We start from the raw sequence: 56,042 nt of genomic DNA, 5'->3' as shown, positions 1-56,042 counted from the left end.
GGAATATGCAATCGAGGTCCAAGGCATCGGGACACTGCTCGCCAAGGCCGATCATCTGGTTGGCGGTGGAAATCTCTTCAAGCCGGGTGAACCCGTCGCCGTCGGCTTTACAGCCGGAACGCCGCTGGCGTTTCCGGAGAATAACGGGACCAACCAGAGGGAAAACAAAAATGTCGAAATCGTATCGTGACGGACTGCCGATAAGCCCTGAAAAATTCGTCGACCAGTTGATGCGCCTCAAGCGCGGTTCCATCGGCCGCCGCGAGTTCCTTGGCCTCACCGGCCTAGGCATCGCAACGGCAGTAATGGCCCGCGAACTCGGCATCATGCCGTCGCCAGCCTTCGCCCAGGAGGGGCTTGGCGACCGCATGTCGATTGCCACCTGGCCCAATTATCACGACCCGGCGACGTTCGAGAATTTCAAGGCCGAAACCGGCGTTGCCGTCGAGGTGAACGTGTTCGGGTCAAACGAGGAGATGCTGGCCAAGCTGCAGGCCGGCGCCTCGGGCTGGAGCCTTTTCGTTCCGACCAACTACACGATCTCGACTTACAAGAAGCTTGGCATCATCGAGGCGCTGGATATGGCCAAGCTTGCCAATTATGACGGCTCGCAAGAAGACCCGCGCTTCACTGGGGAAGGCACGATCGATGGCGTGACCTACGCGGTGCCGAAGAATTGGGGCACCACCGGCTTTGCCGTCAACACCAAGAAACTGACCAAGCCGATGACAAGCTGGAAGGAATTCTGGGACACGGCCATGGCGGAGGGCGACGGCCGGACCATGGTTCATGATTACCAGCTGACCACGATCGGCAACGCGCTGAAATATTTCGGCTTCTCGTTCAACTCGCTGAAGCCGGACGAACTCGCCAAGGCGGAGGAATTGCTGCTGAAGGTCAAGCCGCATCTGTTCGCGGTCTCCAGCGACTACCAGCCGTCGATGCGTGCCGGCGACGCCTGGATGACGATGTGCTGGACCAATGACGGGGCGCAGCTCCACCGCGACATCCCCGAAATCGCCTACGTGCTTGGCAAGGAAGGCGGCGAGATCTGGACCGACTTCTACGCAATATCCAAGGATGCGCCGAACAAGCCTGCCGGCTATGCCTTGCTCAACTATTTGATGAACCCGAAAGTCGCGGTCAAGGAGCACCTGGCCAACGGCGCGCCTTCCACCGATGCGCGGGTCAATGCGCTGCTGCCCAAGGAGGTGCTGGACAATCCGATCCTCTATCCGGCGGCGGATCTGCTGAAGCCGCTCGAATTCGGTGCGGCTGCAACGCTAACCGATCCGGGCCGGGCCGAATTGATGGCACGCTTCAAGTCGGCTTGAACCTGGCAGGCCACAGGCTCGTTGCAGGCAACTCCCCGGCGGACAGATGTCCGCCGGCACCGGGGCGGTTTTTTCAATGCGCAGCAATGTCCTTCGTCACAATCTCCTGACCGCCCTGCTGCTCGGTCCAGCAACTGCGTGGCTGGTGGTGTTTTTAGTTTTGCCGTTCGTGGCGATTGCCGTTTTCAGCGTCGGCGAGCGGGCGCCGGAAGGCGGCTATCAGGCCGCTTTCACCTTGGCGCAGTTTGCCAATCTTCCGGCGCGGGCGACCGCCTTCTGGAACACCATGGTGCTGGCGCCGGCGGGCGCACTGGCCTGTCTTCTCGTTGCCTATCCGGTCGCTTATTACCTCGCTTTGCGCGCGCCGGAACGGTGGCGGCTGATCCTGCTGGCGCTTGTCGTCATCCCGTTCTGGACCAGCCTGCTGATGCGAACCTATGCCTGGATGTATGTGCTTGGCGGGCGCGGCATCCCAGCTCTCCTGGCCTATGTCGGGATGGAGGACGTGCGGCTGATCAACACGCCGGGAGCGGTTCTGCTCGGCATCGTCTATGGTTATCTGCCGCTGATGATCCTGCCGATCTATGTCAGCCTCGAGCGGCTCGACCGCCGGCTGCTGGAGGTCTCCGCCGATCTCGGCGCGACGCCGATCTCGACATTCCTCGGCGTGACGCTGCGGCTGTCGCTGCCAGGTGTGATGACCGGCTTCTCGCTGGTCATGATCCTGCTGCTCGGCGAATATCTGATCCCGACGCTACTCGGCGGCGGCAAGGTCTTCTTCATCGGCAACGCGCTGGTCGATCTGTTCCTGCAATCGCGCAATTGGCCATTCGGATCGGCAATCGCCATCACACTTGTGGCGGTTTCAGTGGTCGTGCTGCTTGCCGCGAACCGCATTTCGACCCGGCTTTCGGGTGCCCGCCGGGTGGACCTGATCTGATGCGTGCCTTCGTCGTTGCGGTCTTTGCCTTTCTCTACCTGCCGATCGCGCTGGTAGTGCTGTTTTCGTTCAACGCCGGCCACCACGCCAGCGAGTTCACTGGCTTCTCGGTGCAATGGTACGGCAAGGCACTAGCAAACCCGTTCCTGGTCGAAGCGCTGAAGAACAGCCTGTTCATCGCCACGACCAGCGCCTTGCTGGCGGCGCTGTGCGGCACGGCCGCCGCGGTTGGCCTGGCGCGTGTCGGGGCGCGGACGCGAGCCGTGTTCGATGCCCTTTTGGGTGCTGCGATCGTCGTTCCTGGTGTCGTCATCGGCATCTCGACGCTGGTCGCGCTGGTCCAGCTATTCGGGGTGGTCAACCCGTTTGTCGCTTCGCTGTGGCCGAACGACCAGCCACCGCGCCTGGCGCTCGGCTATGGCTCGATCATCGCCGCGCACGGGCTGTTTTCGATGGCGCTGGTGGCGATGATTGTCGGCACGCGCCTCGGCAGCCTCGACCGCAATCTGGTCGAGGCCTCGAGCGATCTTTACGCCACCCCGCTGACGACGTTCCGCAGCATCGTGTTGCCGCAGATCATGCCGGCGGTGATCGCCGGCTTCCTGCTCGCCTTCACATTCTCCTTCGACGATTTCATCGTCGCGTTCTTCGTCGCCGGCGCACAGACGACGTTGCCGATCTATGTCTTCGCCTCGATCCGGCGCGGGGTCACGCCGGAGATCAATGCCATCGCGACGATCGTGCTCGTCGCCTCCGTTCTGCTCGTGGTGCTTGCCCAATGGCAACTGCGGCAACGAAAACCATCACACTGAAAGATAAAAAACATGATTCTGAGAGATCGCATCGCCGTGGTGACGGGTGCCGGGTCGGGGATCGGGCGTGCCGGCGCCATGATGATGGCCAGGGAAGGTGCGCTCGTGGTGATCGCCGACAGGGACCAGGCGGCGGGGGAAGCAACCGCTTCCGACATTCGTGCGGCCGGCGGTCGGGCCGAGGCCGTTGCCACCGACGTCGGCGAGGATGCGGCGGTCGAGCGGCTCATCGCGAGAACGCTGGGCCGGCATCGGCGGATCGACATCCTGCACAATCATGCCGGGATCCAGGTCGGCGGCACGCTGACCGAAGTCGGCGCCGACGGCATGGATGCCTCCTGGCGGATCAATGTGCGGGCGCAGTTCCTGGCGGCCAGGCTGGTCATGCCGTCGATGATCGCGCAAGGCGGCGGGGTGATCCTGAATACCGCCTCGAATTCGGGTGTGTTCTACGACCGCGAAATGATCGCCTACGCAACGTCAAAACATGCAGTGGTGGCGATGACCCGGCAGATGTCGCTCGACTATGCCAAACACAATGTCCGCATCAACGCGCTGTGCCCCGGCTGGGTCGATACGCCCTTCAACGAGCCGTTCATCGCGCAGATGGGCGGGCGGGCAGCGATCGAGAACTATGTCCGCACCAAAATTCCCATGCAGCGCTGGGCCAGCGCGGAGGAAATCGCCGAAGCGATCCTGTTCCTCGTCTCCGACCGCTCGTCCTTCATGACCGGTCAGGCGCTGGTGATCGACGGTGGAGAAAGCATCGGCTGATCCGCCGCTCCCGGCGGGCGGCAGCTGAAATTCTCTTTGGCCTAACGGCCGGCGGCGAGATGTGCTTTCGTCTCAAGGAGAATGCGGCCAACATGGCTGGGTCGCGAGCAGAAACCATCAGCGCAAACGGGAAGGCTGCATAATGGCCGAGGCCTATATCTGCGACTACATCCGCACGCCGATCGGACGCTTCGGCGGTTCGTTGTCGGCGGTCCGTGCCGACGATCTCGGCGCTATCCCTCTGAAGGCGCTGGTCGAGCGCAATCCAAACATCGACTGGGCTGCCATCGACGACATCGTCTATGGCTGCGCCAACCAGGCCGGCGAGGACAATCGTAATGTGGCGCGCATGGCGCTGCTGCTGGCCGGCCTGCCGAAGGAGGTTTCGGGCTCGACCGTCAACCGTCTCTGCGGTTCGGGCATGGATGCGGTGATGATTGCTGCCCGCGCCATCAAGGCCGGCGAGGCGGAGCTGATGATATCAGGCGGCGTCGAATCGATGAGCCGCGCTCCGTTCGTGCTGCCGAAGGCAGAGACCGCCTTTTCGCGCAATGCCGAGATTTACGACACCACGATCGGCTGGCGCTTCATCAATCCGCTGATGAAGAAGCAATACGGCGTCGATTCGATGCCGGAGACCGGCGAGAACGTGGCGGAAGAGTTCGCTGTCTCCCGCGCCGACCAGGACGCATTTGCCGTGCGCAGCCAGGACAAGGCTGTAGCCGCACAAGCCAATGGCCGGCTGGCAAAGGAAATCACGCCGGTGACGATCGCGCAGCGCAAGGGCGATCCGGTCGTTGTCGACAGAGATGAGCATCCCCGCGGGGGCACGTCGATCGACGCGTTGGCCAAGTTGCCGACGCCGTTCCGGCAAGGCGGCACGGTTACGGCCGGCAATGCCTCGGGCGTCAATGACGGCGCGGCGGCGCTGATCGTCGCCTCGGAAGCAGCCGCGAAAAGATATGGGCTGACGCCGATTGCCCGTATTCTGGGCGGTGCCACCGCCGGCGTGGCGCCGCACATCATGGGTATCGGCCCGGTGCCGGCCACGCAAAAGCTGTGTGCCCGGCTCGGCCTGACGCCGCAACAGTTCGATGTCGTCGAGCTCAACGAGGCCTTCGCCTCGCAAGGCATCGCCGTGCTGCGCCAGCTCGGCATTGCCGAGGATGCGGAGCACGTCAACCCGAATGGCGGTGCCATCGCGCTCGGCCATCCGCTCGGCATGTCCGGCGCGCGCATATCAGGCACGGCGGCGCTGGAGCTGCGTGAACGCGGCGCCAGATACGCGCTCGCCACCATGTGCATCGGGGTCGGCCAGGGCATCGCGGTGGCGCTGGAGCGATTGTGAGCAAGCGTCGATTTGCCAGGCCATTTAATGGCGCGTTCCGCCCACTCAAATTTGACCATGTGGACAAAAGCCGGGCACCGTTCCATAGTTCCTTCGCTGATATTCCAGAGAAGAGAGCCGGCTCGACACGGCGCCAATCAGAGGGGCATGCAATGGACAACGGGAAGAGCAGAATCCAATCGAAACGCGAAGAGCTTTCGCGCCGCAACGTGCTGGAGCTGGGCGCGCTCGGCCTGGCGGCGGCGATGCTGCCGGGCAGCGCCTTTGCCAAGACCAAGAAGCTGAAAGTGGCGGCTATCTTCGCCACGCCGATCGAGGAGCCGTGGGACAACCAGATCCATGTTGCCCTGCAGAAGGCCGAGAAGGAACTCGGCATCGAATACAAATGGTCGGAGAAGGTGCAGACGGCCGATTTCAGCCGCGTCATGCGCGAATATGCGCAGGGCGGCTATGAGCTGGTGCTGGGCGATGCCTTCGCCGCCGAGCGCGAATCGCGCAGGACCGCCAAGCAGTTCCCGAAGACCGCCTTCCTGTTCGGCTCCGGCGCCGGGCCGGCCGAGCCGAATTTCGGCGTCTTCGACAACTGGATCCACGAGCCGGCCTATCTGTCCGGCATGATCGCCGGGAAAATGTCGAAATCGGGCACGATCGGCGCCGTCGCGGCGATGGGCATTCCGGAAGTGAACCGGCTGGTCAACGCTTTCTTTGCCGGCGCCAGGGAGGTCAATCCCAACATCAAGAAGAAGGTCGCCTTCATCGGCTCGTTCTTCGATCCGCCAAAGGCAAAGGAAGCGGCGGTCGCCCAGATCGACGCCGGCGTCGACGTCATCTATGCCGAGCGCTTCGGCGTCATCGAAGCGGCGGCGGAGAAGAAGATCCTCGCTATCTCCAACATGTCGGACCAGTCGAGCCTCGGCCCCGACACCGTGATCACCGGGCCGGTCTGGGACATGTATCCGACCGTCGAGCAGGCGATCAAGCTGGTCAAGGCCGGCGTCTTCACCGCGCAGGATTACGGCGATTTCTCGCGCATGGCCAAGGGCGGCTCCTATCTCGCGCCCTATCACAAGTTCGACAAGACGCTGCCGGCCGAGGTCAAGGAACTGGTCGAGAAGAAGAAGGCCGAGATCCTCGACGGCAATTTCCGCGTCGACGTCGATGAGAATACGCCGGTCTCGGACTGAGCGATGTCTTTTGGGGGTCTGGCGCTTGTCGCACCCCCCTCTGGCCTGCCGGCCATCTCCCCCTCAAGGGGGGAGATTAGCAGCTTCGCCGACAGCACCTCTTCTTCAGCGCTGACGATTTGCGAAAGCCGAAGTGACATCCGATCTCCCCCCTTGAGGGGGAGATGGCCGGCAGGCCAGAGGGGGGTGCAGCGCATTCCCGTCGATCAAAGCTGAACCGTAAAGCCAATTCCGATCGGGAGCACCCTTGTCAACGCCTGCCCCTCTTATTGAAATGCGCGGCATCTCCAAGAGCTTTGGCGCCGTCAAGGCGAACGAGGCCGTCGATCTCAGCGTGGCGCCGGGCGAAATCCTCGGGCTGCTCGGCGAAAACGGCGCCGGCAAGACGACGCTGATGAACGTGCTGTTCGGCGCCTATGCGCCCGATGCCGGCGAGATCCTGGTGCAGGGCCGGTCGGTGGCGATCAACAGTTCGGCCGATGCGCTGGCCGTCGGCATCGGCATGGTGCACCAGCATTTTCATCTCGCACCACGGCTTTCGGTGCTGGAGAACCTCTTGATCGGCATTCCCGGCAGATCGGGCCGGATCGACCGCGCCGGCGGGCTGGCGCGGCTCGCCGAGATCGGCCGCCAGCACGGGCTGACGCTCGACCCGGACCTCCCCGTCTCGGCGCTGTCGGTCGGCGAGCAACAGCGGCTCGAAATCGTCAAGGCGCTGTTTCGCGGCGCAAGGCTGCTGATCCTCGACGAGCCGACGGCGGTGTTGGCACCAACCGAGGTCGACGGGCTGTTTTCGGCGCTGCGCTCGATGGCGGCACAAGGGCTCGGCATCATCTTCATCTCGCATAAGCTCAACGAGGTGCGGGCGCTGACGCATCGCTGCGTCGTGCTCAGGCATGGGCGCGTTGCCGGCCGCGTCGATGCGCCGGCCAGCACCACGTCCTCGGAGATGGCGCGGCTGATGTGCGGCCACGAGATCGTGCCTCCGGCCAGAGGACCGTCGATGCCGGGTGCGGCCGTGCTGACCCTCGACGGTATCTCGACATCGCATCATTCCGGCATGGCGCTGCGCGATGTTTCGCTGTCGGTTCGTGGCGGCGAGATCCTCGGCATCGCCGGCGTCTCCGGCAATGGCCAGCGCGCGCTTGCCGAGGTCATCTCCGGCGTGCGTGCGCCCGATGCCGGGAAGATGACCATAGCCGGCAAAACGGTTTCGCGGTTCTCGCCGAGCACAGTCCAGGCGCTCGGCCTCGGCCGCATCCCGGAAGACCGCATGACGACAGGGCTGGTCACCAATCTACCGCTTGCCGATTCGATGGTGCTGCCGCGCATCGGCACGGCGGCGTTCAGCCGCAACGGCCTGCTCAAGCCGGATGCGATCCGCGTCTTCGCCGAGGCGCAGATCAAGGCCTACGATATACGTTGCCCCGGGCCGATGACGCGCGCCGGGGCGCTGTCCGGCGGCAATCTGCAGAAGGCGCTTCTGGCGCGCGAACTCGCTTTCGATCCGAAGGTGCTGATCGTTTCGCAGCCGACGCGCGGCCTCGACATCGGCGCCGCGCGCTTCATCCACGAAAAATTCCTCGACATGCGCGCCAAGGGCTGCGGCATCGTCGTCATCGGCGAGGATCTGGAAGAGTTGCTGATGCTCTCGGATCGTATCGCGGTGATGTATGAGGGCCGCATCGTCGGCACGCTGAACAGCGCCGACGCCAGCATCGCCACACTCGGGTTGATGATGACCGGAGCGGAGGGCCATGCCTGATGTTCCGTCTCGAGGCCCGCACCTCAACGCCCGCCTGGTTCAATCTGGCGCTGCCGCTGCTCGCCATCGGCGCGACGCTGATCCTGTGCAGCGGCCTCATCGCACTGGCCGGCGCCGGCGTCGTCGAGGCTTATGGCGTTATGTTTTCGGCGTCTTTGGGCGACAGCTACGCCATCACCGAAACGCTGGTCCGTGCCGCGCCGATGATCTTCACCGGGCTGGCCGTGGCAGTCGCCTTCCGCGCCAAATTCTGGAACATCGGCGCCGAAGGGCAATTGCTGGCTGGTGCGGCGGCGAGCTGTGCCGTCGGTGCAATCCCGATGCCGGGGCCGCTCGCCATGCTGCTGATGGCGCTGGCGGGCGCGGCCGCCGGCGCGGCCGTCGCCCTGATCCCCGCCACGCTGAGGGTAAAATTCAGGGTCGATGACGTGGTCAGCTCACTGCTGCTCAACTCGGTCATTTTCTATGCACTGATGGCGCTGATCGAGGGGCCATGGAAGGACAGTTTCAGCGGCTACCCGATCTCGCCGCCGATCGAGGATACGGCCAATTTTCCGGTGCTGCTCGAAGGCACGCGGCTGCATCTCGGGGTCGTCGCGGCGCTGGTCGCCGCACCGGTCATCTGGTTCGTGGTCGCGCGCACCACGCTCGGCTTCCGCATCAGGGTCACCGGCGAAAACCCGGAAGCCGCACGCTATGGCGGCATCAATGTCGAGCGGGTGCTGATTTCGACGGCGCTGCTGTCTGGCGCATTGGCCGGCCTTGCGGGCGTCGGCGAGGTCGGCGGCGTGCATTTCCAGGTGATGAGCGACATCTCGCCGGGCTATGGCTATTCCGGCATCGTCGTCGCCATGCTGGCGAGGCTCAATCCGCTCGGCGTCGTGCCGGCGGCGATCTTCCTTGCCGCCGTCATGACCGGCGCCGAGGCGATGTCGCGGGCGACCGGCGTTCCGGCCTTCCTCAGCGATGTTATTCAGGGAACCGCATTGCTTGCCATGCTGGTGGCGCTGCTGTTCACCGCCTATCGCCTCCGTCGCGTGGGAATAGCCAAATGAGCGTGGTGCTGGAGCAGATATTCCAGGTCGGCTTCCTGGCCGCCATCATCCGCATCGCCACGCCGTTGGCCTTTGCGACGCTGGGCGAGATGTTCTCCGAGCGCGCCGGGGTGCTCAATCTCGGCATCGAAGGCATCATGCTTTTGTCGGCGATGACCGGCTTCACCGCGGCGAGCCTCAGCGGCAGCCTTTGGCTTGGCGTGCTCGCGGCGGTGCTGACCGGGGCGCTGATGGGCGCCGTGCACGCGCTGTTCACTGTAGCGCTCGGCCTCAGCCAGCATGTCTGCGGCATCGGCGTGACGCTGTTCTCGTCGGGCCTTGCCTATTTCCTCTACCGGCTGATCTTCGGACAGCAATCGGTGCCACCGAACATCAAGGGGTTCGAGACGCTGCCGATCCCGATCCTGTCCGACATACCGGTGCTTGGGCCGGCGGTGTTCAATCAGTTTTCGCTGGTCTACATGGCGATGCTGGCCATACCGCTGGCCGCCTTCGTGCTCTACCGCACGCCTTGGGGCCTAGCGGTGCGCATGGTCGGCGAAAACCCGCGTGCCGCCGATTCTGCCGGCGTCAGCGTCATTGCAACACGCTTCCAGGCGGTGATCCTCGGCGGTGCCTTGATGGGACTGGCCGGTGCCTTCCTGTCGATGGCGCAATTCAACGCCTTCACCTTCGGCGTGGTTTCGGGGCGTGGCTGGGTGGCAATCGCGCTCGTCGTTTTCGGCCGCTGGGATCCGTGGCGATCGGCAGGCGCGGCACTGCTGTTTGCCTTCGTTGACGCCTTGCAGTTGCGTATGCAGGCGAGCGGGCTTGGCCATATCCCCTACGAGGCCTTCCTGATGCTGCCGTTCATCTTCACCATCGTCGCTATGGCGGTGATGTCGCGCAATGCGGTGGCCCCGTCGGCGCTGCTCAAGCCGTTCCGGCGCGAAGAGCGGTAGCGGCGCTTCGCCTTTCACATCGCGGTGAAGCCGTTATCGACGAACAGATGGGCGCCGTTCACGAAGCTGGCCTCGTCGCTGGCCAGGAACAGGGCTGCCTTCGCGACCTCTTCCGGCTCGCCGATCCGCCCTTGCCGCGCCGCCATTGCCGCGTCGGAGACATCGACGCCGAGTTTGTCGAGATCGGCGACCTCGCGCAGGCCATGCGGTGTCCTGATGAAGCCTGGACAGACCGCATTGCAGCGGATGTTGCGGTCGCGGAACTCGACGGCGATGGCACGCGCGAACATATGGCAGGCGCCCTTGGTGGTGTCGTAAAGCACCTCCATCGGCGTCGCCGCCACCGCCGAGATCGACGAGGTGCAGACGATGGACCCGCCGCCGGCGGCGATCATGCCGGGCAACACAGCACGCGTCATCAGGAACATCGAACGCACATTGACGGCATGCAGCCAGTCCCATTCCTGCCGCGTGGTCTCCAGGAAGGGTTTGATGACGAGGGTGCCGGCGTGGTTGAACAGAACCGTGACCGGGCCGAATTTTTCCGTCGCGCCCTTCACCGCCGTTTCGACCTGCGCCTCATCCGATACGTCAGCGACCCAGTGCTCGGCGACATGGCCGCGTTGCCTGATTGCCGCTGCGGTGGCCGCCGCCGCTTCGCCGTTGCGGTCGACGATCGCCACCTTGGCGCCCTCGGCCGCGAAAAGCTCCGAGGCCGCACCGCCCATTCCTGTCGCGCCACCCGAAATGATGGCGACCTTGCCGGCCAGTCTTGTCCCCCATGGTTTGCTCCCTGCTGCCTTGCCGTGACGTCGCGGCTTTCCGCTGAAGCGATGCTATCCCTCATCCATTGGATGGCCAAGGAGCCACAGACACATGGACCTGACGTTTCCTGCCGTCACCCCGGCATGCCGCAAAAGGCAGCGCTAAGCAGTAAAAGCACTAACTTGTCCGCCGTTTGGAGAAAATTGTTCTAAGGATCGCGCGAAAATAGCACTCGACAAAGTCTACTGATTTTATAGATTAAGCGCCGAGACGGAGGTCGATATGTCCTATAGCCAGAACGCTCAGACTGCCCGCAAAGGCCAAAGGCTGGGTTCCGACCAGGTGTGGCGGCCGGCCTATGCCGGTGCTTTCGCCTATCTCGTCTTTGCCCTTGCGTTTGTATTCACCGGGGCAGTGGTACTGGGGCTGATCCCCTGATTGTCAAGGCTCTGATCATCGAGGCTTCCTCGGGATAGCGGCCTGCCGTTTGCAGAAATTCCGGAGTTGATGAACCGAATGCCGGCGCGCTTTTGCGCGCCCTGATTCCAACGTGATGGAGGAGATGGCAATGCCGATCGAGTTCACGCATGTTCCCGGTAAGATCCACGCTGCCGACGCCAGCTTTTTCTACGACTTTGTCGAGACCGCGACGAAGCTGTCACTGATCGAGGATGCCGGATTCCGGAAGATCGTCATCGACGACCAGGCCGGGCTGCTGACCAATATGGACCTTGCCGCCCAGACGCTGGACCGGACCTCGTCCCTGGAGGTCGTGCTCACGCATTGGGCAGGCGTGATCGAACCAACCGTGGCGGCGCGGCAGCTCGCTGCCCTCGACGCGAGAAGCGGTGGCCGGCTGTCGCTCAGGATGCTCAGCGAGCCGCTGAGCGACGACGATGCCGAGGCACGTCCGGCCGGCCACACAGTGGTCTGGCAACGCATCGATGAATATCTGGTGCTGCTGAAGCGGTTGTGGTCGAACGACACGCCGTTCGACCATGAAGGCACCTTTTACAGCATCAAAGGCGGCTATGTGCCGCGCAAGGGGCCGCATGGTGCCGATGTGACCATCCGCATGGGCGGGCAGTCGGGCACTGCGCTCAGGGTCGCGGGCAGGCATGCGGACCTGTTCGAACTGGCGCCTGGCTCGCCTGCAGAAATCCGCCAGTCAATGGAGCGCGTACGCGGCGCTGCTGCCGAACACGGCCGGGCCGGCAAGCTGCGTTTCGCGCTTCCCGTCCGAATCCGTTCGGAAGACAAACCGGCCGCTTCCTGCCAGAAGGCGCTCGAACTTGCCGGGCCGCCGGCGCAGGTCGCGCTTTCGCTGCTTTCTTACGCCGCTTTGGGGATCAAGGAGTTCATGATCGTCGGCGTCGACAGGCCACGCGAGATTGCGACCGCCGGCCGCGAGGCGATCGCGCTCTTGCGCAATTCGCTGGCACGGCGCGAGGCCGATGTCCCTCAGCCGGGGGCGTTTGCGTCATGCTCGACACAGGGAGCACGCGCCGGCTGCTGAAGAGCCTCCGTCGTCCCGCGCCTTGGTGACGGGTCTACCACCATTCCGGGAAAGCCGCGTGAGCCGCCCTGGCCAGCGTCGGTATTTCCTGATCGGGAACGGAGCTGTAGGGCCAGAGCAGTCGTGGGCCGAGCGGCGCCCAGCCGCCGGCCGCCGCCATCGCCTTATCGAGTGCTGCATCACCGACATTGTAACGGGTGCGAAACGGTAGGACATGTGCGGCGAGGAAGGCCTGTATGCGGGCCTCGACCTCGGCAGCGGCGGCCATGTCGGTGCGGATTATCTGCCACCACATCATCGCGCCCTTCGGGTTGAGGCAGGCAACGTTGGAATAGCTGCCATGGGCCCCTCCAGCATAGCCTGCTGCCAGCGTGTGGCCGGGGACGAAGACGGAAAATCCGTCCAGTCTGCGGCGCATGTCGGCATACCAGCCGGCGTCGCCGCCCGGCAGCTTGGCGCCGACCAGCGATGGCACGGCCGCACGCAGACTGGCGATGCCGTCGAGCGTCAGGCGGCGCTTGGCGTGCGGCGGATTGTAGAGCACCAGCGGCGTTTCAGGCGCGGCGTCGCAGAGGCCGCCGGCAAAGCGCATGACCTCGTCGTCGCTGGGCGGCCACCAGTCGGGCAGCGTGAACTGCACCGCCGCCGGGTGAAGTCCGGCGACCCGCGTCAGTCGCTCCAGCGCGACGCGCGGATTGGACTGGCTGATGCCGATCTGGAAAGGAAGGCGCGCGCGGCCGGCTATGGTTGCGACCAACTCACAAAGCCGGTCGAATTCGGGCTCGGTCTGGCAATGGAATTCGCAGGCCGTGCCATTGGAATAGACGCCGTCGACGCCTGAGGCGCAGAGCCGGGCGATCGTCTCTTCCGTCGCCTGCCAGTCGATCGCTCCGCGATCGTCGATGGCCAGCATCACCGCGCCCCAGATGCCGCGCGGTGCGTGTGCGGGCAAGCGGGCCAGATGGTCGTCGAGGTCAGCGTCCACCGGCGATCTCGTGTTCGCGGCGGGTTTCGTTCGACGCGAAGGCAGCCTCGATAATGGCGATGATCTTGCGCGCATAGATGCCGTCGACCGGCACCGGCGTGTCATCGGCAATGGCATCGCGCATTGCGCTCCATTCGCGCACCAGCGCGTTATGCATCCAGTTCGGCTCAAAGGACCCGGGCAGCTCGGTCCAGACCGTCTCGCGGCCAAGCATGGTGCCGCGGTCCATGTCGATGCGCAGCGTTCCCCGCTCGCAGACCAGATCCATGGCGTAGGTGGTGGCGCCGGTGCGATAGCCGACGCTCTGCACCTGGCCGATGCCGCCGCCGGCGAAGCGCAATCCGAGCAGAGCGCTGTCGTCTGCTTCCTGGTCATGGAACTTGGCGCCGAGCATGCCGCTCACCGACACGACATCGTCATCCATCAGCCAGACCAGGCGATCGACCGCGTGGATGCCGGCCGTCAACAGCATGCCGCCGCCGGTCGCCTCGCGCAGATGCCAGTCACGGCGATTGTGCTCCATCCACAGCTTGATGATCCAGCTCGATCCGGCGAGCGGCCGGCCGAGCTCGCCTTCCTCCAGAATTTGCCTGGCCGCCATGCAGGGCAGGGCGAAATGCATGAGGTGGGCGACCATCAGCTTGACGCCGCCCTTGGCCACGGCGGCGTTGATCGCATCGCAGGCAGCCACCGTCGGCGCCATCGGTTTTTCGAGCAGGATATGCTTGCCGGCCTTTGCCGCGCCGATGGCCATTTCGGCATGGAGATGGTGCGGGCTGGCAATGAGAACCGCATCGACCTCCTTGTCGTCCAGCAGCCTTCGCCAGTCCGCGTAGCCGCGGCCGCCATGTTCAGCGGTGAATTGCTGCAGTGCGTCGGCATTTCCTCGAGAGGCGGCGACGAGGCGAATACCGCCAACCTCACGGATTGCCCGCGCATGGGCTGCGCCGAAATCGCCGGCGCCGATAACTCCTATTCCAATCATGGTCCTGCCTTTTGATAGGCGGCGTCGATCAGCGACATCGCCGCAACATAATCTTCGATGGACACCGGCGGAGGCGCCTTTCTGGCCAGCCGGTCAAGCGTATCGCGCATGAACAGACGATAGCGCGTCGCCGGCAGTTCGACCGGCAAGTCGACGATTGCCGCGTCGTCGAGCGTTGCGCAGATAACATGGTCGCCATGATCGATAAGGGTGGCATTGGCACTGACGATGCGCCACTCGAAGTCACCGCCGGGGCGCATCGAAGCAAAGGTGTAACCGGCCTCGACGATGAACAGCGCGCCGGCCTCGTCTTCCAGCACCAGAAGTGCGTGATCCTCGACCGGGCCGGGATGGATGCGGTTCGCGATCGAAACGCTTTTCAGGCCGAGCTTGCCGGTTGCGAGGCTGAATGCCGCGTCGACGCCGTGTATGCCGAGATTCCTCAACGCACCCCCGCCACCAACCGCCGGGTCGAGCACCCAGGCGACACCGTCGGCGATGTAGCGTTGCGGCGGGCCGTTGACCAGCCGGAACTGGCAATGCGCCACGGGGCCGGCGCGACCTTGCCGGCGCAGCCGTTCAAGGCCGGCAACGGCCGGCCCGAAACGGTTGGGCAGGGGAACAGCGACAAAAGCCTGGTACTGCCTGGCGAGGTCGCGCAGCGCCATCAGTTCCCTCGTATGGCTGGCCGCCGGCTTCTCCAGGATCAGCGGTACCCTTGCCGCGATGATCGCACGTGCCCGCGCCGGCACCATCGAAGGGTGCCCCATCAACAGGATCACATCCGGCGGGCTGGAGAGTATCTCCTTGAAATCTTCGATAAACGGCAGGTCGTGGTGCGCGGCGAACGCATGCGCTTGGCCAGGATTCTCGTCCCAGATACCGGCGATCTCCGCACCGTAAAAGCGTGCGGCGTCGAGGTGCATTTCGGCGTGCCAGTGGCTCGAGCCGGCGAGGATAATCTTCATTCGGAGGCAGCACGTTTGCTATGGGCTTGCAGGATATCCTACAAGTGGCTATACGACAAGCGGCGGGCAAGCTTCAGCGGATGATGAAAGCAGTGGGATGGCGGAACTGAAGTCGATCGAACCGTTGAGCAGACCACCGCTGCTGCACGTCACCGTGCAGGAAAGCCTCCGGGCCTATATCGAAAGCAACCAGCTCAAGGCCGGCGATCCCTTGCCGCCGGAGACGTTCCTGGCGCAGCGGCTCGGCGTCGGCCGCAACTCCGTGCGGGAGGCCATCAAGGCGCTGGAATCGATCGGCATCCTGGAGACGCGGCGCGGCATCGGCGTGTTCGTCAAGGAGTTCTCGTTCAAGCCGCTGCTGGATAATCTTGCCTACGGCTTGCAAGATTCGCTGCGCGATGTCGAAGAGCTGCGCGAAATCCGCCGCGTGCTGGAAACCGGCCTCATCGCCAAGACGATCGAGATGATCAGCGCCGAAGATATCGAAGCGCTGCGCCAGTTGACCGAGCGCATGCGGCAACGTGCCGAGCGCCATGAGAGCTTCGCCGAAGAGGACCAGCAATTCCATCAGCTGCTGTTCCGCTGCCAGAACAATCGCATGCTGAGCGCGCTGATCGACATCTTCTGGATGGCGTTCAACAAGGCCTCGAATTTCACCAATCTCGACAATCCGACGCCGCTGGCGACATGGCGCGACCATCACGAGATCGTCGAGGCTGTCGCCGCCAAGGATGTCGACCAGGCGCGTCGGCGGCTCGATGACCATTACCGGGGGATCCAGCGGGTTATCGCCAAAAACCGAGCAAGCTGAAGAACAACCTGACTATGCCAAGGGAGGAAACCATGCGCATCAGGACCATCGCATTCTCAGTCGCCGGGCTGCTGCTCGCCAGCATTGCCCCATTGACCAGTGTCCAGGCACAAAGCGCCAAGACCATTGCGGGCGGCTTCGACGTCGGCCCCGGCGGTTTTCCCAAGAACTTCAACCCGCTGGTCGCGACCGGCGGCTACACCTGGCTCAGCACCTATTTTGAACCGCTGGTCATCTACAATGCCGGGCTGACCGAGATCGAAGGCGACCTCGCCAAGGACTACAAGATCAGCGACGACCAGCTGAGCTATACGTTCAACCTGGTCAACGAGACCTGGCACGACGGCAAGCCGTTCACCTCGAAGGACGTCAAGTTCACCCTCGAGCTTGCCAGGAACAAGGCCTCCGGCAGCCTGTTTGCCGCCCGCCTCGCCGACATCGCCTCGATCGATGCGCCGGATGACCACACCGCAGTGGTGAAGCTATCGAAACCGAACGGATCGTTTCTATCGATCCTGTCGCAGCTGATGATCCTGCCGGAGCATGCCCTGGCCGCCCTGTCGCCGGAATCGCTGGCGACCAGCACCTGGTGGTCGACCACTCCGGTCGGCACCGGCCCGTTCAAGTTCAAGCGCTACGTGAGCGACCAATATGTCGAGCTGGCAGCCGATGACGATTATCGCGGCGGCAAGCCGAAGGTAGACGTGCTCATCAACCGCTATTTCGAGTCGCCGGCGGCGGCCGTTGCCGCGCTCCGTGCCGGCGAAATCCAGTTCACATACGTCGAGCCCGACGATGCGGCATCGTTCAAGAGCGACAACAATTTCAGGGTGATCGAAGGTGCCTCGTACGTGGTCAACTATATCGGCCTGAACCAGAAGGTCGACCTGTTTAGGGATATCCGTGTCCGCCAGGCGATCATGTACGCGATCGATCGCAACGCCATCATCGACAGCCTCTACGGCGGTGCCGCCGAGCCAGCCAATTGCGGCTATGTCGCGCCGCACCTTGTTCCCGCAGGCCTCGAATCCTATGCCTACGATCCGGCAAAGGCCAAGGCGCTGCTGAGCGAGGCGGGCTGGGACAAGATCAACGGCGACAAACCGATCACCCTGCTGACCTATTACGGCTCGCCGCAAGCGGCCAACGTGATGGCCGCTGTCCAGTCGATGCTGGCCGAGGTCGGCATCAATGTCGTGCCGCGGGTCGTCGATACGCCGACCTACAACGGCATCGTCTACAAGCAAGGCACGCCGGACTGGAACGCCTTTCCGATGGTCTATGCCGGCCTGCAGAACGGCCCCAACCCGGCCGGCCTCAATCCCGGCCTCAATAAGTCGCAGATCCCGCCGGCAGGCTTCAACACCATGCGCATCGGGTTCGACGATCTGAGCACCGCATTGGACGCCGCGCTAGGCCAAACCGATCCGGCCAAGCTCGATCAATCCTGGCAGGGGGTCTGCAAGGTGATGAACAAGGACCTGCCCTGGGCGACGTTGTGGGTGGCCAACCGCTATGGCGTAGCCTCCAACAAGCTGCATGACTTCGTCTGGACGCCGGCGCCGGGCGGCGGCCCCTACGCAGCTCACCCCGAGCGCTGGGACATCCAGTAAGAAACCCGCAACCAAGCGAGCAGGCGGGACCACTTTGGCGCCGCCTGCCACCGCCACAGAAAGCCCATGTTGAGCTTCATCGCCCGCCGCAGCGCCACAGGATTGCTGATGCTGGTCGCGCTCAGCGTCCTCATCTTCATCCTGTTGCGGCTGGCGCCGGGCGATCCGATCGACGCCTATATCAACCCATCGGTCCCCATGTCGGCTTCCGACCTCGAGGGCCTGCGCGAACGGCTCGGGCTCGATCGGCCGCTTCCCGTGCAATATCTCGCCTGGCTGCGCGCGGCGCTGAGCGGTGACTTCGGCTATTCGATCCAGCGCAGCGGCGTTGCCGTGCTGCCGCTGGTCATTGACCGCATCGGCCCGACCGCACTGTTGATGGGCACAGGCCTGGCGATCGCCATCGTGCTCGGCATTTCCGCCGGCATTTTCAGCGCGGTGCGCCGTAACGAACCATCCGACATCGCGCTGTCGGTGCTGTCGTTTATCGGTATCTCCAGCCCGGCTTTTCTGACAGCGCTGCTCGGTCTCTATTTCTTCTCGGTGCTGCTGCGCTGGGCGCCGTCCGGCGGCATGCAGACCGCGGGTGCGCCGTTCTCGGCGACGGATGTGCTTGCGCACCTCGTCCTGCCCGCCTGCCTGCTGTCCGTCGGCCATGCCGCGCTGATCATGCGTTACATGCGCGCCTCGCTGCTGGAAGTGCTCAACCAGGATTACGTGCGGACGGCGCGTGCCAAGGGCGTGCGCGAGTTCTGGGTGATCATCAAGCACGCGACCCGCAATGCGCTCTTGCCGGTCATTACCTTGATCGGCTCGACTGTCGGCATCGCCATCGGCGGCGCTATCTTCCTGGAAAGTGTGTTCAACTGGCCGGGCATGGGACTGCTTCTGGTCAATGCCGTCGGCACCCGCGATTACCCGGTGATCATGGGCGCTACCCTGGTGATCGGCGTTTGCGTCATCCTGGTCAACCTCTTGACCGACGTCGTTTATGCCGTCGTCGACCCGCGCATTCAGGTGGCATGATGGCAATCACGGCGCCAGATCCTACAGTTGACCCGACAGCCGTGCCGCAAACCAAAGGCCCGCTCCGCCGCGCGCTCGACCGCTTTTTTGAAAACCGCGCGGCGCGTGCCGGGCTTTTGATCGTCATCCCGATCCTGCTGGCGGTTTCGACGTATCCTTTGTGGTGGCCGTTCGGTCCTAACACCATCGACCTCCGAGCAATGAACAAGGCGCCGTCGGCCATTCATTGGCTGGGCAGCGACGGTGTCGGGCGCGACGTCATGGCCCGGCTGCTGCAAGGCGGACGGATCTCACTGCTGGTCGCCGTCTGCTCGGTCGCCATATCGACCGTCATCGGCTTCCTGGTCGGCGCCGTCGCCAGCTTTGGCGGGCGTCTTGTCGACGGCACGGTGATGCGCCTGGTCGACCTGGCGATGACGCTGCCGCCGGTGATCTTCCTGCTGGTGCTGGCTTCGATCGCCGGCACCGGCATCGCCCCGACCATCCTGGTGATCTCGCTGCTCTCCTGGCCGGTGCTGTCGCGCATGGTGCGCGCCCGGCTGCTCGAACTGCGCGAGCGCGATTTCGTCGTTGCCGCCCGCGGCATGGGCGCGGGGCTGCCGCATCTGCTGTTCCGGCATGGCCTGCCCAATTGCATCGATATCCTGGTCGTCTACGCCACCTTGCAGATCGCCAACGCCATCCTGCTCGAGGCCGGCCTGTCCTTCCTCGGCCTCGGCATCGCACCGCCCGAAGCCAGCTGGGGCAACATGCTCAATCTCGCCCGCTCCACCGTGGTGCTTGAAAATTACCCCTGGCAATGGATGTTCCCGGGCGCCGCACTGGTGCTCACCGTGCTCGCCATCAATTTCATCGGCGACGGCCTGCGCGACGCATTCGACCCCCGCTCCGATCTCAACTGACCTCAAAGGTTCATCAAAATGCCCCTGTTTACCGGCGTCGTGCCACCTGTCGTCACCCCGCTCAATGCCGATTTCAGCATCGACTTTCCGTCGTTCACCCGCACCATCGAGAACCTGCTCGACGGTGGTGTTCACGGGCTGTTCGTGCTCGGTTCGACCAGCGAGGTGGTCTTCCACGACGAGGCGGGCCGCAGGGCCGTCCTCGAGCACGCGGTCAAGGTCAATAACGGCCGGGTTCCGATCTTCGCCGGGGTCATCGACCCGACGACCGACCGCGTCATCAACCACGCCCGGATCGCCAGATCGGCCGGCGCCGACGCCATCGTCGTCACCGCGCCTTTTTATACCCGCACCAGCCAGCCGGAGATCGGCGACCACTTCCGCTATATCAAGGATGCGATCGACATTCCGGTCATCGCCTACGACATCCCGGTCTGTGTCCACGTCAAGCTGGAGCGCAAGACCACGGTCGGCCTCGCCAGGGAAGGCGCCATCGCGGGCATCAAGGATTCCAGCGGCGACGACGGCAATCTGCGTTACGTGCTCAAGGACATGGCCGACGACCCCGGCTTCTTCGGCATGACCGGCTCCGAGATCCTGGTCGACAGCGTGCTGGCGATGGGTGCGCATGGCGTCGTGCCGGGGCTCGCCAATGTCGACCCGCATGGTTATGTCAGGCTGTGGAAGCTGACGCAGGCGGGCCAGCATGCCGAAGCCCGCCTGGAGCAGGAGCGGTTGCTGAAACTGTTCGAGATCGTCTGGATCTCGCTCGGCAGGACCAGCGCCGGCTCGGCCGGCGTCGGCGCCTTCAAGGCGGCGATGAAGAGCCTCGGCATCATCGGGTCGAACACCATGGCGCGGCCGCAGCGCAGCCTGAACGACGAGGAAACCGCAAAGATCGACGCGATCCTTCGCGATGTGGGGCTGCTCCGCTGAGCGCCATGCCGATCCTCTCGATTTCCGGCCTGCGCGCGGTGTTCCGCGTCGCGGGGCGCGACATCGCGGCGGTAAGGGATGTCGACCTGACGATCGGCTCCGGCGAGACGGTGGCGCTTGTCGGCGAATCCGGGTCCGGCAAATCTGTCACCAGCCTGTCGATTATCGGCCTGTTGCCAAAGAGGGTCGGACATATCGCCGAGGGGTCGATCGCGCTGCGGCGCAAGAACGGCACGGTTACCGAGCTGACCAGCCTCGATGCCGAATCGCTGCGCAAGATACGCGGCAATGAGATCGGCATGGTGTTCCAGGAGCCGATGACCAGCCTCAACCCGGTCTACACGATCGGCGAGCAGATCGCCGAACCGATCCGCATCCATCTCGGCAAATCGCACCGCGAGGCAGAAGCAGATGCGGTGCGGCTGCTGGAACAGGTCGGCATTCCCGATCCGAAGCGGCGGGCGCGGCAATATCCGCACGAACTTTCGGGCGGGATGCGCCAGCGCGCTACCATAGCCATGGCCCTGTCCTGCGATCCAGGCTTGCTGATCGCCGACGAGCCGACAACCGCATTGGACGTCACCATCCAGGCCCAGATCCTCGATCTTTTGGCCGACCTGCAGGCGCAGCGCGGCATGGGCATCCTGTTCGTCACCCACAATCTCGGCGTCGTCGCCGAAATCGCCGACCGGGTGGCGGTGATGTATGCCGGGCGTATCGTCGAAACAGGTCCGGTGAGCGAAGTGTTCGCCCGTCCGCGTCATCCCTATACGGCAGGGTTGATGCGCTCGGTGCCGCGGCTCGGCCAGGCCACGGCGCTGAAGGCGGCGGGAACGCCGCTGCCGACCATTGCCGGAAATGTTCCGTCGCTCGCCTTGCTGCCCAAGGGCTGTTCCTTCGCGCCGCGTTGCCCGATGGCTATCGCTGCCTGCCGCGCTGCGGTCCCTCCATTGTTTGGGGCGACGCCGACCCAGCAAAGCCGCTGCCTGCGCTGGGAGGAACTCTGATGGCCGACGCCCCTTTCCTCGCTGTCAAAAACCTGACGAAGCATTTTGCGCCGACAGCGTTCTCGCGCGGACCCGTCGTAAGGGCGTTGGAGGATATTTCTTTCGATATCGGGCGTGGCCAGGTGGTCGGCCTGGTCGGCGAATCCGGCTCCGGCAAGACGACGATCGGCCGCTCGGTGCTGCGTCTGATCGAGCCGACATCCGGCCAAATCAAATATGACGGCACCGACATCACCAGGCTGGGTGCCGCCCAGTTGCGCCGCCAGCGCCGCAAGATGCAGTATATTTTCCAGGATCCCTTCGCCAGCCTGTCGCCGCGCATGACGATCGGGCAGATCCTCACCGAAGGCCTGGACATTCAAGGCATCGGCAAGAAGTCCGAGCGGCGGGCGAAGGCCGAGAAGGCACTTGCCGCGGTCGAGTTGCCGGTCGACGCCTATGACCGCTACGCCCATGAATTTTCGGGCGGCCAGCGCCAGCGCATCGGCATCGCCCGGGCGCTGACGCTCGAGCCGGAATTCATCGTTGCCGACGAGCCGGTCTCGGCACTCGACGTCTCGATCCAGGCGCAAATCATCAATCTGTTGCGCGACCTGCAGCTCCGGCTCGGCCTGACCATGCTGTTCATTTCGCACGATCTGGCTGTCGTCGAGTACATCTGCGATACGGTCATCGTGCTCTATCTCGGGCGCATCATGGAGGTTGCGCCGGCGGCCGAGCTTTATGCCCGGCCGCAGCATCCCTACACGCGCGCGCTGCTGTCGGCCATTCCGTCGCTCGACCCGCTGGCCAGGCAAGGCCGGCAGGTGCTCAAGGGCGATATTCCAAGCCCGGCAAACCCGCCGTCGGGCTGCGTTTTCCGAACCCGTTGCCCGTTTGCGCTGGAGGCTTGCGTCGGGGCTGTGCCGCCGCTGAGGGCGACAGCCGAGGGCCATCTGAAGGCCTGCATTCGCGACGACATCGCTTAGGTTTCTTGCCCTCTGCCTACGGGAGAACTTGGGCGAGATGGACAAGGTCGTCGGCCACAAAGTCCCAGCTCTCAAGAGGCGAGAGATCGGTCGTCTGCGCCGGGCCATGCTCTTTTGGCCGAGCAACAAAGGCGGTTCCGATACCGCACCTTCGTGCCGCGGCCAGGTCGTCATTGTGCGCGGCGATTAACACGGCCTCCGCAGGTCGCACCCCCAGGATCTCCACTGCGCGGAGATAAGCCTGCGGCGCAGGCTTGTAGGTGCCGAACACATCCGAGCCAAGGACGGTGTCCCAAGGCAGGCCGGCGCGCTTGGCCATATCCAGCAACAGCCGGGTATTGGCCCCTGACAAGGGCACGATGATGAAGCGTTCCTTCAGCCTCGCAAGGCCTTTCAGCGAATCGGGCCACGGCTCCAGCCGGTGCCAGGCGAGGTTGAGTTCCTCAAGTTCGGCGGTCGGCAGCTCGGATGGGGCCAGCCCGAACTGGACGAGGGTGGCGTCCAGATTCTCCCTGTTGATCACGTCAAGTGAAACGAAAGGCCGGCGCCCCGTCCGCACCGCCTCGGTCGAGGCGTCATAGCGCGACGCCCACGTATCAGCGAATTCACCGGGATCGACCTGCTCTGCACCAACTCGCGCGAGGAAGGCGCCGGCCTCTCTTGCGATACCGCTGCGCCAGTCAACGACGGTTCCCAGAACATCGAAGAATAGAACTCGAGTAGTGGTCATTGAGCTTTCCTCCGACCTCATTGAAACGTCGTCGATGCCAACCCATATGCAATGCGCGTCGGATGTTTCCTCCCATTCGTCCGGCGCGTTCCCCTCTGAAGGTTTTCGACCTTCACATCTGGCCGGGCTTTGCAGCCCGGCCTTTTTTTGCGGGGTAAGCGAGCGAGCCGAGATCATGGCGCAGGGGTGCCCAGCGTATCGATGCGTTTCGCCAGCGCCGCGGGATCGCCAAGCACGCGCAGCGTCTTCAGCCGAGCGGTGCCGCCGGCGGCGATCGAGACGCCCGATGCCGGCACGCCAAGCGCCTTAGCTACCAGCCTTTCCAGCGCTCGATTGGCGGCTCCGTTTTCCGGCACGGCGCGGACGCGGGCTTTTAGATAGCTTCGCCCATCCACCGATGTTTCGATGCCTTCCAGCCTGTCCATCGCTGATTTCGGCGTCAGCCGGACAAACAGGTCGATGCCGTCGGCGCGCGTGCGGAACGGCGCACTCATCGACGCCCTGGGCTCAGACGACCAGCGAAAGCACGGTGGTGAGCAGGAACTGCCGGATGAAGAACAGGATCAGCAGCAGGATGATCGGCGAGATGTCGATGCCGCCGAGGTCGGGCATGAAGCGGCGGATCGGCCGCAGCGCCGGCTCGGTCAGCCGATAGAGCATGTTGCTGATGGTGTCGACGAACTGGTTGCGGGAGTTGACGACGTTGAAGGCGTAGAGCCAGGAAAATATCGCCGAGGCGATGATGATCCACCAGTAAAGGTCAAGCGCCATGACAATGGTCTGAATGAGGGCGATCATGCCGGTCTCCGATTGTTGCCGACATGTAGCCACTGTAGGTGAAAGCGGCAAGAGCCGCCTTCTGCCGCATGGGCGAGGGCGCACGAACGGCCGAGCGGCATTTCGGCAGCAAGCGCAGCCTTGACAGGAAACCGCAGCGGCCGATAAAAGCCCCATCCGCTGGACGGGGCTGTAGCTCAGCTGGGAGAGCGCGTCGTTCGCAATGACGAGGTCAGGAGTTCGATCCTCCTCAGCTCCACCAGCGGATTTTTTTCGAACCCTTGCCTGGATGGATTCCAAGGAAGTCCTCCTTGGATTCACGGCGTCTCTCAGACGAAGCTCGCGAACGCATTGCAGGCCTGCTGGCGGCTTGGCACTATCGTTGCCGGGTGGATGGGTGGATTCATATCGGCGACGTAAAGACCCTCTACACCAGTAGCTTATGCGGCCTATTGCCACTGCGCCTCGTCCTTGCCAGACTTGGTCCGTCTTCAAAACCGAGGGGAATTCACCATGACCAGCACGACAAGGCGTGATTTTGTAGGTCTTACAGGAATGGCAGCGACTGCCCTGGCCGGCGCTGTTGCAACACGAGCTACCGCTGCGGAAAGCGACGTATCGCCATCGTTCGATGAGGTTCTTCAAGAGTACGATCAAAACAACACAGAAAGGACTAGATCAAAGCTGGCGATCTATGTGGTCCTTTCTCATCTGCACGCCAGTCTCGAGGAGGAATTTAGCGACCTTGGGCTAGAGCTGCCTTTAGGGAAAAAGGCCTTGCCATCGAACCTGCCGGCCAATTTCGCCGACGCGCAGGTTGCACCCCTTCCTTGGCTCTTCAAGCCCTCGGAAGTTACCGACCACGAACGAAACGGCTATGCGGCGATTGCAATGCGAATGAACGCAGTGATGGCAAGACACACGGCCGACGTGAGTGTCGGGGTTTCGCATATCATGTCGCACAAGGGATAACCGCGACCTTGCCGGCGAGAACGGCACGTCAGGCGAGCACAACGCCGGCCGGCGATTTGTTGTTGCGGGCGAACCGATTACCTGTTTTGGCGAGGCGACTGCGCTGCGAGAGTCCTCACAATGGATAAATACTTCCGGGAGGCGCCGCGCGAGATAGCAAAGCTCTCGGCACCCCGGCCAGTGGGAATTGTCAGCCGTCCGCGCGTAGTGGCGCTGCTTTCGCAGGCCCTCGACAGCGGTGCATGCTGGCTGGCGGCGCCTGGTGGATACGGCAAGACCACCGCGGTGATCGACTTTCTGGAACACGGCGGGCGGGAACAAGGCGGGCTGAAGCAAGGCGAATCGGCGTACAACTGGTATCGGGTCGACACCGAGGACCAGGACGTTGCGCGCCTTTTCCATTATCTGACGCTGTCGCTCGACGGCAGGCATGCCGGCATGCCGGTCTTTGGTCCGGAATATGCCGACAATTCCGACGATTTCGCGCGGCTGTTCTTCCGCACCTATTTCTCGCGGCTTGATCCGGGCACGATCCTGGTCCTCGACGATCTGCATCGTGCCGATGCGCCAGGCTTTCGCCGGACGCTGGCGATCCTGTTGCGCGAACGCCCCAACACTGTCCGCTGCATCTGCACATCGCGGATGCTGCCTGAGGGCGACGTCGCCGACCTCGTGCTGGCGGGACAGTTGCCGGTGCTCAACCAAACGCTGCTGGAGTTTTCGCCTGGGGAGGCTCGCAACCTCGTCACCGCCCGCTCGCAATCGCCGTCCGAGGTCGGCGACATTTCGGAGGCGCGCGGCTGGGCGGTGGGCCTTCTCCTGCTGGCCAACGCCGGAATGTACTACCCGCTTTCGCAGACCGGCCTTGCCGGGGGCGCCGGCCTTCGGGAGATTGTCGGACGTTATTTCCTGCGCGACATCGCGCCGGAGGACCAGGATCTGCTTATCAGGCTCAACGTTCTGCCGGAGATCAGCACGGAGCTTGCCGATGCGTTCCTGGGCTCGCCGCAGGCTGCTCGCCTGCTGGTGCGGCTGCAGCATCGCCAGCTGCTGATCACGCGCGACGGTCCGGGCGGCGCCGCCTTCCAGCTGCATGACTTATTGCGCGAATACCTTGCCGGCCTACTGGACCGGCGCGTGACGGAAGCGGACCGTTCCAGGCTGCGCGAGCAGGCAGCAAAGGTCCTGCACGAGGCAGACAAAACCGACGCGGCAATCGTGCTGGCGTTGCAGGCGTGCGCCTGGCCGCTGGCACGCCAGCTCATTCTGGAGTGCGCTAACGGCGTTCTCACGCAAGGGCGCAGGGCCAGCTTCGTCGAATGGTGCAACAGGCTGCCCCCCGACCAGATGGACGGGTGGCTCCATTATTGGCTGGGCGTCGCCTTCGCATCGGACGATGCGAAGGCCGAACCGCACTTCTTCAAGGCATGGCAAGCATTCGAGAACACCGACATGCGCGGCCAATGCCTGACGGTCGCGCGGGCGGTCGTAGTCAAGACCGCCAGTTGGCGTACGCATGAGGGGCTGGCGGATTGGACGCGCCGAGCCTCACAGCTTCTTGCCAGGGGATTGCCGGAGTTGGATCCGGAGGAACTCATGATGGTCAGGCTCGGCATCCTGCGGGCCGTCGATTTCGCCGAACCTGGCGAATTCGACGCCCATGACGCGAAGCGCCTCGTGAATGATATCCAGCAGCGCCTGACACATCTGCCGATCGAGGATTCGGTCGAGTTGCGCCTGCTGGCAAGCGAAGCGCTCATCGACTACGCGACCTCGTCGGGGCAGCGCGACATTTTTGCCAATGCCGTGGACAGCGTTGCCGCCGATCTCGAACATCCGGATATCCCGCCGCTGGTGCTCGGCATGTGGCTGGTGTCCTTTGGCTCGGCCAGCGGCCGTTACTTCCCCTATTCGCGGCGCGGTTTTGTCTATGCCTCGGCCGAGGATGCGTTGCGACGCGCAACGGCGATAGGCGAGCAGCACGCCTTACGGGGCGTCGAGTTCAGCGCGCTCTATCAGCTTCAATTGCTGATGAAGCTTCACAACAGGTTCTCGGAATTCAATGCGCTCGTCTCCCGGCTGGGCGAGATCGCGGACAGCAGGTTCACAACCCAGGTCGCTGTAGTCGCCGACTGCCACGCGGCGATGCACACGCGCAACGGCGACTTCGTCAAGGCTTATCTCGACTGCGATGCCTTCATGGATGCGATCGAGCGGGCGAATGAGCCGATGATCGAACGCTGGCCGCATTACGTCACCAAATACCAGGTCCTGCTGGCCGATCGGCGTCCAGCGGAGGCCATTGCGCTACTCCAGGAGATCGTCGAAAGGCTGAGCGGCGGCCCTCGCCAGCGGGTCGAACTCAACATTCTGGCCGCTCGGGCCCTGGAGCAGAAGTGGAAAGGCGGCGCGTCCTATGGCACTCGTCTGGCTGAATTCATGGAGGTGTTGCGCCAGGTCAACCCCTCCGCAATCCTGCTCAACCTGCCGGACCTATTGGCCGATCTGGTCGCCGATGCGCTGGAGCGAAAGATCGACGTCGATCTCTGCCGCCGCGTCGTTCGGGCGCGATATCTGGTCCCGCCCGCTGGCCGACCCGTCCAGTGGCCTTGGCCGCTCAGGATCCACTTGATGGGAGGCTTCCGCCTCGAGATCGATGGTGCCGAGGTCGCGCCCGGTGCCAAACCTACCCGCGCTCTCGACATATTGCGCATTATCTGCCTGTCGAGGGATCAGGTCTGTTCGGTGGAAACCCTGCAGGATTGGCTCTGGCCCGACCTCGACGGCGACCAGGCCAAAGCGGCCTTGGAGCAAGCGCTGCATCGTCTGCGCAAATTGCTCGGGCAAGGCGAGCTCGTAACGCTGAGAGAGGGCCGTTTGCGGCTCGCTGCCGACAAGGTCTGGATCGATCTGCAGGATTGGGAAGACCGGCTGAAACCCGTTCTGTCGGGCCAAAGAGACAGCGCAATCGAGGAGCAGGAGAAACTGCTGGAAGGCTTTGTCGGCCCGCTTTTCTCGAATGGCCCGACGCCCGCCTGGTCGAACGCCGCGGCCGACCGGGTGCGGGACGGGTTGGTCGAGCTTGCCGTGCGGATCGCCAAACACTGGCAGAGCCAAGGCAACGCGGATCGGGCACGCCAGGCGTGCCGGCGTGCGCTCGATTTCTACCCGGAATCGGCCAAACTCCATGGCACGCTCATCCAGGAGAGCCTCTCCAGAAACGACCATGCCGGCGCCATCGAGGATTACCGGCGCTATGAACGCGCGCTCGCTTCGACCGGCGATGACGAGCCCTCGCCTTTGCTGCGTTCGCTCGTGCGCCCGTTTCTCTAGACCGGTTCATCGTTTCACGGAAACGCCGAACCGCTCTATCTCTTTATTTTTGCGCAATTCCGGACGGAAAACCGTTCCACACTTTTCCTGGAATTGCTCTGGCGCAGCTCGGAACTCTGTAAGCCGTCCGTAAGTCGCGGTCTGGGAACCTCGGCTCGTCGATCAAAACCGATCGCCGGAGGCCTGAAGCCCCCGATACCAACACTCACAGGAAGGAAAAGGTCATGCCGTATACTGCCAGAGCAACTTCGAGAGTGCGTGCCGGCACCATCCGGGCTGGAGCCACAAGACTTTCCGACCAGCTCAGGATCGGGCCTTGGTCGCTCCTCTCGCCCGAAGCTGTCATACAGCAAAAGTACAACTCCCTTGGAGGCGCCGGCTTCGCCGAGATCGACAGGAAGGACACTGGAAAAGCCTGGTATCTCAAGAACGGCTCATGCATTTGTTACAACGATGCCATGCACGACGCCTTTGAGATCCATGGCGAAATCTACAGGAAGTGGATTGCGCTTGGCGGTCTCGCGTGGGGCATTCCCTGCACCGACGAAACCGGAACTCCCGACGGCGTCGGCCGATACAATCACTTCAACAACAATACCGCTTCGATCTACTGGACACCGAATACCGGTGCTCAAGCGATTTGGGGGGCAATTCGCGGCAAATGGGCAGCAATGGGCTGGGAGCGCTCGGTTCTCGGCTATCCGGTCACCGACGAAACCGGAACTCCCGACGGCGTCGGGCGCTACAACCATTTTGCCAATGCCGGCTCGATCTACTGGACACCGAACACAGGAGCCAACGTGGTGTACGGTGACATCCGCAAGAAGTGGGAGAGCCTGGGCTGGGAACAGTCATATCTGGGATATCCCACGACCGACGAGACCGAATTTGCCGATGGTGGCCGTGCCAATCTGTTTGAAAACGGCGGCATATACTGGTGGCCCGACACCGGCGCGATCGACCTTCGAGATGTCGTCGTCCACTATACCGGCCTCCATTGCTTCGGCGAGACCGACTGGGATCAGGGATCGAGTGCGGACGAACCCTATGTCATCGTCAGCGTGACAACGCCGCAGATCGCCGACACCAAGCGCAGCCAGGTCTATGGCGACGTCGATGCCGGAGATACAAGACCCGACCTTATGGAAATCTATCGAGGCAAGCCTTACGGCATCAATATCGGCACGGTGCTGATGGAAAACGATTTTGGCGACCCCAACAAATACAAGGACGAGGTGCAGAAGATCGTCATGGGCGTCCATACGGCGGGCACGCTCGCTTTGGGCCTCATTCCGGTGGCAGGACCTATCATTGCCGCGATAGCCGGCCCGGCCCTGGGATCCTTAATGCCATCGATCGGCGGCGCCATCAGCGATCTCTTCGATTGGGGCGATGACAGGATCGGGAGCGCGACAGTAACCATCTCCGCAAAGCAGATGGTGTTGCTCGCGGCACGCACGAACAATACCACCTTCAGCGGGATTGGGTTCAAGGTGGAAACGCCCCTGATTTCCGGCGAGGGGGCTTCCTACAAAGCCTATTTTGGCTTTGTGCCTGCCTAGGCCAATCGCCTCGGCAAAACCTTCGCCGAGACAATCAAACTTACCAGCCCCGCCTTCCATTGGCGGGGCTGCCACTTCGCGACTGAGAGTTTCCGTAGCGGTCGTCGCAAGGTGCGGTCCGGATGCGGCAGCGGCCGATCAGCATAGCGGGCAAGCTGTCGTTGCCTAACCCCGCACAGCCCGTAGCGCCGCCATGAACGCGGCTCCTTCGGCCGGAACGATGGAGACCGCATTAAGTGCGGTCACCTCAACGACGCGGCCGCAGCCAACGAGGCCGAACGGGACCGGCGGAAACCGGATCAGGCGGTGCGCAACCCGCCGCCATGACAGCCGAGATCAATCAGGATGGAAAGAGAACGGTGACAAGAGCGGGCATGCATCACACCAGCCCGCGCTTGGCCATCATCGCTTCCGGGGAAGGCATCTTGCCGCGGAAGGCGGTGTAGAGTTCTTCCGGGTCCTTTGAACCGCCGGCGGCGTAGATGTTCTTGCGCAGCCGCTCGGCCAGCGCCGGATTGAAGGGATCGCCTGTTTCCTCGAAGGCGGCGAACGCGTCGGCGTCGAGCACTTCCGACCACATGTAGGAGTAATAGCCGGCAGAATAGCCATCGCCGGCGAAGATATGGCCGAAATGCGGGGTGCGGTGACGCATGGCAATGGTGTCAGGCATGTCGAGCTTTTCGAGCGTCTCGGCTTCGAAACGAAGCGCCTGTTCCGGTGCATCCGGCCGGGCGTGGTAGGCCATGTCGACCAACGCCGAGGCGGTGAACTCGACGGTGGCGAAGCCGGCGCCGAAGGTGCGTGCCGCCAGCATCTTGTCGACCAGCGCCTTTGGCATCGGCTTGCCGGTCTTAATATGCAGCGCATGCTTTTCCAGCACCGCCGGCACCGTCAGCCAGTGTTCATAGAGCTGCGACGGCAGCTCGACGAAATCGCGGCTGACCGAGGTGCCAGCGACCGATGGCCAGGTAACGTCGGTCAGCATGCCGTGCAGCGCGTGACCGAATTCGTGGAACAGGGTCTTGGCCTCGTCGACCGACAGCAAGGCTGCCTCGCCGGCCGGCGGCTTGGCGAAATTCATGATGTTGTAGATGACCGGCTTGGAGCCATCGCCTAGCTTGTAGCCGGATTTCAGCGCGCTCATCCATGCGCCGGAGCGCTTCGAGGGTCGCGCGAAATAATCGGCGAGGAACAGGCCGCGCTCGCTGCCGTCGGCATTCTTCACCACGAAAACACGGGCGTCCGGATGCCAGGTGGCAATGCCCTTCTTTTCTTCGAAAGAAATGCCGAACAATCGTGTTGCCACGTCGAAACAGGCGTCGATGATGCGGTCTAGCTGCAGATACGGCTTCAGCTCGGCCTCGTCGAAGGCGAATTTCTCTGCGCGCAGCTTCTCCTGATAGAAGCGCCAGTCCCAGGCAGCGAATTTCTCGTTGCTGCCGGCCTCGGCCGCCAGCCGCTGCAATTCGGCCTGGTCGCTTGCGGCCTTTTCCACCGCCTTTTCCCAGACCGGATCGAGCAGCGCGTGCACCGCCTCCGGCGTCTTGGCCATGGTATCGTCGAGCTTCAATGCGGCATAGGAAGGATAGCCGAGCAGCTTCGCCTTCTCGGCGCGCAGGCGCAGCATGTCGCGCACCACTTCCGTGTTGTCGGTAGCGCCGCCATTCTGGCCTCGCATGATGAAGGCGCGGAACGCTGTCTCGCGCAGGTCGCGGCGTTCTGAGAAGGTCGAGAACGGCTCGTAGATCGAACGCGACAAAGTGACGGCGTAGTGGCCCTTCTGGCCGCGCATCTCGGCGGCTTCCGCCATCGAGCTTTTCAGGAATTCCGGCAGGCCGGCAAGATCGGCCTCGTCGAGGAACAGCGCCCAGTCGCGCTCGTCGGCAAGCACGTTCTGGCCGAAATTGGTGCCGAGCGACGACAATTCCTCGTTGATCGAGGCGAGCCGCTTCTTGCCTTCGGCGTCGAGCCTGGCGCCGGAGCGGACGAAGTTTTTCCAGGTCTTTTCCAGTACGCGCAGCGTTTCGGCATCGAGCTTCAGAGTCTCGCGGCGTTGATAGAGATCGTCGATGCGGGCAAAGAGGCGCTCGTTCATCGAGATCGCCGAGAAATGCCGCGACATCTTCGGCGAAATGTCGCGCTCCAGCGCCTGGATTGCCTCGTTGGTGTGGGCGCCAGCGCGGCACCAGAAGATCGACGAGACATGGTCGAGAGCCTCGCCGGCGAGTTCGAGCGCGGCAAGTGTATTGTCGATGGTCGGCGTCCCGGTGTTGCCGGCAATCGCCTCGATCTCGGCTTCGTGCGCCTTCAGGGCAGCGTCGAAGACCGGAGAAAAATCGCCGTCGCCGATGCGCGCGAAATCGGGCAGGCCGAGCGGCCCTTGCCATTCAGTCAGCGGATGGGCGGCGAGGTTGACGGTGGAAGGCATGGGCAAACTTTCGCTGAGTGGGTGGGAGAAGCGGATCGTCACCGATGTAAGGCGCCGGCCGGTTCCACGCAACAGCGCCCGATTGGCGCTGAAAGCGTGCCCACATGGTGCCGTGAGTATCGTTCGAGCCGAATTTTATGCCCACCAAGATATTATCTTGTAACCTGCATTTTCCTTCGACTGAGGCTTCCACTCGTATCCTGACACCCGATCCAAAGGAACCTTAATGAGAGTAGAATTCTATGGTCTCACCTTCGACCTGCCTGCTGGATGGGTAGACATAGCCGGCGATCTTCCTGAGGGATCGCCACCTACCTTAGCCAAAGAAACGGACGGCTGCGGCGCGATTCAATTCTCTATTGCGAAGTATCGTAGCGGAGAAAAACCAAACGTAGACTTTAACGTTCTGAGAACATTCATGATTCAGTTTTGTCACAATAATTCCATAGATGTAGGACATATCTCAAACATCGAGTCTGACGGTATAATCTCTGTTGGCGTATTGTCAGAGACAGGTGATCAATTGACATCTGCCTGGTATTTGTCGAATGGGAATGATGTTGTATTCATGACATACGTCGGGATGGCTAATGACACGGATTGTCTGAAAGAATTGGGCGTTGCCAAAGCAATCGTGTCGTCTATATCGTTTTAGGGACTTCGATATCGGGTGGAATTACGGGAATTACGACAACATTGCACTTTTTAGACGTGATAACGCGGGCAATTCCAGCGACCGTCACCAAAAAGTCGCTGGCGAAAAAGCCCGTCAGTAGCCGTCGCAGTTTTCGGCGATCGCGGCTTGCGAACTAGCGGTGATCTGGTCGTTGGCGACCGCAAAGGTCTCCTGCATCAGCATGTCGTTGCTGGGAAAATCATAGCAGGCGATCACAGTGGTGACGCCGCCCTCGGATTTCTCAATCCGGTGGCGGATTTCGGCCCCGGCGATGGCGCCTTGCCACTCGGCGATCGAGGCGATGAATTCCTGCTTGCCTTGCACGACGCCGAGGTCGTCGAGCTTGATGCGGACGTTGTCGGCAAGCAGGTCCGACAATTCGGTGCGGTCGGCGACCAGCAGTGCCGAATACCAGCGATCGATGATCGCACTATCGTCGGCGCTGGCGACATTTGCCGAGCACAGCAGTGCTGCCGCCGCGAACGCGATCCGAGTTCGCACCATGCCTCGTCTCCTACTCCGTCTCCGGCCGCTCGAAATCGCCGGTGTCCTTGTTCATCACCCAAAGCTCGCCGGTCGAAATATCGAACCAGGCGCCGTGCAGTGACAGCCGCCCCTTGCCTTCGAGGATCGAAACACAAGGGAAGGTACGCAGATTGGCGATGGAATAGCGGATCGAGATGCGCTCCAGCGCCGTCTGGCGCTCGGTCGCGGTCATGAAGGTGCTGGACGATACGGTCTCGGCCGCGGGCGCGATCAGGCTCATCCACTTGCCGATGAAATCGCCCGGCGACAAGGGTGCGGCCGTGGTGTCGAGTGCCGCGCGGATGCCGCCGCAGCGGCCGTGGCCCATCACCACGATGTTCTTGACCTTGAGGCTCTGCACGGCAAATTCGAGCGCCGCCGATGTCGAGTGGAACTGATCGTCTGGCGCATAGGGCGGCACCAGATTGCCGACATTGCGCAGCACGAACAGCTCGCCCGGCCCGGCATCGAAGATCGCTTCGGGCGCGGCCCGCGAATCGCAGCAGGCGACGATCATCGTTTCCGGTGCCTGGCCCTCCCGCGCCAGCGAGCGATAACGGCCGCTTTCGGTGAGATAGCGGCCGCTCATGAAACTGCGGTAGCCGGTGAGAAGATGCTCGGGAAGATGGGGCATGGGCAGCGGTGGGAGCCTTTCCGGGTTGAAGGCAGCTCGGTTCAATCCCGAAAGGCTCTAGCGCATCGGCCCGAAAATCGGAACCGATTTTCGGAAAGCGGGATGGCGTGGTTTCGACGTGCCAGCCCGTATTTTGACACAGGTGAACGAACGCCGCCATTAATCGGGTTCAGAACCGCAGATTGGCGGTTCGACTATTCCGCGATGTCCAGCAGGGTCGATATCAGCAGCCGGCGCTCTTCGGCGGAGAGAATGTCCGAATCGAACAGGTTCATGCTGCGAAGCCCTTCGATGGCGAGATAGCAGACCAGCAGCGCCTTGAGGTTCGGCGTCTCCTGCTTCAGCCGCTCGAATAGCTGCCGCCTGAACGATTTTATCGGCGTCAGGAAATCGGGATCCTCGGCAATCGCCGAAAATATCCAGGATGCCGACGGTTTCGATTCCTCGGCATGCTCGGCCGACAGCTTGATGTAAGTTGCAAGCGGGCTTTCGCCGTTGACGCCGGCCGTGCGGGCGGAATCCAGGGCCTGCTCGAAGGCGCGCAGGTAATCCTCCACCAGCGCCTGCATCAATTTCGCCTTGGTCGGGAAATTATAGAGAAGACCGCCCTTCGACACGCCGGCACGGCTGGCGACCGCATCCAGCGACAGGCTGCCAGGACCCGTCTCGCGCGCCACGGCGGCGGCGGCGGCGAGGATCTTCTCGCGCGAATTTGCTCTGCGGGCCTTCATCAAGCGTTCCCCATTCATTAGCTTAGGCGGAATTGACAAGACCGTCCAGACGGTACAGTAAGATCGCCGTCATTTGAAATTGGGACCAGGCACAGGTATGTGTTCCGGTCATCCGACCGTTATGCTGGGCCGTGGCCGAGGGACTGTTCGTGATCAAGCGCTTCATCATCGCCTTCATTCTGCTCGTGCTGGTGTGCGGCGGCATCGTCGGCTTCAACCTGTTTCGCGACAATGCGATCAAACAGTTCTTCGCCACCATGAAGCCGCCGGCCGCGACCGTGTCGACGGTCATCGTCAAACCGATGTCATGGACGCCCGGCATCGAGGCGATCGGCACTGTCAGTGCCGTACGCGGTGTCGACCTCACCGTCGAAACCGCGGGCATCGTCAAGGACATCCTGTTCCATGCCAATCAAAAGGTCGCCGCCAACGCCGTGCTGCTGCAGCTCGACGATGAAGTCGAGCGAGCCGACCTCGTGGCATCGAAGGCGCAAGCCACCTCCGACCAGACGACGCTGATGCGCGCGCTTGAGCTGCAGAAGCGCGGGGTGGGCACCGATGCTACGCTCGACACGGCGCAGGCAGCAGCATCGGTCTCCGCCGCGCAGGTAAACAAGCTGCAAGCGGTGCTCGACCAAAAGCAGTTGACGGCCCCTTTCAAGGGTACCGTCGGCATTCCGAAAATCGACCTTGGCCAGTATCTCACACCCGGCACCGCCGTGGTGACCTTGCAGGACATGGACACGATGCGTGTCGATTTCACCGTGCCGGAGCAGCAGCTTCCGCAGCTGAAGATCGGACAGACGGTGCGGTTGGGCGTCGGCGGCGGCGACATGCCGTTCACCGGCAGCATCCGCGGCATCGATCCGAAGATCGACCCGACCAGCCGGCTGGTGACGGTGAGGGCGGAGGTCGGCAATCCCGAAGGCAAGCTGACGCCCGGCCAGTTCGTCCAGGTGCGCGTCGAACTGCCCGAGGAGAACGACGTGCTGGCGCTGCCGCAGACGGCGCTGACTTCCAGCCTGTACGGCGACTTCGTCTTCGTGGTGCGCCCGGCCAAATCCGCCGAAGCCAACGGCGCGGCGCCCGAGGCAAAGCCGGAAGAAAAGCCGGCTGCAGATGGTGGCAAGCCCGCGGCCGAAGCACCCGCGGCAAAACCCGACGAAAAGCCGGCTGCTACCCCAGCCAAACCGGCAGAGGAAGCCAAGCCGGCAGCGGAAGAACAGAAGCCGCAGCTCGTGCTCGCCCAGGTGTTCGTCAAGCCAGGCCGCCGCAACGCCGGCCTGGTTGAGATTCTGGAGGGCATCGTGCCCGGCGACGAAGTCGTTACCGCCGGCCAGAACCGGCTCTCCAACGGAATGTCCGTTGCCGTCGACAACACGATCGATCCGAGCAAGCCAGGGAACCAGCAGGCAGCCCAGCAATGAGCTTTTCCGATCTCTTCATCCGTCGCCCGGTCCTTTCGACCGTGCTTGCCTGCATGATCCTGCTTCTGGGTTTCCAGGGCATCTTCAACCTTTCGATCCGGCAGTATCCAGAGGTTGAAGAAACGGCCATCACCATCACCACTGCCTATCCCGGCGCCAGCGCCGACCTGATCCAGGGGTTCATTTCCGCGCCGATCGCGCGTGCCGTCGCGTCGACCGAAAACATCGATTATGTGACGTCGGCGAGCCGGCCGTCATCCAGCACCGTGACAGTGCAGATGAAGCTCGGCTCCGACCCCGACGTGGCACTGAACGAAGTCTTGTCGAAGGTGCAGAGCGTTCGCGGCGATCTGCCGGACGAAACCAAAGACCCGGTGATCGTCAAGGGCACCGGCCAGCAGTTCGCGATGATGTACATCTCGATGCAGAATCCGAACATGACGCCGGAACAGCTCACCGAATATATCGAGCGCGTCGTGCGGCCGCGTATCTCGACGGTCGAAGGCGTCGCCGACGTGCAGATCTTCGGCGCAGCCGAATATTCGATGCGGGTCTGGATCGACCCGATCAAACTGGCGGCGCGCGGCGTGACCGCGGCGGAAGTGCTGGCCGCCATCAACGAATCGAATTTCCTTTCCGCGCCCGGCGACACCGAAAACGAATATGTGGTTTCTTCGATCACCGTTCGCTCTACGCTGCAGACCCCGGAGGCTTTCGCCGCCCTTCCACTCCGGTCGAAGGACGGCAATGTGGTGAGATTGCGCGACGTGGCCCGCGTCGAACTCGCCGCGGCGAACACCGACACCAGGGTCAGCTTCAACGGCAAGCCCGGCATCTTTCTCGCTATCTTTCCGACGCCGGCCGCCAATCCGCTGACCACCGCGGCGGCAATCCACAAGATTGTGCCGACCATCCAGGAGACGCTGCCGCTCGGCATGACGATGGAGATCGTCTACGATTCAACCGAGCAGATCAGTGCGTCGATCGAGGAGGTGTTCAAGACCATCGGCGAGGCGGTCGCCATCGTCATCGTTGTTATCCTGCTCTTCCTCGGCTCGTTCCGCTCGGTGCTGATGCCGATCGTGACCATTCCGCTGTCGCTGATCGGCGTCTGTTTCCTGCTGTTTTCGGTGGGCTATTCGATCAATCTTTTGTCGCTGCTGGCCATGGTGCTGGCGATCGGACTTGTCGTCGACGATGCCATCGTGGTGGTGGAAAACATCCACCGCCACATGGAGGAAGACGGCTTGTCGCCGATGCAGGCGGCGTTCAACGGCATGCGCGAGATCTCGTCCGCCGTCGTCGCCATGACGATAACATTGGCCGCCGTGTTCGCGCCGCTGGCCTTCACCGGCGGCCTGACAGGCGCACTATTTCGCGAATTCGCGGTGACGCTTGCCGGCTCGGTGGTGCTTTCGGGTGTCGTCGCCCTCACCATCACACCGATGATGTCGGCACGTATCCTGAGGTCCGGCTCGCACAGCCGCTTCCAGCGCATTGTCGACAATACGTTCGGGCGCGTCGAACACATCTATGAGCGGCTCGTCACCGGTTCGTTGAACTATCGCCCGGTGACGCTGATGATCGTCCTCGCGCTGGTCGCCACGACCGGTTTCATGTTCACCAAGACCGCGAGCGAACTGGCGCCGGAAGAGGACCAGGGTTTCCTGCTTTCGCTGGTGACCGCGCCGCGGTACGCGACGTCGGACTATACCGAAACCTACGTCAATCAGATACTCGGCCTGGTCAAGGATCTGCCTGAGACGCGGGCACAGTTCTCGGCGGTCGCCTTCGGTGGTGGCCAGACGAACAGCGCTTTCGTCGGCTTTGCGTTCAAGGACTGGGCTGACCGCACGCGCAACTCGAAGGAAATCCAGCAAGACATTACGGGCCGCCTGAGCAAGGTGGCGGGCGTCGAAGCTTTCGTCTTCGCGCCGCCGACGCTGCCCGGCTCCGGCGGCGGCCTGCCGATAACGATGGTCGTGCGCTCGACCGGCGACGCCTCGCAGGTGTACGAGGCGGCCGAAGACATCAAGAACAAGGCGCAGGCCTCCGGCCGCTTCATCGTCGTGCAGAATTCGATGACCTTCGACGCGCCGCAAGTGACGGTGACGATCGACCGCGACCGCGCCGCCGCGCTCAACCTGCCGATAGCCGACATCGGCCGGACGCTGACGCTCCTGGTCGGTGGCGCCGAAGTGGCGCAATTCGACCGCGAATCCAACAGCTACGACATCATCCCGCAGGTGCCGCAGAGCTTTCGCGACAACCCTGAAAAACTGGGCGAGTATTTCGTGCGCAGCGTATCGGGCGAGATGGTGCCGCTCTCGGCGGTGGTGAAGATCTCGACCAACGCGTCGCCGGCCGCCATCGAGCAGTTCAACCAGCTCAACTCGGCGACGATCTCTGCCTTGCCGCGGCCCGGCATCACCACCGGGGATGGGCTACAGGCGATCGAGGACATTGCCAAGCAAAGCCTGCCCGACACCTTCTTCATCGACTATACCGGTCAATCGCGGCAGGAGAAGGAACAGGGCTACACGATCATCATCGCCTTCGCGGCGGCGGTGCTCGTCATCTATCTGGTGCTGGCGGCGCAATTCGAAAGTTTCCGCGATCCGCTGATCATCATGATGGCGGTGCCGCTGTCGATCTTCGGCGCGATCGTGCCGCTTAATGTCGGGCTCGGCACGCTCAACATCTACACCCAGGTCGGCTTGATCACGCTGATCGGCCTGATCACCAAGCACGGCATCCTTCTGGTCGAGTTCGCCAACCAGCAGCGTGAAATGCACGGCATGCGGCGGCGCGATGCGATCATCGCGTCGGCCAGGGTGCGGCTGCGGCCGATCCTGATGACGACGGCGGCGATGGCACTCGGCGTGGTGCCGCTGATCATCTCCAGCGGCGCTGGTGCCGCGGCACGCTATTCGATGGGCCTGGTGATCTTCACCGGCATCCTGGTCGGAACCATGTTCACGCTGTTCGTGGTGCCGATGTTCTACACCTTTGTCGCCAGCAAGGACCTGCCGCATCACGCCGAAAAGCCGGATCCGAAGCTGATGCCGGTAATGCCGGATTAGATTGCGCTAATATCCGGCCCTTGCCTGGGAGCGACGAGAAGCATCGCTCATTTAACGATGACGATGCTGGTGTTGGCCGGGCCGAAGACCTCGACGAGCTGGTAGAAATCGGCGGCGTTGTCCGGATGCAGACGCACGCAGCCATGCGAGGCTGGCTGGCCGAGGCGCTTGATGGCGCTTGTCGCATGTACGGCGTAGCCGCCGCTGAAGAACACCGAATGCGGCATCGGGGCGTTGTCGTATTTCTTCGAATACCAAATTTCATGCATGCGGGTCGGCTTGAACGAACCGGTCGGCGTGACGTGCGTCCTGTCGCCGGTCGAGACCTTCCAGGCGAATGTCGGCCGGCCGTCGACCAGGATTTCCATGGTCTGCTGTGACAGTGATACACGCGCGACGATCTTGTTGGCGGCGGCGTGGGCTGCGCCGTTGCCGGCACTGACAAGCAAGGCAGTACCGGTGATGACGGCGGCGGCAATGTTGATGAGCTTGGCGGAAATGGCAGTGTACATGATGTCTCCCCTATTCTGCCGGTCGGGGCCGGCTCAATTCGATGACCGGCTTATCGGGGCGTCATGTTTCAAGCCGATTTCGCTAGATGTTCGTTTGTGTTTCGATTCTGTTTCCCCTGGTTAACAGAAAAGGTCCGTGCAAAGCAGCTTGCAGTTGCACGACGTCGTCATGACGGTGGCGTGTTTGCCTAGGCGGATCGGCCAAACCGCGGCACGAATACGCGATTGCCTTTCGTTTGATAGGAATTCACCTGACTCCGAAACCGAGCTGCAACAAAGCGCAGCCTCGGCGGCATGATCCGGATACAGCGAACAGGCAAAGTTGACCTAACGAAAACAGCGGTCAACGAACGATCGGAAGCCGACACTGTTTTCGCTACGGTCTGGATTGGTCTGGACAGTTTCCAGCCTGCGCGTCGACCGGCTCAAGCCCCTCTGGCGGGGGCGGCTTAGGGCCGTTGAGGATGCGCGGCGCCTCCGGCAACTTGCAGCCGAGAGGACCGAAGGCCCGCGCCGCAACGGGGGGCTCCGCTGGCGGCGCGGGCGCTTCGGGGGTTCCCCTGAAGTGCCCGTAAATTCCAATTTTGAGGAACGAACAGGATGAAAACGAAATTCGCCGCTTCGGTGCTTTCCGCGCTGCTTTACGTCCAGGGGCTGCTCGGCATTGCCGGCCTCGCCACCGTGCTGCTGAAGGAACGTGCCCATGCCGGCGAGGTCAGCACGAACAGTGACATGCCGTCCGGCCCGTCGCTTCTCGTGGTGCGCTGAAGAGCATCGGACCCAAGGTGGAAACCGGTTTTGGGAAAATCCGATGCTCAAGACAAAAGGGTGGCCGTCCTGCCTTCAATCGGCGAATTGCGTCGGCGGATCGAACCGGTAGCCCGCACCCCGTATGGTGGTGATGGTTTCGGTATCGAGCTTGCGGCGCAGCCGCACGATGCGCGAATCGATCGACCGATCGAAGGCTTCGGCATTTTCGGCGGGCGCGGCGGCGATGATGTCGTCCCGCGTCAGCACCTTGCGCGGGCTGGCCAGGAACAGCCTGAGCAGCGCCACCTGCCCGGGGGACAGCTGTTCTTCCGTGCCCGAGCGGTGCATGACGATGGCCGATCGGAGATCGACGGTCGCGTTCTCCAGCACGATCAGTTCCCCGGCGCTCCTGCCGCGCCGAGCCAGAAGGCCGCCGACGCGAGCGGCAAGCTCCCTGACATTGAGCGGGCTTTCGACGACGTCGGCGGCGCCGAGTTCGAGCGCCAGAACCTTGTCGACCAGATCGGCCGGGCGGCAGATCAGGATGAAATCCGGTCCACCTTCGCCGCCATGTCGCCTGAGCAGGTCGCGCCCCTCTGCCTGGCTGACGCTGTCGCCGACAACCACGACATCGATACCCTTTTCCGAAAGCAGCGATTCGGCCTCCCACGGCTGTCGCGCCGCGCGGACGTCATGACCGCGCCGCTCGAGATGATCGGCGAGATCGGTCGCAATTACTTCAGCGACGGAAACAAGCGCGATAACGGATCGTGCAGCCATGTTTTTCTACCCCGCATACGGCAACCCCAGAAGAGTGCTGGACATCATGTTTATACCCAATCTACTTTCCACTGAAAGCGGGAGCGAAAGCATCGTGCGGGCACGAATTGTCATTGTCGAGGACGAGCCCGACCTGAGGGATGCGGTCGCCGAGTATCTCGGCGCCAGCGGCTATGATGTGGCCACGGCCGAAAGTGCGGCGGCGGCGCGCGACCTTTTGGAAACCCAGTCCTTCCATCTGGCCATTCTCGACATCGCCATGCCGGGCGAGGACGGCCTGTCGCTCGGCCGCTGGATGCGGTCGAAAATGCCGATCGGCATCATCTATGCGACGGCCGCCGGTACCGCGCTCGACCGCATCGTCGGACTGGAGCTCGGCGCTGACGATTACATCGTCAAGCCTTACGAATTGCGCGAAGTGCTGGCCAGGGTGCGCAGCGTGCTGCGTCGCGTTCCTGAGCCGACCGAGCCACAAAAGGCCAAGACTGAAACATCCGGCGGCCGCCGGTCCGTGAGCTTCGGACCCTTTCACGCCGATCTCGACGGCAGGCTCGTCACCGGCGCCAACGGCGCGGTCATCGACATGGCCAAGAGCGAGTTCGACGTGCTGGAGGTGTTCCTGACGCGCGCCAACCGGCTGTTGACGCGGGCGGCGATCTCCGAGGCGATCGGTTTCGTCGAGGACCCGGAATCGTCCCGCGCGGTCGACATCCGCATCATGCGGCTGAGAAAGAAGATCGAAGCGGACCCGGCCAACCCGAAATTCCTGCGCACGGTGCGCGGCGAAGGCTATATCTTCTCGCTGCCGGCCGGTGAAAATAACTGAGGCCTGGCGGCTTGAGCAAGCCAAGGCCAGGAAATGACCATGACGGCTGAAACAGCACGCGCGGACACGCAGGGCGCCAGGCAGGGCGCGGCGATGGTGGCCGTGCATGTGGTTCGCCGGCTGCGCGAAGCCGGCGATTGGCAGCGCGAGATGGAAGGTATCCTCCAGACGCTTTGCGAAGCCATGGATTGTCACCGCGGCATCCTGTTTCGCCTGCGCGAACTGCCCGGCCAGGGTTTCGCCCAGTCGGTCGCCGCTTATTGGATCGCCCCCCGGTTTGGCGGCGAACTGGCATCGCCTACCGTCATCGTGCAGTCGGTCGTCGATTCGGACCCATTGCTGGAACGGCTGGCGGAGGACGAGCGCCAAGGCAAGATATTCGCCGGGCACACACGCGATCTCGAAGGCTTTCTGCGGACCGATTTCGAAAAGCAGAACATCAAGTCGTTCCTGTCGGTGTCGGTCTTTTCGCACGGCAATTTGTGGGGCACGCTGGCGGTCAACGACTGCGTCAACGAACGCGAATGGACCGACCAGGAAGAGGCGGCGCTGCACATGGTGGCACTCGCCATCGGCGATGCCATCGAACGATCGCCCTCCGACGCGCATGCCAGCGACGTCATTCGCCGCACCATGCTGCAGGCCTCGCTCGACGCCATCATCGTCATCGACGAGACCGGGTCGATCATCGAATTCAATCCGGCCGCCGAGAAGATGTTCGGCTATCGGCGCAGCGATATCCTCGGCAAGGACCTGCTCGACACGGTCGTGCCGGAATATTACCGCAAGGGCTATGCGTCCGGCGCCGAATATATGTCGGGCCGCGGCGCGCCGATGGTCGGCCAGCGGCTCGAAACGGTCACCCAGAACGCCGCCGGCGAGGTTTTTCCGATCGAGCTGACGGCAACCGAGATGCGGGTCGCCGATCGCCAGCTGATCTTCGGCTCTATCCGCGACCTGCGCGACAGATTGCGCGCCGAGGAGGAAATCAACCGCCAGCGCGAAAAACTGCACCAGAACGAGAAGATGGCGGCGATGGGCTCGCTGCTTGCCGGCGTTTCGCACGAGCTCAACAACCCGCTGGCCGTGGTCGTCGCCCAGTCGACGCTGCTGCATGAATTCGCCGCCGATCCGCAGACAAAGGTGCGCGCCGAAAAGGTGCGCGCCGCTGCCGAGCGCTGCGGCCGTATCGTCAAGAGCTTCCTGTCGATGGTCCGCCTGCACCCGGCCGCACAGGCCGAAACCGACCTCAACCAGGTGATCCGCGCCGCACTCGAAGTGACCGCCTATGGTGCACGGTCGAGCGGCATCATCATCGACACCGATTTCGCCAGCGGCCCGCTGCTGGCCATGGCAGATGCCGACCACGTGACGCAGGTGGCCGCCAACTTCCTCATCAACAGCCAGCACGCCTTGGCCGGCGTTGCCGGCGACCGCCGGATCAAGGTCCGGACGTTTCGCAGCGACCGCGGCAATCCCGGATTCTCGGTCGAGGACAACGGACCAGGCGTGCCGGAAGCGATACGTTCACGCATATTCGAATCCTATTTCACCACCAAGCCGGTCGGTGTCGGTACCGGCATCGGCCTGTCGATCTCGAAATCGATCATCGAGCGGCACAATGGCAATATCTGGTTCGAGGAGGTTTCGCCGAGAGGTGTGCGTTTTGTCGTGCAGCTGCCGGCGATCGCTGCGGGCGCGGCCGCCGCCGGCGAAGCTCCGTCGCGGTCCAGCGGCTTGCGTCACGCGCTGATCATAGACGATGAGCCGGATGTCGCCGCGTCGCTGTCCGATATTCTGGAGCTGATGGGCATCAAGTCGCGGATCGTGCCGGCCTGGGTCTCGGCCGCCGCGACGCTGAGCGGCCATGTGCCGCCGGACATCGTGTTTTCCGATTTGCGCATGCCCGGCACCAGCGGCATAGCCGCCTATCGCGAGCTACTCGCCGAAATGCCGGGTCTGGCGCGGCGCTTCGTGCTTGTCACCGGCGATCTGATCGGCGCGAAAGGCGAGATCGAAGCGCTGCCGGCGCCGCAGCGACCGCCGATCCTCGAAAAGCCGTTCAGCACGCTGGATGTGCGCGGCGTGCTCTCGGCCATTGCCGAGCAGACCGCTCTGGGCGGCTAGACTCCGAGATCTCTCCCGGAAGAAAAAGGCTCCCGGCCGACATTGCGGCGGGAGCCTGACTGGAGTGCTGGAGGGCGCTCGCAAAAAAATCAAAAAACGTTCGGCGTATCAGCCAGCGGGGCGGCATTGGCGATCATGCGGACCGGTCGTGCCTTGCCCGACTGGGCAGCGATGACGCGCAGGCAATCCAGGCTCTCGGCGCCCCAGGCCTGCCCCTTGCAGGCAAAATCGATCTCCGGCATCGGCAGGCGCGCCGTCTTGGTGGTGGTTGTCGCGCCGTCGATGAGGTTGGCCGGCGGGTTCAGTGAGGCGAAGGCCGGACCGACGGTAGGCGTCAACGCCATGCCGGCAAATGCGGCAGCCGCCAGCAGCATGAACATCGCCATCGGATGATCACTGGCGCGCTGGCGCAGCGCCAGCTTCGGGCGCCGGTCGTTACGCTGGGGACCCTGCTGGCGAAGGTCGGTATCGGTGATCTGGATTTTCGTACGCATCGTCGTTTCCTTCGGTCGTCTTCTTTTCTCTGTTGAAACGAACCTAATCGCACCTTGTAACCGGCCAACGATGATGAATTAACGATTGTGTAACCGGCATGAAACCAAGCCCGCGGCCATTCCTGGGCAAACCGATCCGGCGTAGCTGGCAGCACCGGTGGCATTCTCTGCTCGTTTTCCGCTACCCACGGCACCAGATCCGCGTCGCCTTTCCAGGCCCACGGAGCGTCGGGCGCTCAACAAGTGTAAGGGGATTAACGTCTGGAATTCCCGGGATTTTCCCGGCTTCGATCGTTCGGACTGGGCTCTCGAATCCCGTTCGATTTCCCGTCAAGACTTATCCCCATTTTTCCAAGCCATTGCATTTCAATGGAAAATATGCTTTTATTGAACGACCATTCAATAAATAAAGAGCCTTTATGAACCCGCATCTGCGTGACGTGGCAATCCCCAACGATTGGGATCGGCGGGGGCTGCCGGGCTGGAGCTATCATTCCGACGCCTTGCTCGACCTCGAGAAAGAGCACGTCTTCCGCAACCATTGGCAGATCGCCGGCCATGTCTGCGACGTGCCGAACGCCGGCGACTATCTGACGATGGATGTGGTCGGCGAGCGGGCGCTGATCGTGCGCGGCAAGGATGGCGTTGTGCGCGCCTTCAACAATATGTGCCGCCACCGCGGCAGTCGCGTCGTTGCCGACAGCCAGGGCACTTGCAAGAATGCGCTGGTCTGCCCCTTTCATGGCTGGGTCTACAATCTCGACGGCACGCTGCGCGGTGCTGCCCGCCCCCGTTCCTTCCCCGACCTCGACAAGACCGATTTCGGCCTGATGCCGCTCGAGCTCGAAATCTGGATGGGCTTCATCTTCATCCGTTTCCGCAAGGGTGGGCCGCAGCCATCGGTGGCCGAGCTGTTGAAGCCGATCGAAGCCGAGATTGCCCATTACGGCGTCGCCGAGATGGTGCCGTCCTGGGGCATCTGGACCCAAAAGACGCCGGTCAACTGGAAGTCGGTGCGCGATGTCGACAATGAAGGCTACCACGTCGCCATGGCGCATCCGGCGCTGCAGGACCTTTACGGTGCGACCTATTTCGACGAGCCGTTCGTCAACGGCGTGTCGCGCTCGTTCGCCACCTACAATCCGCATGCCGGACGGCGCTGGAGCGTCGCGCAGTACATCAAGCTCGCACCCGAGGCGAAGCACCTGCCGGAACACCTGCGCAAGGCCTGGATCTACTACGGCATCTTCCCGAACAACGTGCTGTCGCTCATGCCGGAATCGGTGCAGTTCTATCAGGAATTTCCGCTGTCGACGGGTGAGACGCTGCTGCGCGGCGCCATCTACCGCTATCGCGACGAGACCAGGGAACAGGCGGCAGCCCGCTACCTATCCTACCGCATCGACCGCGACACGCTGGCCGAGGATGTACAGCTTTCGATATGGTCCAACGAATCCATGCTGTCCGAAGCCTTCGGAGGTTTTTACCTCTCCGATCTCGAATATGGCGTGCGCACCCACCACGACCATTTGCGTAAGCAAGTTCCCGTGCTCGGATTGGAGACCGCGCCCGAGGAGAAGGATATGTGGGCACTCAACGAGGCGCTCAGATCACGCTCGTGACGCCCCGGTCCTCAGGCCCAAATGGCGACCGGAATGCCGAAACGATCGGCGAGCGGCGGATCCGGAAACGGCATTGCTTCGCCTCTGACGATGCGTCCGGCAACCACCATCATCGCCGCGGCGTCGAGGAAATCGTCGGCGGCCGCGCCGCGCGGCGGCGTCTGGTCGAGAAAATCCTGGCTATAACCATGTTGGGCAAGCAGCGCCTTGCGTTCGGCCATGCCGGCCGGATTGATGTTGCCCCTGATCTTCTTCGGCAGGCGCATAGCGCGGTCGCCGTTCAGTTTGCAGAAGGCAACTTCCGGATGCGATTCGAAGACGCGGCTGCGCAGTTCGGGCCGCGCGATCAGCAGCGAATCGATCTCGCGGATCTTGGCGAAGATGCCGAAGGCCTGGATCGAGACACCGCGCGGCGGATCTGAGGTTGTCCTGGCCACCTCGCTTGCCTTGCGATGTGCGGCGTACCAGGCATCGACCGTGGTGAAGGCTTCGACCTCGGCGTAAAGCGCGGCGCGGGAGGGGATGGCAAAGACACTGGACTGCCGGGCCCCGAGCAGCGGCCGCACCAGCGCCTCCGGGCCGCGACCGCCTCGTTGCGAGAAATCGGGCAGGCCGATTGGCATATCGACCGCTACCAACGAGTCGGCGGGCAGTCGGTCGAGCAACGCCGCGAAGCTCGGGAAAACGGCTGTCGACGGTGCCGCACCGGGATCGCGGCGGACGGCTATCCAGCCGGCCTTGCAACCGTCGACGCCGACAAGCACAACACCCCAGGGCATAACATCGTCGGGCGCAACATCCTCGGGCGCATCATCCTGGGGCACGGCGTCTTCGGCCTGCGTCACGCCCGGCGGTCCCGTTCCGGATGCAGCAGATGGCGAAGCTGCACCATCGCCATCGGGTGCGACAGGCTCTGGGCATCGGTCTCGAGCTGCAACTCGTCGCCGCCGCGCTTGGCGGTCCGCGCCAGGATCTCGTAGACCGCCGCCGTGGTCGATTGCAGCGCCTTGGCGGCCGGCTGGCCGGACAGGATCCGCGCCAGGTAGACGGCAGCCGTCAGGTCGCCGAGCCCATTCGGCGGCTTGTCGATGAGCCGGTGTTCGGCAAGCAGTGCCTCTCTGCCGGCGAGCAGCAAATTGCCGGTGCCGCCGGCCATCATCGCCGGCGCCGATGTGACCAGCATGGCCGGTGGGCCGGCCTGCAGGGCTGCAGCCATTGCCGATTTCAAGTCGGGCAGCGGCGCTCCGGCCATCCATTCCAGCTCGTAGCGGTTGGGCGTGGCGATATCGGCGATCGGCATCAGCCGGTCGCGCATGGCGATTGCGGTCGGCTCAGGTACGTAGAGCCCGCCCGAATCGCCCATCACCGGATCGCAGATATAGAGGGCGTCCGGCGTCTTCGCCTTGACCGCGCCGACCAGCGAAGCGACGGCTTCGGCCTGGCCAGCCTCGCCGAGATAGCCGGACAGCACGGCGCCGACCTCGCCCAGCCACGGCGCGCGCTCGAGGTCGGCCATCAGCGCCTTGAACTGGTCCAGCGGCGGCACAATGCGGGTGGCCCGGCCATGGCCCGGATGCCAGGGCAGGATGACGGTCGGCACCGCCCAAACCGGAAAGCCGAGCGTCTCCAGCGCAAAGACAGCGGCACGGTTGCCGACCGAGCCACGGGCGACATGGCTGGAGACGACGATGACCGCGCGCGGCGCGTCGGTTTTTTCGGCACTCATTGATTTTTCCTAACTGCCCCTGGTGACGAAAAGCACGAGCCAGATCAACAGGCCGATGGCAATAAGCAAGCCCGCTGCCCGACCGATGCGGGTGCCCCAATATTCGATCGGGTCCGACCGGTCGGCATCGGCCGCAGTGACGTGGTCTCGCGCGCCTTTAGTCGTTCGTGCAAGGAACGAGGTGCCCCCCGGCTCGGTCTCGCGCGCCACCCGTTCGATGATGCGGCGCGATTCCGCGTCGCTGTCGTGGCGTTTCGCCATGGTGATGTCCCGTTTTATGCCGAGCTTAACCCGTTCGCCTCGTCTGTCACAGGGCCCGACGGCGAATGGCAGAAACCAGTAACACTTCTCGGCCGAAGTCATTTTCTTACGCAAGGATTGTGCTAATGCTTCGCCTGCCAATGCTATCGAGGGGACTTATCATGCTTGCCCAGCGCCTTTCTTCGCCGCCAATCTTCCGTAATTTAGCTGCGTTCCTGGTTATGGCCGTCATGCTGCCGCTGCTTGCCGGCTGCGGCTACAACACCATTCCAACAGCTGAGGAAAACGCCAAGGCCGCATGGAGCGAGGTGTTGAATCAATACCAGCGCCGCGCCGATCTCATCCCCAATCTGGTCAACACGGTCAAGGGCTACGCGGCGCACGAGAAGGACACGCTCGATGCCGTGGTCGAAGCGCGCGCCAAGGCGACGCAGGTGACCGTGACGCCGGAAACGCTGAACAATCCGGAAGCCTTCAAGAAATTCCAGGACAGCCAGGCCGGCCTGACCAGCGCGCTGTCGCGCCTGCTGGCGGTGGTGGAGAACTATCCCGATCTCAAGGCCAACCAGAACTTTCTGGCGCTGCAAGCACAACTCGAAGGCACCGAGAACCGGATCACGGTCGCCCGCCGCGACTATATCCAGGCAGTGAGAGAGTACAATCTGACGCTGAGGACCTTCCCGTCGGTGATCTGGGCGACCTTGTGGTTCCGCGGCAACCAGCCGTTTGCGAATTTCACCATCGAGGAGGATAAGATGCAGCCGCCGAAGGTCGATTTCGGCACCAACACCACGCAAGGCGGGTGAAGAACAGCCGGTGAGCGTGGTCCCTATTGGCCTTGCACTCCGTAGCGCCCCCCTCTGCCCTACCGGGCATCTCCCCCTCCACGGGGGAGATTGGCAGCTTTGGCTTCACCGCCCATCCTGCATCGTTGGAGATTGGCGAAAACAGCCCTGACAGCCGATCTCCCCCCTTGAGGGGGAGATGTCCGGCAGGACAGAGGGGGGCGCGACAGAACGCCAGCCTGGCCTTCCTGCTCGTCTTCCAAAGCCTTCTCCTCCTCCCGCTCACCGCCCTTGCCGCCGCACTGCCGGCGCTGACCGGACGGGTCGTTGACAATGCCGGCATCATCGATGCCGCGACCGAGGCGGCGCTGACGCAGAAGCTTGCCGAGTTCGAGACCAAAGGGTCCGACCAGATCGTCGTCGCGACCATCCCCAGCCTCGACGGCGAGGAGATCGAGCCTTACGCCAACCGGCTGTTCCGCGCCTGGAAACTGGGCCAGGCGAAGGAGAACAATGGCGTGCTTTTGCTGGTGGCGCCGAACGACCGCAAGATGCGCATCGAGGTCGGCTATGGGCTTGAAGGCACGCTGACCGACCTGCACACCAAGCTGATCATCGAAAACGACATGGTGCCGGCCTTCCGTGCCGGCGATTTCTCAGGCGGCATCAGCAAGGCCGTCGACGACATGATCATGGTGCTGGAAGGCAATCCCGAAGAGCTGGAGGCGCGCGGCGAACGCAACCAGCAGCCGCCGTTCAACAGCGACGATCTGTTCTTCACGATCTTCATAGCCATCTGGGCAATCATCTTTTTCGGCGGCCTCGCAGCCTCCATCCTGCCGCCGATCTTCGGCCAGAAGATCGGTCCCGGCCGCTATCGCTGGCTGGGCATGACCTTCGAGCCAAACCGGCGGTCGTCCGGCGGCTGGTCGGGAGGTTCCGGCGGGGGATGGTCGTCGGGTTCAAGCGGTGGCGGGTTTTCCGGCGGCGGCGGTTCGTCCGGCGGCGGCGGCTCCTCGGGAAGTTGGTGACGAGATGACAAGACACGCCGTCAGCCCGGTGGAATCCGGCCGTTTCACCAAAACGATCGGCACCGCGCTGTTGGCCATGGCGGTGCTGCTGGTCGGCTTCGCGGCCTTCGCCGCCGCACTGCCGGCGCTGACCGGACGGGTCGTCGACAACGCCGGCATCATCGATGCCGCGACCGAGACGGCGCTGACGCAGAAGCTTGCCGAGTTCGAGACCAAAGGGTCCGACCAGATCGTCGTCGCGACCATTCCCAGCCTCGACGGCGAGGAGATCGAGCCTTACGCCAACCGGCTGTTTCGCGCCTGGAGACTCGGCCAGGCGAAGGAGAACAACGGCGTCCTGCTTCTGGTGGCGCCGAACGACCGCAAGATGCGCATCGAGGTCGGCTATGGGCTTGAAGGCACGCTGACCGACCTGCACACCAAGCTGATCATCGAAAACGACATGGTGCCGGCCTTCCGTGCCGGCGATTTCTCAGGCGGCATCAGCAAGGCCGTCGACGACATGATCATGGTGCTGGAAGGCAATCCCGAAGAGCTGGAGGCGCGCGGCAAGCGCAATCCGGCGAATGACAATCCTGTCGATCCCATCTTCATGCTGTTCATTGTCCTGTGGGCGACGATGTTCTTCGGCGGCTTGGCAATGGCGTTCCTGCCGCCGATCTTCGGCACGAAGCTGTCGCCGGGCGTGTACAAGTGGCTGGGCATGACGTTCCGCTACGGCCGTGGGCCAGCTTCGTCATCCTCCGGCGGCGGTGGCTGGACGTCTGGGACCTCGTCTGGCAGTGGCTGGTCGTCTGGAAGTTCCGGCAGCAGTTGGTCGTCCGGAAGTTCGGGCGGCGGGTTTTCAGGCGGCGGCGGCTCGTCCGGCGGCGGCGGTTCTTCAGGAAGCTGGTGAGACATCAATCATGGCAACACGACCGATCAGCCCCGAGGATCATGAGCGCATCGCCGGTGCGATCCGCGCTGCCGAATCAAAGACCGACGGCGAGATCTACTGCGTCGTGGCGCATGCCAGCGACGGCTATTTCTTCCCGGCCGCTTTCATGGCGATGCTCGGCATGCTCGTCGTCAGCCTCGCCGTCGGTTATGGGCTGGAAGCCTGGTGGCTGTCGATCCGCTTGCCGCATTTCGTCATCGCAGAGCTTCTGGCGCTTGCCAGTGTGCTCATCCTGTTGTGGGCTTTGCCGGCATTGCGCATCCATTTGGTGCCGAGGCGGCTGCGCTACCAGGCCGCCCACGCCAATGCGATGAAGCAGTTCCTCGCCCGCAACGTCCACCGCACCACGGCGCGCACCGGCGTGCTGGTGTTCGTCTCGATTGCCGAGCGCTATGCCGAGGTGGTCGCCGACAGCGGCATCGATTCTCGTGTCGGCCAGCATGTCTGGGACGGTGTCGTCCGCGACCTTACGGCGCATGCCGGCGACGATCGGCTTGCCGACGGGTTCGTCAAGGCGATCCAAGCAGTCGGTGCGGTACTGGCCGAGCATTTTCCGGTCTCGACTGGCGACAGCAACGAACTGGACGACCATCTGGTCGAGATTTGATCTCGCCAAAAGCGGTTTCGCAGCGTCTCAAGAACGCACCGTCCGGCTGTGTGAAAGCATCGCGGCGGTTGACCGGACTCTTGCAATCGGGCGCGGCGGGTTTATGGTTAACCAATCATGAATACGCTGAGCATCGACATCAGGAAAGCCGAACCGCGCGATGCAGCCGCCATCGCCGACGTGCATCTCGAGGCCTGGCGCGGCGCCTATTCGGGCATCATCCCGCACCGCACGCTGACATCGATGATCAACCGCCGCGGCGCCGACTGGTGGGCGAATGCCATTCGCCGCGCTGCCACCGTCCTGGTCGTCGAAATCGGCGGCAAAATTGCCGGCTATGCGACGATCGGCAAGAACCGCGCCCGCGAACTCAGGCAGCAGGGCGAGATCTACGAACTTTACCTGCGGCCGGAATATCAAGGCATCGGGCTCGGCAGCCGGCTGTTCTCGGCCGCGCGGGCACGGCTGGCCGACCATGGCCTGAAAGGCATGGTGGTCTGGGCGCTGGAAGACAATCAGAACGCACTTGCCTTCTATGCCGGCGCCGGTGGCCGCGATGTTGCCGAAGGCGTCGAGATATTCGAGCAGAAGGCGCTGAAGAAGGTCGCTTTCGTCTGGGAATGACGGCCAGCGCATGATCCGGCCGGTTTTCGGTTCGGACGATCTCCCCGTACCATTCGCCGCATTGCACCATTCGCCGTCGCCCGCTATCGATCTCCAATCGAGAGAGGGATAAAGCGATGCGTATCGAAGCGATTGCCAGCGGAAAGAACCCGCCCGAGGACGTCAACGTCATAATCGAGGTGCCGATCGGCGGCGAGCCGATCAAGTACGAGATGGACAAGGAGGCCGGCACGCTGTTCGTCGACCGCTTCCTGCACACTTCGATGCGCTATCCCGGCAATTACGGTTTCGTACCACACACGCTGTCGGGCGACGGTGACCCGATCGACGTATTGGTCTGCAACACGCGCGCGCTGGTGCCAGGCTGCGTCATCAATGTCCGGCCGATCGGCGTGCTGGTGATGGAGGACAATGCCGGCCAGGACGAGAAGGTGATCGCGGTGCCTTCGCCCAAGCTGACCTTGCGCTACGAGGACGTCCACGAATACACGCAATTGCCCGACATCACCCGCCAGCAAGTGCAGCACTTTTTCGAGCACTACAAGGATCTCGAACCCGGCAAATGGGTCAAGATCGAAGGCTGGTACGATGCGGCCTATGCCAAGAAGATGATCGTCGAGGCAATCGAGCGGGCCAGGCGCAAGTAATTATCGGGCGCAAATAATCAGTTGTCGACGCGGCCGAAAGCGGGCGCGTCGCCCAGCACCTCACGCTTGTCCTTGCCGCAGGCGAAGGTGCGTGCCTTCTCGTCGGCAAGCTTGCGCGCCTGATCGTTGGCGGCGGGATTGCTGGTGGCGAGCACAAGGCCGATCGTGCAGCCTTCGTGGGCGTCAGGCTGGGCAACCTTGGCCACAATCAGCACTTCCGTCGACTTGTTCTCGCCCTCGCTATCGCTGATCGAGCGACGATGGATGACGGCGAAAGGAATGGCAGTTTTGCCGTTGGTTTCGATACGCCACTCGACCTTGGGTCCAGCCGAATTGAGACCGGAAAAGCTTTCCCAGACCGTGGTCATGTCGCCAGGTGGAAAGCCGTAGAACAGCGATTCCCGCGCGTCGTCATAGGAAACCATCACCGGGTAGCCGCGGTAGCCCGAACAGGCGAGATCGGCCCAGTCGCCGTCGCCTTCTTCCGCTTGGGCATAGGTGACGCAGTCCTTCTCCCAATCGAGATCGGTATAGACGCTGGATATGTCGCCGGCCCGGGCCGCCTGGCAGAAACCGGCGAGGGCAAGCGGGATCAAGAGAGCGCGCATGGCGGAACAACTCAGTTCGGGGGGCGCAGCGTACCGTCAAATTTAGCGGCAGCCTAGAGGAAGTCAGGCTGCGCACAGTGGTCTTGTAAAACGGACCACTATTTCTTCAAGCTTGCCTCTATCAGAAGATCGGCGTTGCGGGCCACCGACTTCGCCGGCCCGCCGGCACCGAACAGCTGGCCGCTAATATAGGCGCCCTCGATCAGGAGCAGCAGCCCGTCGCCCAGCGTGTCGGCATCGCCCGCGCCCATCTCTGCCGCCATGGCACGCAGGCGGCGGCGCAGTTCCTGCTTGTTGGCTTCGCTCACGACGCGGGCCGGATGGCCATGTTCGGGATATTCGACCGCGGCATTGGTCATGCCGCAGCCGCGATAATCGGGCCTTTGCGTACGCTTGCCGACACGCGTCAGGAAGGCGACGATCTGCGCGCGCGGATCGCCGGGATGGGCATTCACCGCCTCGTCGAAGCGCTCCCAGAATTCGAGGTCATAGTGCCGGAGGTAGGATGCGGCCAGCTCATCCTTGGACGGAAAGCTGCGGTAGAGGCTGGGCTTGGTGACGCCGGCACGCCGCACGATCTCGTCGACGCCGATCGCCCTGATGCCTTGCCGGTAGAACAGGTCTCGCGCCACCTGGAGAATCCGTTCGGCGGCGCGAGGCGGCGGTGCGTCATTGGCCTTGATCGTTGGTTCAATGCTTTTCATGCCTGGCCTGCCGATTAGCTGGTTGACAATGTTACCGGTCGGTACGTATGTTTCGGGCTCCTGCAACGTACCGGTCAGTAACATGATAGCTCAACCCCGCCCGTTTGGCCAGCGCTACGCTTTCGTCGTGGTCGCCGTCATCTTCCTTTGCCTGCTGATCGCAGCGGGCCTGCGTTCGGCGCCGGCAGTCATGATGCTGCCGCTGGAGAACAGTTTCGGCTGGCGGCGCGACGTGGTGTCGCTGGCGGCGGCCACCGGCATCTTCCTCTATGGCCTGACCGGGCCGTTTGCCGCGGCGCTGATGGAGCGGATCGGGCTGCGCCGCACCTTGCTTGCCGCGCTGCTCTTGATGTCGGGATCGACCGCGCTCAGCCTGTTGATGACCAAACCGTGGCATCTGCTCCTCACCTGGGGCGTGTTTTCCGGCGTCAGCTCGGGCGCCGTCGCCACCGTGCTCGGCGCGACCATCGTCAACCGCTGGTTCAAGACCAATCGCGGCTTGGTGATGGGACTGATGTCGGCGTCCAGTGCCACCGGGCTGCTGGTCTTCCTGCCGCTGCTCGCCTCGCTGGCCCAGTCGGGCGGCTGGAAGCCGGTCGCCATCGCCATTGCCGTGGCCACCGCCTGCCTGGTGCCGCTGGTCTATATGCTGGTGCCGGAGCGCCCGGCGTCGATCGGCATGGTCCGCTATGGCGCCGATGCCGACGACGTGCCGCCGGTGCCGCCAGCCTCGCAAGGCAATTTCCTTTCGCATACATTGAGCACGCTGCGCCGCGCCGCCGGCACGCGCGTGTTCTGGTATCTGTTCGCCACCTTCTTCGTTTGCGGCTTCACCACCAATGGGTTGGTCGGCACGCATCTGATCGCCTTTTGCGGCGATATGGGCATCGGCGAAGTGCAGGCCGCAGGCCTGCTGTCGATGATGGGCATCTTCGACCTGATCGGCACGACGCTGTCGGGCTGGCTCACCGACCGTTTCGACCCGCGCAAGCTGCTCGGCGTCTATTACGGCATTCGCGGCCTGTCGCTGATCTATCTGCCCTATTCCGGCTTCTCGGCGACCAGCCTGATCATCTTCGCGGTGTTTTACGGACTGGACTGGATCGCCACGGTGCCGCCGACGCTCAGGCTTTCCAACGAGGCGTTCGGCGACCGCAGCGGGCCGATCGTCTTCGGCTGGATCGTCGCCGGCCATCAGGTTGGCGCCGCGACAGCGGCCTTCTTCGGCGGCACCATGCGCGAGCTGCAAGGCAATTACGAGCTTGCCTTCCTGATCGCCGGTATGACGGCAATAGCCGCCGCCTGCATCTCGCTGCTGATCAACACCAGCCGCCCGGCGTTTGATCCGGAACCGCAGGCGGCGTAGGGCGCAATCGGCCGTGCTAATCTCCCCCCTGTTTGGACCGGAGACATCGCGAACAGGTGTGCGAGGACATCGCGAACAGTGCTCCATGCTATCTCTCGACGAGGTTGAGGTCGATGGTTTGG

At 63.2% G+C, this 56,042-nt stretch carries 55 protein-coding genes and 1 tRNA gene (1 of these 56 running past the window's edge); 37 read left to right on the top strand and 19 right to left on the bottom strand.

Translation table 11 applies throughout. The features are described 5' to 3' along the window. From NKH28_RS10655 to NKH28_RS10610, 10 genes are all read left to right on the top strand, one after another. On the top strand, positions 1-190 hold the 3' end of the coding sequence (locus tag NKH28_RS10655; RefSeq protein ID WP_352540866.1) for an ABC transporter ATP-binding protein. The gene continues 941 nt to the left of window position 1, outside the view; the window shows 190 of its 1,131 coding nt (coding positions 942-1,131); its start codon lies beyond the left edge, outside the window; it ends in the stop codon at positions 188-190. Beyond that, entirely contained in the window at positions 171-1,334 is a 1,164-nt protein-coding gene (locus tag NKH28_RS10650) for an ABC transporter substrate-binding protein (protein ID WP_352978799.1), read from the top strand. The genes NKH28_RS10655 and NKH28_RS10650 overlap by 20 nt, the downstream gene beginning before the upstream one ends. A 76-nt stretch (positions 1,335-1,410) precedes the next feature. Continuing rightward, positions 1,411-2,274, top strand: a complete 864-nt coding sequence (locus NKH28_RS10645) for an ABC transporter permease (RefSeq protein ID WP_352978797.1) — start codon at positions 1,411-1,413, stop codon at positions 2,272-2,274. Continuing rightward, positions 2,274-3,086, top strand: a complete 813-nt coding sequence (locus NKH28_RS10640; protein WP_352540869.1) for an ABC transporter permease — start codon at positions 2,274-2,276, stop codon at positions 3,084-3,086. Before NKH28_RS10645 ends, NKH28_RS10640 begins: the two co-directional genes overlap by 1 nt. A gap of 12 nt (positions 3,087-3,098) precedes the next feature. Continuing rightward, positions 3,099-3,860 (top strand): SDR family NAD(P)-dependent oxidoreductase, encoded by a 762-nt coding sequence (locus NKH28_RS10635; protein WP_352978795.1) that lies wholly within the window; start codon positions 3,099-3,101, stop codon positions 3,858-3,860. 142 nt (positions 3,861-4,002) lie between these two features. Beyond that, positions 4,003-5,208 (top strand): 3-oxoadipyl-CoA thiolase, encoded by a 1,206-nt coding sequence (gene pcaF, locus NKH28_RS10630; RefSeq protein WP_352978793.1) that lies wholly within the window; start codon positions 4,003-4,005, stop codon positions 5,206-5,208. 152 nt (positions 5,209-5,360) lie between these two features. Beyond that, positions 5,361-6,392, top strand: coding sequence for a BMP family protein (locus NKH28_RS10625; RefSeq protein ID WP_352978792.1), 1,032 nt, complete (start codon positions 5,361-5,363; stop codon positions 6,390-6,392). 274 nt (positions 6,393-6,666) lie between these two features. Further along, a complete protein-coding gene (locus NKH28_RS10620; RefSeq protein WP_502906619.1) occupies positions 6,667-8,157 on the top strand; it encodes an ABC transporter ATP-binding protein in 1,491 nt (496 codons plus the stop codon). Further along, positions 8,157-9,212 carry an ABC transporter permease gene (locus tag NKH28_RS10615; protein WP_352540873.1) on the top strand — a complete coding sequence of 352 codons (1,056 nt, stop codon included), beginning with the start codon at positions 8,157-8,159 and terminating at the stop codon, positions 9,210-9,212. Before NKH28_RS10620 ends, NKH28_RS10615 begins: the two co-directional genes overlap by 1 nt. Beyond that, positions 9,209-10,153 (top strand): ABC transporter permease, encoded by a 945-nt coding sequence (locus NKH28_RS10610; protein WP_023678177.1) that lies wholly within the window; start codon positions 9,209-9,211, stop codon positions 10,151-10,153. Before NKH28_RS10615 ends, NKH28_RS10610 begins: the two co-directional genes overlap by 4 nt. A gap of 14 nt (positions 10,154-10,167) precedes the next feature. On the opposite strand, the gene NKH28_RS10605 is transcribed toward NKH28_RS10610, so the two are convergent. After that, positions 10,168-10,923, bottom strand: a complete 756-nt coding sequence (locus NKH28_RS10605) for an SDR family NAD(P)-dependent oxidoreductase (protein WP_352978935.1) — start codon at positions 10,921-10,923, stop codon at positions 10,168-10,170. Between the two features lie 277 nt (positions 10,924-11,200). Between NKH28_RS10605 and NKH28_RS10600 the strand changes: the two genes are divergently transcribed. Together NKH28_RS10600 and NKH28_RS10595 are read left to right on the top strand one after the other, a co-directional pair. Continuing rightward, positions 11,201-11,356, top strand: coding sequence for a hypothetical protein (locus NKH28_RS10600; protein WP_023678176.1), 156 nt, complete (start codon positions 11,201-11,203; stop codon positions 11,354-11,356). Between the two features lie 130 nt (positions 11,357-11,486). Continuing rightward, positions 11,487-12,434 carry an LLM class flavin-dependent oxidoreductase gene (locus NKH28_RS10595; RefSeq protein WP_352978790.1) on the top strand — a complete coding sequence of 316 codons (948 nt, stop codon included), beginning with the start codon at positions 11,487-11,489 and terminating at the stop codon, positions 12,432-12,434. 34 nt (positions 12,435-12,468) lie between these two features. Here the strand turns inward: NKH28_RS10595 and NKH28_RS10590 are convergent, their stop codons facing one another. The 3 genes from NKH28_RS10590 to NKH28_RS10580 are packed head-to-tail and all read right to left on the bottom strand — an operon-like array spanning position 12,469 to position 15,372. Further along, positions 12,469-13,419: a dihydrodipicolinate synthase family protein gene (locus tag NKH28_RS10590; protein WP_352978788.1), complete on the bottom strand. Its 951-nt coding sequence runs from the start codon at positions 13,417-13,419 to the stop codon at positions 12,469-12,471. Further along, positions 13,409-14,404 (bottom strand): Gfo/Idh/MocA family protein, encoded by a 996-nt coding sequence (locus NKH28_RS10585; RefSeq protein WP_352978786.1) that lies wholly within the window; start codon positions 14,402-14,404, stop codon positions 13,409-13,411. Before NKH28_RS10585 ends, NKH28_RS10590 begins: the two co-directional genes overlap by 11 nt. Further along, entirely contained in the window at positions 14,401-15,372 is a 972-nt protein-coding gene (locus NKH28_RS10580) for a Gfo/Idh/MocA family protein (RefSeq protein WP_352978784.1), read from the bottom strand. Before NKH28_RS10580 ends, NKH28_RS10585 begins: the two co-directional genes overlap by 4 nt. Positions 15,373-15,469: 97 nt before the next feature. Here NKH28_RS10580 and NKH28_RS10575 point away from each other — a divergent pair, with 97 nt between their 5' ends. From NKH28_RS10575 to NKH28_RS10545, 7 genes are all read left to right on the top strand, one after another. After that, a complete protein-coding gene (locus NKH28_RS10575) occupies positions 15,470-16,183 on the top strand; it encodes a FadR/GntR family transcriptional regulator (RefSeq protein ID WP_352834670.1) in 714 nt (237 codons plus the stop codon). A gap of 32 nt (positions 16,184-16,215) precedes the next feature. After that, positions 16,216-17,796 carry an ABC transporter substrate-binding protein gene (locus NKH28_RS10570; protein ID WP_352978782.1) on the top strand — a complete coding sequence of 527 codons (1,581 nt, stop codon included), beginning with the start codon at positions 16,216-16,218 and terminating at the stop codon, positions 17,794-17,796. Positions 17,797-17,862: 66 nt separating this feature from the next. Further along, positions 17,863-18,822 carry an ABC transporter permease gene (locus NKH28_RS10565; protein ID WP_352978780.1) on the top strand — a complete coding sequence of 320 codons (960 nt, stop codon included), beginning with the start codon at positions 17,863-17,865 and terminating at the stop codon, positions 18,820-18,822. Then, positions 18,819-19,724 carry an ABC transporter permease gene (locus tag NKH28_RS10560; RefSeq protein ID WP_502893704.1) on the top strand — a complete coding sequence of 302 codons (906 nt, stop codon included), beginning with the start codon at positions 18,819-18,821 and terminating at the stop codon, positions 19,722-19,724. Before NKH28_RS10565 ends, NKH28_RS10560 begins: the two co-directional genes overlap by 4 nt. A gap of 18 nt (positions 19,725-19,742) precedes the next feature. Next, positions 19,743-20,660, top strand: coding sequence for a dihydrodipicolinate synthase family protein (locus NKH28_RS10555; protein ID WP_352818316.1), 918 nt, complete (start codon positions 19,743-19,745; stop codon positions 20,658-20,660). Continuing rightward, the gene (locus NKH28_RS10550) at positions 20,657-21,667 is read left to right on the top strand and encodes an ABC transporter ATP-binding protein (protein ID WP_352540952.1); all 1,011 of its coding nucleotides are present in this window, start codon (positions 20,657-20,659) and stop codon (positions 21,665-21,667) included. Before NKH28_RS10555 ends, NKH28_RS10550 begins: the two co-directional genes overlap by 4 nt. Further along, positions 21,667-22,635: an ABC transporter ATP-binding protein gene (locus NKH28_RS10545; RefSeq protein ID WP_352978777.1), complete on the top strand. Its 969-nt coding sequence runs from the start codon at positions 21,667-21,669 to the stop codon at positions 22,633-22,635. The genes NKH28_RS10550 and NKH28_RS10545 overlap by 1 nt, the downstream gene beginning before the upstream one ends. Before the next feature lie 16 nt (positions 22,636-22,651). Here NKH28_RS10545 and NKH28_RS10540 read toward each other — a convergent pair whose 3' ends face one another. From NKH28_RS10540 to NKH28_RS10530, 3 genes are read right to left on the bottom strand one after another with little or no spacing between them, the layout of a single operon-like run. Next, positions 22,652-23,542: a haloacid dehalogenase type II gene (locus NKH28_RS10540; RefSeq protein WP_352978775.1), complete on the bottom strand. Its 891-nt coding sequence runs from the start codon at positions 23,540-23,542 to the stop codon at positions 22,652-22,654. Then, entirely contained in the window at positions 23,539-23,859 is a 321-nt protein-coding gene (locus NKH28_RS10535; RefSeq protein WP_352978773.1) for a DUF167 family protein, read from the bottom strand. Before NKH28_RS10535 ends, NKH28_RS10540 begins: the two co-directional genes overlap by 4 nt. A 13-nt stretch (positions 23,860-23,872) precedes the next feature. Next, positions 23,873-24,163 carry a YggT family protein gene (locus NKH28_RS10530; protein ID WP_023678162.1) on the bottom strand — a complete coding sequence of 97 codons (291 nt, stop codon included), beginning with the start codon at positions 24,161-24,163 and terminating at the stop codon, positions 23,873-23,875. Positions 24,164-24,328: 165 nt separating this feature from the next. Here NKH28_RS10530 and NKH28_RS10525 point away from each other — a divergent pair. The 4 genes from NKH28_RS10525 to NKH28_RS10510 all read left to right on the top strand — a co-directional run bounded on the left by NKH28_RS10525 (position 24,329) and on the right by NKH28_RS10510 (position 30,009). After that, a tRNA-Ala gene (locus NKH28_RS10525) sits at positions 24,329-24,404 on the top strand. Between the two features lie 251 nt (positions 24,405-24,655). Further along, a complete protein-coding gene (locus tag NKH28_RS10520; RefSeq protein ID WP_352451265.1) occupies positions 24,656-25,114 on the top strand; it encodes a hypothetical protein in 459 nt (152 codons plus the stop codon). A gap of 120 nt (positions 25,115-25,234) precedes the next feature. Further along, entirely contained in the window at positions 25,235-28,447 is a 3,213-nt protein-coding gene (locus NKH28_RS10515) for an AfsR/SARP family transcriptional regulator (RefSeq protein WP_352978771.1), read from the top strand. Between the two features lie 224 nt (positions 28,448-28,671). Further along, positions 28,672-30,009: an LGFP repeat-containing protein gene (locus tag NKH28_RS10510; RefSeq protein WP_352978769.1), complete on the top strand. Its 1,338-nt coding sequence runs from the start codon at positions 28,672-28,674 to the stop codon at positions 30,007-30,009. Between the two features lie 379 nt (positions 30,010-30,388). Here the strand turns inward: NKH28_RS10510 and NKH28_RS10505 are convergent, their stop codons facing one another. Next, positions 30,389-32,443: a M3 family metallopeptidase gene (locus NKH28_RS10505; RefSeq protein ID WP_352540953.1), complete on the bottom strand. Its 2,055-nt coding sequence runs from the start codon at positions 32,441-32,443 to the stop codon at positions 30,389-30,391. 220 nt (positions 32,444-32,663) lie between these two features. Between NKH28_RS10505 and NKH28_RS10500 the strand changes: the two genes are divergently transcribed. Continuing rightward, positions 32,664-33,092 (top strand): hypothetical protein, encoded by a 429-nt coding sequence (locus tag NKH28_RS10500; RefSeq protein ID WP_352978767.1) that lies wholly within the window; start codon positions 32,664-32,666, stop codon positions 33,090-33,092. Between the two features lie 114 nt (positions 33,093-33,206). On the opposite strand, the gene NKH28_RS10495 is transcribed toward NKH28_RS10500, so the two are convergent. From NKH28_RS10495 to NKH28_RS10485, 3 genes are all read right to left on the bottom strand, one after another. Then, entirely contained in the window at positions 33,207-33,617 is a 411-nt protein-coding gene (locus NKH28_RS10495; protein ID WP_352978765.1) for a nuclear transport factor 2 family protein, read from the bottom strand. A 10-nt stretch (positions 33,618-33,627) separates the two neighbouring features. Then, on the bottom strand, positions 33,628-34,272 hold the full coding sequence (locus NKH28_RS10490) for a carbonic anhydrase (RefSeq protein WP_352480025.1): 645 nt from the start codon (positions 34,270-34,272) through the stop codon (positions 33,628-33,630). A gap of 194 nt (positions 34,273-34,466) precedes the next feature. Beyond that, positions 34,467-35,003, bottom strand: coding sequence for a TetR/AcrR family transcriptional regulator (locus NKH28_RS10485; protein WP_352978763.1), 537 nt, complete (start codon positions 35,001-35,003; stop codon positions 34,467-34,469). A 149-nt stretch (positions 35,004-35,152) separates the two neighbouring features. Here NKH28_RS10485 and NKH28_RS10480 point away from each other — a divergent pair, with 149 nt between their 5' ends. Both NKH28_RS10480 and NKH28_RS10475 read left to right on the top strand, forming a co-directional pair. After that, on the top strand, positions 35,153-36,430 hold the full coding sequence (locus NKH28_RS10480; RefSeq protein WP_502906618.1) for an efflux RND transporter periplasmic adaptor subunit: 1,278 nt from the start codon (positions 35,153-35,155) through the stop codon (positions 36,428-36,430). Then, the gene (locus NKH28_RS10475) at positions 36,427-39,513 is read left to right on the top strand and encodes an efflux RND transporter permease subunit (RefSeq protein ID WP_352470722.1); all 3,087 of its coding nucleotides are present in this window, start codon (positions 36,427-36,429) and stop codon (positions 39,511-39,513) included. Before NKH28_RS10480 ends, NKH28_RS10475 begins: the two co-directional genes overlap by 4 nt. Positions 39,514-39,560: 47 nt before the next feature. On the opposite strand, the gene NKH28_RS10470 is transcribed toward NKH28_RS10475, so the two are convergent. After that, on the bottom strand, positions 39,561-40,025 hold the full coding sequence (locus NKH28_RS10470; RefSeq protein WP_352470721.1) for a L,D-transpeptidase: 465 nt from the start codon (positions 40,023-40,025) through the stop codon (positions 39,561-39,563). 600 nt (positions 40,026-40,625) lie between these two features. Between NKH28_RS10470 and NKH28_RS10465 the strand changes: the two genes are divergently transcribed. Continuing rightward, entirely contained in the window at positions 40,626-40,793 is a 168-nt protein-coding gene (locus NKH28_RS10465; RefSeq protein ID WP_023721318.1) for a hypothetical protein, read from the top strand. A gap of 75 nt (positions 40,794-40,868) precedes the next feature. Here the strand turns inward: NKH28_RS10465 and NKH28_RS10460 are convergent, their stop codons facing one another. Then, positions 40,869-41,555, bottom strand: coding sequence for a response regulator transcription factor (locus NKH28_RS10460; protein ID WP_292663715.1), 687 nt, complete (start codon positions 41,553-41,555; stop codon positions 40,869-40,871). Positions 41,556-41,601: 46 nt separating this feature from the next. On the opposite strand from NKH28_RS10460, the gene NKH28_RS10455 reads away from it, so the two are divergent. Together NKH28_RS10455 and NKH28_RS10450 are read left to right on the top strand one after the other, a co-directional pair. Next, on the top strand, positions 41,602-42,381 hold the full coding sequence (locus NKH28_RS10455) for a response regulator (protein WP_352978931.1): 780 nt from the start codon (positions 41,602-41,604) through the stop codon (positions 42,379-42,381). 39 nt (positions 42,382-42,420) lie between these two features. Further along, positions 42,421-44,508, top strand: a complete 2,088-nt coding sequence (locus NKH28_RS10450) for a PAS domain S-box protein (RefSeq protein WP_352978760.1) — start codon at positions 42,421-42,423, stop codon at positions 44,506-44,508. Positions 44,509-44,597: 89 nt separating this feature from the next. Here NKH28_RS10450 and NKH28_RS10445 read toward each other — a convergent pair whose 3' ends face one another. Then, the gene (locus NKH28_RS10445; protein WP_023678146.1) at positions 44,598-45,002 is read right to left on the bottom strand and encodes a hypothetical protein; all 405 of its coding nucleotides are present in this window, start codon (positions 45,000-45,002) and stop codon (positions 44,598-44,600) included. A gap of 419 nt (positions 45,003-45,421) precedes the next feature. On the opposite strand from NKH28_RS10445, the gene NKH28_RS10440 reads away from it, so the two are divergent. Beyond that, positions 45,422-46,624: an aromatic ring-hydroxylating oxygenase subunit alpha gene (locus NKH28_RS10440; protein WP_352978758.1), complete on the top strand. Its 1,203-nt coding sequence runs from the start codon at positions 45,422-45,424 to the stop codon at positions 46,622-46,624. A gap of 11 nt (positions 46,625-46,635) precedes the next feature. Here the strand turns inward: NKH28_RS10440 and NKH28_RS10435 are convergent, their stop codons facing one another. The 3 genes from NKH28_RS10435 to NKH28_RS10425 form a co-directional block, all read right to left on the bottom strand. After that, positions 46,636-47,403 (bottom strand): DUF429 domain-containing protein, encoded by a 768-nt coding sequence (locus NKH28_RS10435; RefSeq protein ID WP_352683763.1) that lies wholly within the window; start codon positions 47,401-47,403, stop codon positions 46,636-46,638. A gap of 62 nt (positions 47,404-47,465) precedes the next feature. Then, positions 47,466-48,350 carry a pyridoxal kinase PdxY gene (pdxY, locus tag NKH28_RS10430; RefSeq protein ID WP_352470715.1) on the bottom strand — a complete coding sequence of 295 codons (885 nt, stop codon included), beginning with the start codon at positions 48,348-48,350 and terminating at the stop codon, positions 47,466-47,468. A 9-nt stretch (positions 48,351-48,359) separates the two neighbouring features. Beyond that, on the bottom strand, positions 48,360-48,611 hold the full coding sequence (locus NKH28_RS10425) for a hypothetical protein (protein WP_352701295.1): 252 nt from the start codon (positions 48,609-48,611) through the stop codon (positions 48,360-48,362). Between the two features lie 161 nt (positions 48,612-48,772). Here NKH28_RS10425 and NKH28_RS10420 point away from each other — a divergent pair, with 161 nt between their 5' ends. The 6 genes from NKH28_RS10420 to ppa all read left to right on the top strand — a co-directional run bounded on the left by NKH28_RS10420 (position 48,773) and on the right by ppa (position 53,242). Further along, on the top strand, positions 48,773-49,417 hold the full coding sequence (locus tag NKH28_RS10420) for a LemA family protein (RefSeq protein ID WP_352470713.1): 645 nt from the start codon (positions 48,773-48,775) through the stop codon (positions 49,415-49,417). A 167-nt stretch (positions 49,418-49,584) separates the two neighbouring features. Beyond that, positions 49,585-50,427 (top strand): TPM domain-containing protein, encoded by an 843-nt coding sequence (locus NKH28_RS10415; RefSeq protein ID WP_352613230.1) that lies wholly within the window; start codon positions 49,585-49,587, stop codon positions 50,425-50,427. A gap of 76 nt (positions 50,428-50,503) precedes the next feature. Then, positions 50,504-51,322 carry a TPM domain-containing protein gene (locus tag NKH28_RS10410; protein WP_352978929.1) on the top strand — a complete coding sequence of 273 codons (819 nt, stop codon included), beginning with the start codon at positions 50,504-50,506 and terminating at the stop codon, positions 51,320-51,322. 10 nt (positions 51,323-51,332) lie between these two features. Continuing rightward, positions 51,333-51,971 (top strand): TPM domain-containing protein, encoded by a 639-nt coding sequence (locus NKH28_RS10405; protein WP_352767488.1) that lies wholly within the window; start codon positions 51,333-51,335, stop codon positions 51,969-51,971. Positions 51,972-52,088: 117 nt separating this feature from the next. Then, on the top strand, positions 52,089-52,595 hold the full coding sequence (locus NKH28_RS10400) for a GNAT family N-acetyltransferase (RefSeq protein WP_023678138.1): 507 nt from the start codon (positions 52,089-52,091) through the stop codon (positions 52,593-52,595). A 116-nt stretch (positions 52,596-52,711) separates the two neighbouring features. Continuing rightward, entirely contained in the window at positions 52,712-53,242 is a 531-nt protein-coding gene (gene ppa, locus NKH28_RS10395; RefSeq protein WP_352451245.1) for an inorganic diphosphatase, read from the top strand. A 17-nt stretch (positions 53,243-53,259) separates the two neighbouring features. Here ppa and NKH28_RS10390 read toward each other — a convergent pair whose 3' ends face one another. Together NKH28_RS10390 and NKH28_RS10385 are read right to left on the bottom strand one after the other, a co-directional pair. After that, positions 53,260-53,850, bottom strand: a complete 591-nt coding sequence (locus tag NKH28_RS10390; RefSeq protein ID WP_352683688.1) for a hypothetical protein — start codon at positions 53,848-53,850, stop codon at positions 53,260-53,262. Between the two features lie 98 nt (positions 53,851-53,948). Then, on the bottom strand, positions 53,949-54,554 hold the full coding sequence (locus NKH28_RS10385) for a TetR/AcrR family transcriptional regulator (protein ID WP_352683686.1): 606 nt from the start codon (positions 54,552-54,554) through the stop codon (positions 53,949-53,951). Positions 54,555-54,636: 82 nt separating this feature from the next. Here NKH28_RS10385 and NKH28_RS10380 point away from each other — a divergent pair, with 82 nt between their 5' ends. Further along, complete coding sequence (locus NKH28_RS10380; protein ID WP_352978755.1) at positions 54,637-55,920, top strand: MFS transporter; 1,284 nt, start codon at positions 54,637-54,639, stop codon at positions 55,918-55,920. Positions 55,921-56,042: the final 122 nt, after the last annotated feature.

The sequence above is a fragment of the Mesorhizobium sp. M1227 genome, from assembly GCF_040318315.1.
Taxonomy (GTDB): Bacteria; Pseudomonadota; Alphaproteobacteria; order Rhizobiales; family Rhizobiaceae; genus Mesorhizobium.
This window is presented reverse-complemented; position numbering and strand designations above follow the sequence as displayed.

Bases quoted from the DNA above. Each gene is read 5' to 3' on its own strand.
- NKH28_RS10650 (WP_352978799.1), top strand. From the start codon at position 171: ATGTCGAAATCGTATCGTGACGGACTGCCGATAAGCCCTGAAAAATTC.
- NKH28_RS10645 (WP_352978797.1), top strand. From the start codon at position 1,411: ATGCGCAGCAATGTCCTTCGTCACAATCTCCTGACCGCCCTGCTGCTC.
- NKH28_RS10640 (WP_352540869.1), top strand. From the start codon at position 2,274: ATGCGTGCCTTCGTCGTTGCGGTCTTTGCCTTTCTCTACCTGCCGATC.
- NKH28_RS10635 (WP_352978795.1), top strand. From the start codon at position 3,099: ATGATTCTGAGAGATCGCATCGCCGTGGTGACGGGTGCCGGGTCGGGG.
- pcaF (WP_352978793.1), top strand. From the start codon at position 4,003: ATGGCCGAGGCCTATATCTGCGACTACATCCGCACGCCGATCGGACGC.
- NKH28_RS10625 (WP_352978792.1), top strand. From the start codon at position 5,361: ATGGACAACGGGAAGAGCAGAATCCAATCGAAACGCGAAGAGCTTTCG.
- NKH28_RS10620 (WP_502906619.1), top strand. From the start codon at position 6,667: ATGCGCGGCATCTCCAAGAGCTTTGGCGCCGTCAAGGCGAACGAGGCC.
- NKH28_RS10615 (WP_352540873.1), top strand. From the start codon at position 8,157: ATGTTCCGTCTCGAGGCCCGCACCTCAACGCCCGCCTGGTTCAATCTG.
- NKH28_RS10610 (WP_023678177.1), top strand. From the start codon at position 9,209: ATGAGCGTGGTGCTGGAGCAGATATTCCAGGTCGGCTTCCTGGCCGCC.
- NKH28_RS10600 (WP_023678176.1), top strand. From the start codon at position 11,201: ATGTCCTATAGCCAGAACGCTCAGACTGCCCGCAAAGGCCAAAGGCTG.
- NKH28_RS10595 (WP_352978790.1), top strand. From the start codon at position 11,487: ATGCCGATCGAGTTCACGCATGTTCCCGGTAAGATCCACGCTGCCGAC.
- NKH28_RS10585 (WP_352978786.1), bottom strand. From the start codon at position 14,404: ATGATTGGAATAGGAGTTATCGGCGCCGGCGATTTCGGCGCAGCCCAT.
- NKH28_RS10580 (WP_352978784.1), bottom strand. From the start codon at position 15,372: ATGAAGATTATCCTCGCCGGCTCGAGCCACTGGCACGCCGAAATGCAC.
- NKH28_RS10575 (WP_352834670.1), top strand. From the start codon at position 15,470: ATGGCGGAACTGAAGTCGATCGAACCGTTGAGCAGACCACCGCTGCTG.
- NKH28_RS10570 (WP_352978782.1), top strand. From the start codon at position 16,216: ATGCGCATCAGGACCATCGCATTCTCAGTCGCCGGGCTGCTGCTCGCC.
- NKH28_RS10565 (WP_352978780.1), top strand. From the start codon at position 17,863: ATGTTGAGCTTCATCGCCCGCCGCAGCGCCACAGGATTGCTGATGCTG.
- NKH28_RS10560 (WP_502893704.1), top strand. From the start codon at position 18,819: ATGATGGCAATCACGGCGCCAGATCCTACAGTTGACCCGACAGCCGTG.
- NKH28_RS10555 (WP_352818316.1), top strand. From the start codon at position 19,743: ATGCCCCTGTTTACCGGCGTCGTGCCACCTGTCGTCACCCCGCTCAAT.
- NKH28_RS10545 (WP_352978777.1), top strand. From the start codon at position 21,667: ATGGCCGACGCCCCTTTCCTCGCTGTCAAAAACCTGACGAAGCATTTT.
- NKH28_RS10540 (WP_352978775.1), bottom strand. From the start codon at position 23,542: ATGATCTCGGCTCGCTCGCTTACCCCGCAAAAAAAGGCCGGGCTGCAA.
- NKH28_RS10535 (WP_352978773.1), bottom strand. From the start codon at position 23,859: ATGAGTGCGCCGTTCCGCACGCGCGCCGACGGCATCGACCTGTTTGTC.
- NKH28_RS10530 (WP_023678162.1), bottom strand. From the start codon at position 24,163: ATGATCGCCCTCATTCAGACCATTGTCATGGCGCTTGACCTTTACTGG.
- NKH28_RS10520 (WP_352451265.1), top strand. From the start codon at position 24,656: ATGACCAGCACGACAAGGCGTGATTTTGTAGGTCTTACAGGAATGGCA.
- NKH28_RS10515 (WP_352978771.1), top strand. From the start codon at position 25,235: ATGGATAAATACTTCCGGGAGGCGCCGCGCGAGATAGCAAAGCTCTCG.
- NKH28_RS10510 (WP_352978769.1), top strand. From the start codon at position 28,672: ATGCCGTATACTGCCAGAGCAACTTCGAGAGTGCGTGCCGGCACCATC.
- NKH28_RS10500 (WP_352978767.1), top strand. From the start codon at position 32,664: ATGAGAGTAGAATTCTATGGTCTCACCTTCGACCTGCCTGCTGGATGG.
- NKH28_RS10495 (WP_352978765.1), bottom strand. From the start codon at position 33,617: ATGGTGCGAACTCGGATCGCGTTCGCGGCGGCAGCACTGCTGTGCTCG.
- NKH28_RS10490 (WP_352480025.1), bottom strand. From the start codon at position 34,272: ATGCCCCATCTTCCCGAGCATCTTCTCACCGGCTACCGCAGTTTCATG.
- NKH28_RS10485 (WP_352978763.1), bottom strand. From the start codon at position 35,003: ATGAAGGCCCGCAGAGCAAATTCGCGCGAGAAGATCCTCGCCGCCGCC.
- NKH28_RS10475 (WP_352470722.1), top strand. From the start codon at position 36,427: ATGAGCTTTTCCGATCTCTTCATCCGTCGCCCGGTCCTTTCGACCGTG.
- NKH28_RS10470 (WP_352470721.1), bottom strand. From the start codon at position 40,025: ATGTACACTGCCATTTCCGCCAAGCTCATCAACATTGCCGCCGCCGTC.
- NKH28_RS10465 (WP_023721318.1), top strand. From the start codon at position 40,626: ATGAAAACGAAATTCGCCGCTTCGGTGCTTTCCGCGCTGCTTTACGTC.
- NKH28_RS10460 (WP_292663715.1), bottom strand. From the start codon at position 41,555: ATGGCTGCACGATCCGTTATCGCGCTTGTTTCCGTCGCTGAAGTAATT.
- NKH28_RS10455 (WP_352978931.1), top strand. From the start codon at position 41,602: ATGTTTATACCCAATCTACTTTCCACTGAAAGCGGGAGCGAAAGCATC.
- NKH28_RS10450 (WP_352978760.1), top strand. From the start codon at position 42,421: ATGACGGCTGAAACAGCACGCGCGGACACGCAGGGCGCCAGGCAGGGC.
- NKH28_RS10445 (WP_023678146.1), bottom strand. From the start codon at position 45,002: ATGCGTACGAAAATCCAGATCACCGATACCGACCTTCGCCAGCAGGGT.
- NKH28_RS10440 (WP_352978758.1), top strand. From the start codon at position 45,422: ATGAACCCGCATCTGCGTGACGTGGCAATCCCCAACGATTGGGATCGG.
- NKH28_RS10435 (WP_352683763.1), bottom strand. From the start codon at position 47,403: ATGCCCTGGGGTGTTGTGCTTGTCGGCGTCGACGGTTGCAAGGCCGGC.
- pdxY (WP_352470715.1), bottom strand. From the start codon at position 48,350: ATGAGTGCCGAAAAAACCGACGCGCCGCGCGCGGTCATCGTCGTCTCC.
- NKH28_RS10425 (WP_352701295.1), bottom strand. From the start codon at position 48,611: ATGGCGAAACGCCACGACAGCGACGCGGAATCGCGCCGCATCATCGAA.
- NKH28_RS10420 (WP_352470713.1), top strand. From the start codon at position 48,773: ATGCTTGCCCAGCGCCTTTCTTCGCCGCCAATCTTCCGTAATTTAGCT.
- NKH28_RS10410 (WP_352978929.1), top strand. From the start codon at position 50,504: ATGGCGGTGCTGCTGGTCGGCTTCGCGGCCTTCGCCGCCGCACTGCCG.
- NKH28_RS10405 (WP_352767488.1), top strand. From the start codon at position 51,333: ATGGCAACACGACCGATCAGCCCCGAGGATCATGAGCGCATCGCCGGT.
- NKH28_RS10400 (WP_023678138.1), top strand. From the start codon at position 52,089: ATGAATACGCTGAGCATCGACATCAGGAAAGCCGAACCGCGCGATGCA.
- ppa (WP_352451245.1), top strand. From the start codon at position 52,712: ATGCGTATCGAAGCGATTGCCAGCGGAAAGAACCCGCCCGAGGACGTC.
- NKH28_RS10390 (WP_352683688.1), bottom strand. From the start codon at position 53,850: ATGCGCGCTCTCTTGATCCCGCTTGCCCTCGCCGGTTTCTGCCAGGCG.
- NKH28_RS10385 (WP_352683686.1), bottom strand. From the start codon at position 54,554: ATGAAAAGCATTGAACCAACGATCAAGGCCAATGACGCACCGCCGCCT.
- NKH28_RS10380 (WP_352978755.1), top strand. From the start codon at position 54,637: ATGATAGCTCAACCCCGCCCGTTTGGCCAGCGCTACGCTTTCGTCGTG.